Raw genomic sequence first — 52,733 nt, 5'->3', positions numbered from 1 at the left:
CTGGATGCCCGGCAGCAGGCCGAACAGCAGGTGCTGGGGCTGCAATACGAAGATTTGGCGCTGGGGGGCGGTGCCTTGTACCTGCGCGGCTTTGTGGCTCGTCGTGATTTCGAACAGCAGCTGCCGTTTGTTGGTGACAGCCGTTTGGGCTACCGACGTGATTACATGGGGGTCAGTGCCGAGTATCACCAGGCGGCCATGCTGGGCGAGCTGCCCCTCGATTACGTGGTCGGCGTCGACCTTGCCCGCCAGCAGGATGATCGCTACCGCAATCGGGTCAATGCCCTGGGCGCAGTGGGGGAGACCTCGGCTGACGAAACCCAGCGCGCCACCTCCAGCGGCGTCTTTGCTCAGGGAGACCTGGCGCTTTCCAAGCAAGTGACGTTTTCGCTGGGCGCGCGCTTCGACCGCGTGGCGCTCAGGGTAGACGATGACTTTCTGGCAGATGGCGATCAGAGTGGCCGTCGCTCTTTCAGCGAATGGAGCGGCTCGGCGGGGTTGAGCTATCGTTACCTGCCTCAGCATCAACTCTATTTGAATACCGGCACCGCGTTCGAGACCCCGACCTTTGCCGAATTCGCCAACCCAGCGGGCGGGGGCTTCAATCCGGCCATCGAACCGCAAAAAGCCTGGAATCGGGAAGTCGGGCTGCGTGGGTATGTCGAGCCGCTGGCCATGGATTATGATCTGGCGCTGTTTTCCGTGCGGGTGCGCGATGAGCTGGTGCCTTTCGATGAAGGCGGGCGCACCTTCTACGAGAACGCCAGCGATACCCGGCGTGACGGGATAGAGTTGGCGCTGGGCTGGCAGCTGGCCGATGCATGGCGTTTGGACAGTGCCTTGACGCTGGCGCGCTACGAGTTCGATAACTTTGACGATTCAGGGGCGAACCTTGATGGCAATCGGCTCCCCGGCTTGCCCGAGCAGACCTGGATCAACCAGTTGACCTGGCAGCAGCAGGCGCGTTTTGCCACGCTGGAAACTGAATATATCGGCAGCTTGATGGCCGACAACGCCAACGCCACCCAAGTCGACAGCTATTGGCTGGTCAACCTGCGTGTAGGCGATGAGTGGCAGCTCAGTGGTGATACGCGGCTGAGCGCTTATCTGGGGCTGCGTAACCTGTTCGACGAGGAGTATAACGACAACGTGCGCATCAACGGCACCTTTGGGCGTTTTTACGAGCCTGCGCCCGGGCGCAGTGTTTATGGGGGCGTCGAGCTGAGCTTTTAAAGCCTTGGAAACGGCAAAGGGCAGCCTGAGCTGCCCCTTGAGCATAAGAGAGGGTGGTAGAGAATGCCTGGTGAGTTACAGCTTCACCAGCATCTTGCCCGTATTGGCGCCTGAGAACAGTGCCAGAAACGCCTCCGGGGTGCTTTCCAGGCCTTCCTTAATGGTCTCTTGGTAGACGATGCGACCATCGGCCACCTGGGGCGTCACTTCATTCAGGAAGTAGCGATAGCTGGCCCAGTGATCTGCCACGATGAAGCCCTGCATCCTGGCCTTGCGGACCACCAGTTGTGACAGGTTGCGGGGGCCTGGCGCAGGTGTCTCGGCATTGTAGCCTTCGATCATGCCGCAAACGGCGATACGCGCCCCTTCGTTGAGCTGAGCCAACGCGGCTTCCAGGCAGATGCCCCCCACGTTTTCGAAATAGACGTCGATGCCGTTCGGGCTGGCAAGCTTGATGGCGTCGCTGAGCTCCTGCGCAGTGCGGTCCTGGTAGGTGACTGGCTCGACGCCTACCGACTCCAGCCAGGCCAGCTTATGGGCCGCCCCGGCAATGCCCACCACATGGCACCCCTTGGCTTTGGCCAGCTGTACCGCCAGTGACCCTACGGCACCGCTGGCGGCACTGACCAGCACGTTATCGCTGGGTTTGCATTCGGCAATCAGGTTCAGGCCTGTCCAGGCGGTCATGCCCGGCATGCCCAGTACGCCGAGGTAAGCCTGCTCGGGGGCGTCGCCTTCCGGCAGCGGGGTGACGCTTTCGCCCGGCAGTTGGGCAATGTCTCGCCAGCCGCCCATGTGGCTGACGCGCTGGCCTTCCTTGATATCGGGATGCCTTGACGCGATGACGTCACCAATGGCGCCGCCTTCCATGGGCTTGCCCAGCTCGAAAGGGGCAATGTAAGTGCGCATGCCCGTCATTCTGCCGCGCATATAAGGGTCTACCGAGAGCCAGCGATTCTGGATGCGTACCTCGCCCTCTTCCAGTTCCGGCAGCTCGGCACTTTCCAGCGCGAACGTAGAGAGATCGGGTAAACCTTCGGGGTAGGTCGTGAGCGTGTAGAAACGAGAAATCATCATAGCCTCCTGCTGTCAGGGAACGCGGTAATCCTTGCTCCATAAAGACCATTAGCCTGCTTTCAGGTTCATTACACTATAAAAAGCGGCCCCCGAGAGGGCCGCTTTTAGTTAGCAGGATCGCTTAAGGGGTAGCACACGCTCGCGGGTGTGTTATCCGTTAATCTACCAGAGTGATCATCACTGGGGCGGTGCCTCGGCGTACCATGCCTAGTGCGCGCGCCGCTCGCTTTGAAAGATCGATGACACGCCCTTGAACGAAGGGACCACGATCATTGATCATCACTTCTACTTCCTGCCCTGTGTCGGGGCGAGTGACCAGCACTTTGGTGCCAAACGGGAGGCTTGGGTGAGCCGCCGTGAGAGCTTGCTGATCAAAGGTTTCACCGCTAGCGGTGATGGCACCCTGAAAGCGATCACTATAGAAAGAGGCAACGCCTTCTTCGAGCTTCGGGTTTACTGCTGATTGGCCGGCAACTGCTTGGTGAGCGGTGGAAAATACCAGCAGTGTGGCCAGGCAAGTCGTTCGTACCAGGTGTTTTAGGGCTCCCATTGGAGTACCTCAGAGGTTCGTGTCGCGGACTCCGCTTTCATCGATGAGGCGCCAAATTGGCCTGCTGATAGTAGCCCGCGCATGGAGCGTCGGCAAGCTTTAAGAAGATCGACGCAGATAGCTCCATAATTGCGCTTTTTGTAACGAATCATTATGCCTTTGTGTTTCAGTAAGTTAACCGGGGTGGTGTGCCATGGAGCACCGCCCGGGAAAGCGCGTTATTTTTGTGGAAAAGTTCCCTTTATATCGATGAACCGCCTTATAATCCGGTTTCGCTATATCGGCGTTTTTGCCTACGATCAAGGATGCACCTATGGCCAAGTCCTCTTCTCTTACCCTGCTGCTGGTTGCTGTCGGCGGCGTTGCCGTGGGGTACTTCGCAGCACAATCTTTTTCTCAAGCGCCCGCCACGCCGGACACAGTGGAAGTGTCGGATGAAGCTGCCAGTAGTTCAGGCAGCGTCTTCGATGGGCTGGAGACCCTGACGCTTGGCGAGCGTGGCCGAGGCGAAATTACCTCCGCCAATGAGCTGAATGGCAATGACGGTAGCCGCTTTGCCCGCTACGTCATCCAACTGGATGAAGATGCCCTGGTGGAAGTGTCGCTGCGCGGCGCTTTGCAGGGCATCGTGGCGCTGTACGATGATCAGTTGGAGCTGCTGTCCAGTGCCGATACCGTACGCTATCGGGTGAAAGAGAGCGGCGACTACATGGTGGTGGTTAGCGGTGCCGATGCCCAGAGCTATGGCCCTTACAGCGTCGAGGCCCGCACCATCGAGCTGAGCGATTCTGACACGCTGGCCGTGGGTACGCCCATGGATAGCTGGCTGGAAAGCACCCCCCGCGAAGTAACCTTGACCATCGAAGAAGCAGGCATGTACCAGATCGAGATGCGTGCCGATGAGTTCGATGCTTACCTGGAGCTACGCGGCCCCAACGGCTATTACCGGGAAGACGATGACAGCGCCGGTAACCTGAATGCCCGCATTGCCGATTTTCTGGAGCCGGGTGATTACACCGTGACCGCAAGAAGCGCCTTTGGTGATGGCAGTGGCCTGTTCACGCTGGTCGCAGAACCGCGTGAGCTGCCAGGCGAGGGCGAGCTGCGCAATGACGGTGCCATTCAGCCGGGTGAGTCGTTGAATGGCTGGTTCAGCGGGCAGCCCTTGAGCTACGAGCTGGAGATCGAAGAAGCGGGCATGTACCAGATCGAGATGAATTCCAGCGATGTGGATGCGTACCTGGTGCTGGAAGGCGACAGCGGCTATTACCGCGAAGATGACGACAGTGCCGGTCATCTGGACGCCCGTATTGCTGACTTCCTTGCGCCCGGCAACTACCAGATCACGGCCCGCACGGCGTACGGTACCGACAGCGGCCTGTTTACCCTCTCCGTGGCGTCACGTGAGCTGCCTGAAGACGTAGAGCTGCGCAACGAAGGCGAATTGACTCCCGATGAAACCATCAATGGTTGGTACAGCGGCGAACCGTTGACCTATCAGCTAACCTTGACGGAGAGTTCGCGGGTTACGCTGGCCATGAACTCCACTGACTTCGATACCTATCTCGAGCTGTATGGCGAAGGCGTCTCCTACAGTGACGACGACGGCGGTCAGGGAACCAACGCCCTGCTGGAGCAGGCACTGCTACCGGGCACTTACACCGTGAGCGCCCGTGGTTTCAGCGCCAGTGGCAGCGGCATGTTCGAGCTGGAGGTAAGCGCAGAGCCTACGGAAATGCAGCCTGATACATAAGTGGGCCAGTAGGTAACGCAATGATTATGCCTCTGCTCTACGCAGGGGCTTTTTTGTGCTGACATGAACAGCATCGCATTCACAAGGAGGTTGATATGGTACGTCTGACAACGGTAATGAGCGCGGGCGCGGTGATCGCGGGCAGTGTCTGGCTAAGTGGCTGCCACACCTCATCGCCCTCCCATGAACAGGAGGAGCCGCTGGCCCTGGCGACGCTGGCCGTAGAGCAGCAGTTCGTGGCGCCCGGCTGTGAGGGAGAGCGCTGCTCGACGGTGCGTATTTCAGCACTGGAGTTCCCCCAGGATGAAGCACTGACGCAGCAGTTGCAGGAGCGTCTGTTGACGCTGGGCATGGGGGTTACCGAAGAGCAGGCCGAGCCAGCCGCTTCCTGGGAGGCGTATGCCCAGCACTTTTTCGAACTGGCCGAAGAGGGCAACCGCTTGACGCCCCCGGAAATGACCAGTGAGGCCATGCTCGAAGCCACGGTTCATGCCCATCACGACGACCTGCTGGTGTTGGAGCTGAACAGCTATGTCTACCATGCCGGGCAAGCCCATGGATTGCCCATGACGGCGTTCATGGTGATCGATGAGCGCCGCCGAGCAGTGGTCGAAGCCGAGGATATGTTGCTGGATGGGCAGGAGGCGGCCTTCGATACGTTGCTGACGGAGGCTCACCAGCGCTGGGCAAGCGAGATGGGGCAGGATGAACAGTTCCTGGCGAACTGGCCGCTATCCCCCAGCCGCAACATTGCCCCGCTGGAGGAGGCATGGGAGGTCAAGTACAACGTATACGATATCGCACCTTACGCCGTAGGTCAGCCCACCTTGACGATCCCCGTTGAAGCCCTCGACGGCGTGGCCAAGCCGCGTTTTATCGGCGCAGAGTAAGGGCTGCTAGCGGCCTGCTTTCAAACAGCCGACCACCACCAGTAGGGCGGCGCTGGGCAGCCGCCAGTCCAACACGCTGACGCCAGCCATGACCAGTAACAGGGCCGCCAGAATGGGTACCCCATAGGCCAGGCTGCCCACCAGGCTGGCATGGCCGAAGCGCAGCGCTCTATCCCAGGCCACCATGGCGATGCCGTAAGGCCCGAGGCCCAGGGCAATACCCGCAAGCAGCGCTTCTTGCTGGGGCAGCGCCGTGCTGCCTTCCAGCAGCATGCTGGCGGCGAAGGTCATGGCGCAGGCAATCAACAGCAGGCGGGGCAGTAGCGGCGTCAGCGAGACCGGCGCTGCCTGGCCTGTCCAGGAGTAGAGTGCCCAGCAGCAGGCAGCCAGTAGGGCCAGGGCGTAGCCCGATGCGGCCCCGCCAACACCGCTACCCAGCGCTTGTGGCACCAGCAGTAGCGCGGCCCCCATGAAGGCGATCAGCGCTCCCGATACGCTGGCCAACGTCAAGCGGCCCGTGCGGTACCACTGGCTCAACAGGACGAACAGCACCGGCCAGGTATAGGTAATCAAGGCGGCTTCTGCCGCTGGTGCCCAACGCATGCCGATGAAGTAACTGCTTACCGCCCCGACGATCAGCAGCGGAACGCCCAGCCAGATACCGGCCTGCCAGCGCCGCGGGCAGTGGCTCAGCGGCACCTTACGGCTCAAGGGCAGGGTGGCTAGCGCACCTGCCAGCAGGGTCAGAGCGGTGAGCTGCAGCGGAGCGACCGTGCGTGCCAGTTCCGCCAGTAACGGGGCGATGCTCCATAGCGCGACGGCCACCAGCGCGGCGGCAACACTGTATTTGGGGGAAACCACGACCGGGGAGTGAAGGGGCTGCATCACGCGTCTCCTTGAACCTTGAAATTGACCTCTTGTGCGCAGCATACTCATGGCTCATTCATCAAGATAACGATCTTTTGTGATGGTTTTCATCAAGGATGGTGATGTATGCGTGCGCCCACGTTTGACCTGACGCTACTGCGAACGCTGGTGGCCATTGCCGACACCGGAAGCGTCACCGCGGCGGCGACGCGGCTCGCCTACACTCAATCGACGGTCAGCATGCAGTTGCAGCGTCTTGAGGCCCAGCTGGAGATGCGCCTGCATGAGCGTGATGGGCGGCGGCTGCGCTTTACGGCGGAAGGAGAGCGTCTGTTGGCCCATGCACGGCACTTGTTGACCGTCAATGACGAGGCGTGGAGCGACATGCAGGCCCGTCAGGTGACGGGCGATTTGACGCTGGGGATTCCCGAGGATTATGCGTCGTTGCTGCCGTCGGTATTCGCCTATTTCCACCAGCTCTATCCCGCCGTGGGGCTGACCGTGCAGTGTGGTACCAGCGCCCACCTGGTGGAGCAGGTGAAAACGGCGGAGCTGGACTTGGCGCTGGTGACGCGCCAGCGCCATTCGCCGGGTGGGGAGGTCATTCGTCGAGAACCGCTGGTGTGGGCCGTGGGGGTGAATCAACAACCGCTGCTCAGCGACCCGGTACCTTTGGCACTTTATACCCCGGGGGCCGATGTGTTCAGGGAAGTGGCGGAACAGGCGCTTCAGGCCGCAGGGCGCCACTGGCGTGTGGCGTATACCAGCCAGTCCATGGCCGGGCTGGCGCCCATCGTCACCGCTGGGCTTGCCGTGGTGGTGGTCACCCGCAGTATGCTGACGCCCTCACTGCGCCCGCTGGATGAAAGCAGCGGGCTGCCCGCCTTGCCGATGATTGAACTGGCGCTGCACCGAGCGCCGCACCGGCCCACCGAGCCTGCCCGGCGGTTGGCAGAGCTGATTCGAGAACAGCTGGCCGTGCCCAGTGAGGGTTGATTTGACGTGAGAAACAGGCGGTAGGCTATTTCATGCAGTACGCTATTCCATGACTATAGTAATTTAACGTCGTGCCGCGAAGGTGGCAGGCTGATGATAACGATGAGACGGGGCAGGGAGTCATGAATGCACGAGCTTGATCACTATATCTACCCCCACCGTGTGCTGCATTGGCTGGTGGCGGGGGCCGTTCTGCTGGGACTGGCCACCGGGCTGACGCTGGGCTTTCTGGGCTACGAGCGGACGCTGGGCCTGCTGGGCAATACGCTGACCAACCTGCTGTATACCAGCCACAAGACGCTAGGCGTGGCCGTTCTGCTGCTGATGACACTGCGTATCGTAACGCGACTGGCATTCGTCGTGCCCGACCATGACCCGCCGCTGTCGACCTTCGAGCGTCTGGTAAGTACCAGCGTGCATCATCTGCTGTATGCGGCGCTGGTCGTCATGCCGCTGCTGGGCTGGGCCGCCACGGCCACGGGCGGCTTTCCTGTGGAGTTTTTCCACTGGCACTTGCCGGGCCTTCTGGGGCGCCACGAAGCGCTTTCGCAAACGCTGTTCATGTGGCACGAGCGGGTGGGCTGGGCGCTGGTAGTGTTGATTACGCTGCACGTGGCTGGAGCGCTGTTCCACTGGCGCATCAAGCGCGACAACGTGATGAAGCGCATGAGTCTATTCGACTAAACGAGTTCTCACCGCGTCACAAGGAGTGTGATCACCATGGCCCAGCAGCTTGCTTTCGCCCTGGGATTGGCGGCCATCCATCTATACGCTGGCAAGCTGCAGCGGCTCAATGCCCTGCCGCGCAGCGCCTGGCTCTCGTTTGCGGGCGGTGTGTCGGTAGGCTATGTCTTTATCCATATCTTTCCCGCCTTGAGTGACGCTCACGACACCATCACCGAGCATGGGCCGCTGTTCATTCTCGAGCACAATGCCTACCTGACGGCCCTGGTGGGGCTTGGCGTGTTCTATGGGCTGGAACAGTTGGCCAAGGTCTACTCCCATCGAGACATGCCTCAGAAACGGGTATCGCTGGGCAAGCTGCGGGGCGTGTTCTGGATCCATATTGGCTCCTTTGCGCTCTATAACCTGTTGATCGGTTATCTGCTGGTGTACCGCGACAACCAGCTGCCGGAAGCCCTGTTCTTCTTCCTGGCCATGGGGTTTCACTTTCTGGTCAACGACCACGGGCTGGTTCAGCACCATCGTCAGCGCTATCTGATGAAGGGCCGGTGGGTATTGGCGGCGGCGGTGTTCGCGGGTTGGCTGATTGGCCACGCCATTCAGCTCACGGATGCCTTGATCAGCCTGCTGTACGCCTTCGTGGCGGGGGGGCTGGTGTTAAATGTGCTGAAAGAGGAGCTGCCGGAAGATCGTCACAGCCGTTTTTTACCCTTCGCCGGTGGGGCGGCGGTATGCGCGGGGTTATTGATGTTTGCCTGAGCGTGGCTAACCTCTGGCAGAGTAGCGATAAGCGGCAGCGTCAGTGCGTGCCTTGGCAGCGTACATATGCTGGTCGGCCTCGTGAATCATGCGCTCCAGCAGCGCGTCGTGGCCCTGTTCGTCGCTGCGCTGATAGCAATGCAGCCCGCTAACGCCAAGGCTGATGCCGACGCAGACGCTGACCCCACAAGGCAGTTTGATGGGGGAGCGGATGGAGTGCTCGATGCGTTGGCATACGCTGTCCAGGATGTCCGGTTGCTGGACACTTTTCAGCAGGACGATGAACTCATCGCCCCCGAACCGAGCGCAGTGGTCGCCCAGTCGCGCTGCATGGGCGAGCCGCTTGGCCACCTGTTGCAGCACGAAATCCCCGGCATCGTGGCCGTACTGGTCATTGATGGGCTTGAACCGGTCGAGATCGCACATGATCAGTGCCACTGGCTCGTGGGTGCGATAGCTCTGATTAAAGGCAGCCGCTGCGCAGCGTGTCAGTCCGTTGCGGTTCAATAGGCCCGTCAGCATGTCATGGTTGGCAAGCTGTTCCAGCGCCTGAGTGCGTAAGGCTACTTTGGCTTCCAGGATGGCCTCCTGCTTTTTGAGCATGGCTACCGTATCGGCCTGTGCCTGCTCCTTCTGGCGTTTGAGCTTGTTGAAGCGGGCGGCCAGGGCAAACGATAGCAGCAGCATTTCCAGTGCCGAGCCGATTTGAATGCCGTGCAAAGTAATGAAGTTGGCGGGCAGAACGCCCATGTTGCGTAGTGCAAACACCGCCGCACCCAGCAGAAAAATGCTCCACGCCAACACGAAGAGACGGGCACTGGGCACACGCCGCCAACTGCCGTAGATGCCGCATATCAATAGCAACAGCGAGGCGCTCAGGCCCGTGACATCAGTCAATACCAAAGCCAGTGGGATGGGTAACACCAGTGACGCTGCCAAGGCCAACCAGCAGTAGACCCGAAACAGTGAAATGACGCGATGCCATCGAGGGGTATAGTGCGCCGTGTTCAAGAAGCTCTGGGCGAACAGGGTCGCCATGGCGGACGCGAAGGTAAAACCAATGGCCACCAGTCGCGGGGTCTGCTCGGCCAGAAAGCTCCAGAACATCAGTGTCCCAAGGCCGTTGAAGGTCAGAATGGCCAGGGTGAAGCCGAAAGCAAACAGGGCGTAGTGCAAAAAGACCCGTTCTTTCAGGCCAAAGAACAGCAAAAAGTTGTAAAGCCCCAAGGCGAGCAGCATGCCAAAGTAGGTGGCCAGCCAGAAGTTGTAACGATCGTTCTGCGCATGGAACGCATCAGGGGTCATTAGGCTGTAGCTCAAGAACTTGCTGCCGGAGGTATTGGCTTGCAGGTACAGCGTGACGCTTTCTCCTCCTTCCAGATGAATGGGAAAGACGATCTGGCGATGGGCCAGGGCACGCTCATCCACGGGCAGAGTGCTGCCCCCGAGCTGTACTTCGCTGAACTGGTCGCGCAGCGTATAGAGCGCAATCCTGTCGATGAACGGATACTCGAATTTGAGTAGCCATTGGACCGGATGCGGTGAGGCGTTATGTAGGCGAGTGGTTAGCCAGGACTCTTCGGCGGTATAGCCAAAATGCAGGTCAGACGTTTGCGATACCGGCGTGAAGGCCGGGTCAAGTGCCAGCAGCTCGCGCAGCGTCAACGACTCCGGTGTGTGCCAGTAGCGAGTGTTGCTATTGAGCGAGTAAAACGGCTGGTCCGGTGAAACAGACAGTGCCGGTGCCGCGACCGCCCACGAGCTTGTGCTCAGGAGGCACAGCAGCAGGACGGCCAGCAGGCGCTTTACCCAACAGAGAGGACCCATAAGCATCGCTTTTTTGATTTTTCTTCTTTTCTCGACAGGCCTCTGTAGGGTTCCCTTGGCCCGGGCGAGCGCTATACGTTGTCACTGGGTGTGTCGATGACAGTAGTAGCAAATTAATCACGTCGCGACCAGTGCTTTGCCCCGTTGGCTACGTTTGATCATCCAACGATACACACGTGAGTGTAGCCAGCTTTGAAGATGCAGGCATGAAGGTAAAGCCAGATTGGTGCTAAAGCGTGAAATGGTTCAGTCTTTCGGTTAGTCGATGCAGCAGGTCGCCACTGTGCCGCCAGAAGTGCCAGTAAAGCGGTACCGAGAGCGAACTGTCTGGTGCAATACTCACCAGTTGCCCACTGGTCAGCTGAGCAGCGGCCTGTAATTGGGGCACCATGCCATACCCCATGCCTGCCGTGGCCAGCTGCACGAAACCTTCGGAAGAAGGGCACAAGTGATAGGGAAAATGCCCATGGTAGCCACACTGCGCCAGAAAGCGATGCTGCAGCTGGTCGTGCGGGCCAAACACGATGGCCGGTGCGTGTTGAAAGGCCGTGGCCGTTGGGCCATCCGGGAAGAAACGTGCCACATAGCCCGGGGAGGCCAGCGGTAGGTACACCATCTCGCCCACTTTGATGCAGCGCGCACCTGCCATGGGCGTAGGCGTTGAACACAGGCAGGCCGCCACATCGCCATCCTTCAGGCGTTTCAAGCCGATTTCCTGATCTTCGATCACCAGATCCAGCAGTATACCTTCGGCAAGGCAGATGGGGGCGACGGCATCGGCCCACCAGGTACCGACGCTATCGGCATTGACGGCGATTCTCAATCGGGAGGCTTGTTGATCCAGTGTCGGGAGGGTTTGTCGGAGGTCGCGTTCGAGCAGCCGTACCTGCTGATAGTGGGTCAGCAGGCGCTGCCCTGCGGGGGTAGGGGCCAGCTCAGGGTGGCGTATCAGTACCGGTTGACCCAGGCGGGTTTCCAACGATTTTATGCGTTGTGACACGGCAGATTGGGACAGGCCGAGAAGATCGCCTGCGCGCTCGAACCCGCCGCCTTCCATGACCGCTGCCAGTGCTTGAAGAGATTTGTAGTCCACCATGGCCGCTCTATTGGGGGTAAGGTAACCAGCCTATCTTCCCCCAATGTACGGCGGACTTGCCAGCACTCAATGTGGCTGACTGGCCTGGCCGCCCCTACTGGGCGACGGCAATCCGGTGCTCCCCATTGGGGTGGGGCATCACCTGCATGGGGAGCCCGTAAATAGCTTCCAGAGTGGCATTTTGCATCAGTGCTTCGGGGGCGCCATGGGCCAGCAGGCGCCCGCTGTGCAGCGCCATGAGGTCATCGCAGTAACGCGAGGCCATGTTGATATCATGGAGCACGATGATAACGCCCAGGTTCAGTTCGTCGCACAGCTGGCGCACCAGTGCCAGCACTTCCACCTGGTGGGCAATGTCCAGGGCGGCCAGTGGCTCGTCCAGTAATAAAAAGCGGCTGCCTTGGGCAATCAGCATGGCGAGCCATACGCGCTGGCGTTCGCCGCCGGAGAGCGTGTCTACCAGGCGGTCGGCAAAGGCTTCCGTATGCGTCAGGGCAATGGCACGCTCGATGGCTTCCTTGTCCTGCTGGTTGTGACGCCCCAGCAGCCCGTGCCACGGGTAGCGGCCAAAGGCCACCAGCTCACGGCCTGTGAGGTTTTCAGCGCTGGGCAAATGCTGCGGCAGGTAGGCCACCTGGCGTGCAAATTCGCGGCTACCCCAGGCGCTCAAGGGGTGCTGGTCGAAGTAAATATCGCCTTCGGTGATGGGCTGCTGCTGCGCCATCAGTTTGATCAGTGTCGACTTGCCCGAACCGTTGTGGCCTATCAGACCGTATACCTTGCCCTCATGAAAGGTGTGCTCAATGGGAGCAAGAATGCGCTTACCATTGATTTCAAAGGTGGCGCCTTTGACCTCGAACATGAATGACTCCTGACGATGAATAGACCGGAAGGTGCCATTCTAGTGCTAATGGTTCTCATTTTAATAGGGAGGGTGAAAAGATTTTACGATCACGCCCATGCACTTCGTACACATGATCTGTACATGGTTGCCAACATGGAACGCGTGGACACAGCTGCTACCGGTCTCTTGCCTCCACCATTCGCGCCAATACGTTGTCTTTCAGCCAGTAGCGGTGGATCAGTGCCATCGCGATATGGCCGACGACGAGCCCGCATAATAGCCATGAAAGCGGACCATGCAGTAGGTCGGCAGGGGAGATCATCCAGCCAATGGGTGTTCGATCCGGCGCGCTCGTGCCGCCGTTATTCAGTGCTTCGTTGTGAGCCATTCCTTTAACCATTGGCTTTGTCCTGACGCCAGTAACCCATGCTGGTGACGTACTGTTTGGGTAGCCCGCGTTCGTTGACCAGATAGCGGCGTAGCCTCATGGCGACTTTGGTTTCAGCAGCGATCCAGGCGTAGAAGGGCGCGCTATCGTCCAGTGTGGCGGGTTCCCAGAGAGGACCGTCCTCATCGTCGTATTCGTCGTTGGTAACGCCGGGCATGCCAGTGCCGCCCAGCGCTTGAATTTCCTTATGCAAATCGATATCGCGCAGCGCTCTCATCAGTAGTTCACCGTGTTGGTAGTCGGGTTCGGCATCGCGGGGCAGCCAGTGCAGTTTGGCGGCCTGAGGCAGCGGCTGAACGTCGTCACTGCGGGGCACTTCGAGCAGCGCTTCGACCCTGGGTTTGAGCGGCAGGCCATCGAGGGTTTCCAGAATACCGGCGGCAGCGGGGAGAGCGGTTTCGTCGGCAATGATCAAAATACGGCGTACGCCTTGAGGCGGCTTCCACTCGTAGCCCTGCTTTGGGCCTTCTGCATTGGCGTCGGGGGCGGTCATGGCAAGCCGGTCGCCTGGCTGGGCATGCATGGCCCAGCGTGAGGCAGGGCCGTTGTCGCCATGCAGCACGAACTCTACATCCACTTCAGCTTGTTCTGGGCGCAGGGCACGGATGGTGTGGGTGCGTGCAGCGGGCCGTTGGGCGTCTGGCAGCGCGCGATAAGCGCCGTACCAGTCGTGCTCTTCCAGCTTGGCGATCTCGAACAGTGGGTCGAGACTGCCGCCCCCCTTGGGGAAGAACAGTTTGACGCGTTGGTCAGGAGCGTAGGTTGCCATGTGGCCAACCTCTGGGCCGGTAAAAGTGAATCGGACTAACGAGGCACTGACATGGGTGCGCCGGGCGAGGGTGATATCGAAAAGCCGGTAATTTGGTTTAGCCGCCATCGGAAGGTCTCCTGTGTATGAAAGGTCAATTGTAGTGCTAATTATTATCATTTAGAATCGCTGTTAATGATCTATGCAGCAATTTCCGTTCACGCGTTTTCATGCAGGTAAGGGTAAGACCATGAGGGTGTTGGCTATCACGTCCAGTGTTGCGAGCGGCATGAGTCCCGCCAAAGAGGCCTCGCTATGTTAAGTACCGCGGGGCGCCTGGGCGGAGTGTCACCTGCCAAGGCCTGCCTATTGCTTAGCCTGCCCATGATGGTGCTGTTTTGGGTAGGCCTGGAGAGTCAGGGGGGAATTGCGCTGGGCTGGAAAGCGTTGGTAGCCCCCTCTTTCGACACCGTCGATGAGCTGCTGCTGCACTACGCCTGGTGGCCGCGTTTATCGATTGCGCTGCTTGCCGGGGCCGGTTTGGGGTTGGCAGGCGTGCTCATGCAGCAGGTGCTGCGCAACCCTCTGGCGTCGCCGACAACGTTGGGCGTGGCGTCGGGTGCTAATTTGGCGTTGATGACCGCCACGTTAATGCCTCCTGGCTTATTAGTGGTGGGGCGTGAATGGGTGGCTCTGCTGGGCGGCGCGCTGGCCGTGGGGCTGGTTTTTCTGCTTTCCTGGCGTCGGGGGCTGGCGCCTATCGTGGTGGTGTTGGCGGGCCTGGTCGTCAATTTGTACCTGGGCGCGCTCTCGACAGCGCTACTGCTGTTCAACCATGAGGCGCTGTCGGGGCTGCTGATCTGGGGGGCGGGGTCGCTGGCGCAAAATGGCTGGGACGGCGTGGCCGTGCTCTGGCCTCGGTTGGCGATTAGCTGCGTTGCTGCCTGGTTCTTGCTGCGCCCGCTAGCAGTGCTGGAACTGGACGATGCCAGCGCCAAAAGCCTAGGGGTGTCGCTTGCCTATCTACGCTTTGCGGGGATGGGATTGGCGGTATTCATTACCGGCAGTATCGTCAGCGTGGTGGGCATCATTGGCTTTATCGGCCTGGCGGCACCCAATATCGTGCGCATGGCCGGGGCACGTCGGTTAGGTCCACGACTAATATGGTCCACGCTACTGGGCGCGGTGCTGCTGGCGACCACGGACCTGCTGCTGCAGCAGTTCGGTGGTATGGGGGCAGCCTTCATTCCCACCGGGGCGGTTACCGGTGCCCTGGGGGCACCGCTACTGATGTGGCTGATTCCGCGCCTGAAACTGCAGGGCGATCAGCCGCCCAGAGGAGCGAGTGTCGTTGCCCGCCGCCATGCTGCGCCGTCACGCTTGGTCACCGGATTGATCCTCGCACTCTTGGCTGCCACGTTGCTGGGGCTGCTCGTAGGCCAGGGGGTCGATGGCTGGTACCTGCTCTCGCCAGAGAGCTGGAATGTGATGCAGTGGCGCTTGCCGCGGGTGATGGCGGCCGCTGCCAGCGGGTTGATGCTGGCCATTGCCGGGACGATACTCCAGCGCCTTTCCGCCAACCCCATGGCCAGCCCGGAAGTGCTGGGTATCAGCGGTGGCTGTGCCATCGCGCTGATTCTGGGGATTTTCCTGCTGCCCGCACCCACCAATATGATGCTGATTGGCGTGGGTACCCTGGGCGCTTTCGCAACGCTGGTGGTGTTGGTGGGCATCAACCGCAATAGCGGCTATCTCCCTGAACGTTTGCTGCTCACCGGGGTGGCGGTGAGTGCGCTGTTTGACGCCGTACGCAGCGTGATGCTGGCGGGCGGCGACCCGCGTGGTCAGCAGGTGATCGCCTGGCTGGCGGGGTCTACCTATTACGTGGATATCACCCATGCGGTGGTGGTAGGGGGGATTGCCGCGGTATTGGCACTGATTACGCTGCCCTTTACCCGCTGGCTGGATATCTTGCCATTAGGCCCAGCGACGGCCAGAGCGCTGGGGGTAACGCTTAACCGCGCCCGCCTGGCGCTGCTGTTGCTGGTGGCGCTACTCACTGCCTGCGCCACCCTGGTGGTTGGGCCACTGTCGTTCATTGGCCTGTTGGCACCGCACATGGCGCGCCTGGTCGGCTTCTCTCGGGCAGGGCAGCATCTGTTGGGCGCGGCGTTGATCGGCATGCTGCTGATGGTGCTGGCGGACTGGGTAGGGCGCCAGATTATTTTTCCCTATGAGATACCGGCGGGCCTGGTGGCGTCCTTGATCGGCGGCGCCTATTTCATGTGGGGGCTGCGGCGGTTGTGATTGCCCTCTCTATTGGTGGTGATAAGAAAAAAGCCCAGGAGTCGTGGTGATGGAGCTGTTGAAGATCGTATGGCGTGATTACCGCTGGCCCTTCGTCGCCGTGTTGCTACTGAGTCTGGCCAGTGCAGGCCTGGGCATTGGCGTCATCGCGTTTATCAATCAGCGCCTGCTGGGTTCCTTCGTTGATCCCTGGCGTATTCTGCCCGAGTTTCTGGGGCTTATCGCGCTGCTGCTGGTGATTACCCTGGCATCGCAATTGGCGCTGACCACGCTGGGCCACCAGTTCGTTTATCGGCTGCGGGGGCAGTTGATCAAGCGCATTCTGGATACCCATCTCGAGCGTGCCGAGCAAATCGGCAGTGCGCGCCTGTTGGCGAGCCTCTCCACCGATGTGAACTCGGTCACCGTTGCCTTCATACGTTTGCCGGAGCTGGTGCAAGGCGGGGTGCTGACGGTGGGTGCCACGCTTTACCTGTGGTGGCTTTCGCCTGCCATGCTGGGGATCTCCGCATTGTGGGTGATCGTGACGGTGGTCATCGGTATGCGTCTGGTGGCGAGGGTGTATGGGCACATGGCCAAACTGCGCGAGATACAGGACCGTCTCTATGCGGATTACCAGTCCGTTATCGAGGGGCGCAAAGAGCTGGCGCTCAACCGCGACCGCGCCGAATGGCTGTACCGCGATGTCTATACGCCCAACGCCAAGGATTGTCGCCGTCATTACATTCTGGGCGATACCTATCATCTCAGCGCCGTGAACTGGTTCAACATCATGATGCTAGGGGCGATTGGCATCACCTTCTTTTTGGCCAATGGCCTTGGCTGGGCATCGGTGCAGGTGGCCACCACCTTTTCGCTGACTCTGCTGTTTCTGCGCGCGCCGCTGATACAGGCGATAGGCGCTTTCCCGACGCTGATCAACGCCCGAGTCGCGTTTGAAAAGATTCGTAGTCTGGAGCTGGCCGAGCACAGTGAGACCTTCGGCCACGCGGCCCTGCGCCACGATTGGCAGGAACTGACCCTGGAGCAGGTCTGCTATCGCTATCCGGATGAGGAGTCGCGCTCGGGCTTTGCCATTGGTCCTATCGATCTGACCTTGAAGCGTGGCGAAGTGGTCTTTCTGATTGGCGGAAACGGCAGCGGAAAATCGACCCTGGCGAGGCTACTGACCGGGCTTTACCACCCGCAGCGTGGCTGTGTCCGCGTCGATGGCAAGCCGCTGCGCGACCAAGACTGGACACGCTATCGACAGCACTTTTCGGCCATTTACACAGACTTGCACTTGTTTGACCGGTTGATGGGGCCAGGGGGCGATGCACCCGACCCGGCCCTGGTGGAACAGTGGCTGGCCGCCTTGGCCATGCAGAACAAGCTCGATTTCGACGGCGACCGCGTCACTAATGCCAACCTCTCCCAGGGCCAGCGCAAGCGCCTCGCCATGCTGCTGGCGGTAGCCGAACAGCGCGATGTATTGCTGCTGGACGAGTGGGCTGCCGACCAGGACCCTCAGTTTCGGCGCGTCTTCTACCGCGAGCTACTGCCGCAGCTCAGGGCACTGGGCAAAACGCTGGTCGTGATCAGCCACGATGACCACTATTTCGACCAGGCCGACCGACTGCTGGAAATGCGCGGCGGGCAGCTCGTCGAACTCACCGGTGAGCAGCGCGCAGCGGCCAGCCGCGACGCGGTGGCCCGAGTGAGCGGATGAAAGCACCATGACGATCCCACCCGCTGCCGCGCACTCGGTTTGGTGTCGCTTTTCTTGAGATCCCGGCACGCATGAGGTGCCTTGAGCAGCAGGGTGGTGTTGCTCCTGCGTGGCAAGCGAGACGTCACGCCTATAAGAAAAGCTAATGGCCTATTCGCAGTATGATTTTTATTTATTGACGTTGCCGCCTATCGTAGCGCTTCACTTCTTGCAGCGGCGATAGGGATAGGTCATGTGGCAGAGCTATATAACGGGGCTCGTGGTATGCGGCGGGATCATCATGGCCATTGGGGCACAAAATGCCTATGTGCTGGGGTTGGCCATTCGTCGTGAGTACCACTGGTGGTCGGCGGGCGTGTGCATGAGTGCGGACATAGTGCTGTTGACCGCGGGCATGTTTGGCGTCAGTGCGTTTCTGCTGACCATGCCCAATGCCATGGAAGTCCTGCGCTGGGTAGGGGTGCTGTTTCTGGGCTGGCTGGCCGCCCAGGCTTTGTGGCGTGCAGGTAGTGGCCGAGAGGGGCTGACCGCCAACCACGCACGCACACGCAGTTTACGCGGCGTGCTGTTGGCGACCCTGGCTGTCACGGTGCTCAATCCACAAGTGTATCTGGATACGCTGCTGTTGATTCCTGCCGTCGGGGCCCAGCAGGAGAGCGCCGGCGTGTTCGTGGCGGGCGCCGCGACGGCCTCGGTTCTCTGGTTCAGCTTGCTGGCCTGGGGTGGCTCGGCGCTTTCCCCCTGGCTCTCTCGCCCCGGCGCCTGGCGCGTCATCGATGGCGCCATTGGCGTGATGATGCTGGTGATTGCCGTGCACCTGGCCTTGGGGTCGACACTGCTATCGTGATGCCGCCGCGTCGAAGTAGCGCCCCATGACCTCCAGCACACGCTCGACAGCGGCGTCATCGATATCGCGATGGATCACCAGTCGCGTGGCGTAAAGCAGCTGGATCAGAATGTCGTGCTCTTTCAGCCAGGCAGCCAGCGGGGCCACGTGGGCCTGATCGACGCGCAAGAACACCATGTTGGTGGCGTGAGAGGTGACCTCGAGCCCGGACAGCGCTGCCAACCCTTCTGCCAAACGCGCCGCGCGGCGATGATCATGGGCCAGGTCGGCCACGTGATGGTCGAGGGCATGCTGGCAGGCCGCAGCGATGATGCCCGCCTGGCGCATGCCGCCGCCTACCATCTTGCGCCAGCGCCGTGCGCGCTCAATTAACGCGTGTGACCCTACCAGCGCTGAGCCCATGGGCGTGCCCAGCCCTTTCGAAAAGCAGAGTGACACGCTGTCGAACGGTTGGCACAGCTGCTTCAGCGAGGTATCCGTGGCGACGGCGGCATTGAAGAGCCGAGCGCCGTCCAGGTGTGTTGCCAGCCCGTGAGCGCGCGCCAGCTCGGTGGCCTGCTGAACGTACTCGGCGGGCAGCACTTTTCCACCGATGGTGTTTTCCAGCGCCAGGAGCCGCGTACGGGCAAAGTGAACGTCGTCGGCTTTGACGGCGGCAGCGATTTTGTCGAGTGGCAGGCTGCCGTCTGCGGCGTTTTCTATCGGCTGTGGCTGGATGCTGCCCAACACGGCGGCGCCGCCGCCTTCGTAGCGGTAAGTATGAGCATTCTGGCCCACGATGTACTCATCGCCGCGTTCGCAGTGCGCCATGAGCGCCACCAGGTTGCTTTGGGTGCCACTGGGGAACAGCAGGGCAGCCTCCTTGCTCGTGCGCTCGGCAAGGGTCGCTTGAAAGGCGTTGACCGTCGGGTCGTCGCCCCAGACATCGTCGCCCAGAGGCGCTTCCAGCATCGCTGCCCGCATCGCGGAGGTGGGGCGAGTGACCGTATCGCTACGTAAATCGATCATCGTGACTCCTTGTTCACAGCGTGGCCGTCGGGCAGATCACCGATAAACCACTATGGTTAATGGGTGACAGGATCACCCAGCATAGGCGAAAAAATGGATCTTAAAAGTGGCTACCCCTTCTGGACGGTCAGCAATGGCTTGTTGACCCGTTATCCTCAGCTTACCCATGATCTTCAGGTAAACATAGCCATCATCGGCGGCGGTATCACCGGGGCGTTGATCGCCGACGAGCTGACACGTCATGGGCATGACGTGGCCGTCCTCGAGCGTCGTGACGTGGGGTGGGGCAGCACGGCGGCCAGTACGGCGCTGTTGCAGTACGAAATCGATACACACTTGTACCACCTGGCACAGCAATACGGTGAAGCGAGTGCCGTCATGGCCTATCAGGGGTGTGCCGAGGCGGTTCATGCATTGGCCGCCCGTGCGGCAGAGCTGGGCGATATCGCCTTTCGTCGTCAACAGAGCCTTTATTTTGCCAGTGAAGCGGACCATCTCTCTTCTCTTCGGGACGAGTTTGCCATTCGCAAGCGGTGGGGGTTCGATGTGCAGTGGTGTTCGCCCGAGCAGTTGCAGGAGGCGTATGGCTTTAACGCACCCGGCGGTATCCTCTCGCATCTGGCGGCTACCGTGGACCCTTACCGCATGGCTTACCAACTGCTCGATGAGGTCGTTGCCAGAGGTGGGCACGTATACGATCGAACGGCGGTGGAGTCGTTGGAGGCAGACGGAGCGACCATGGGGGTTCGTTTGCGCAACGGCGCCCTGGTACGCTGTCAGCAGGTGATCATTGCGGCCGGTTATGAAAGCCAGACATGGCTGCCAGAGCCGGTCGCCAGCAACCGCAGCAGTTACGCGTTCGTCACCGACCCTTTGCCATGCGGCATGCTCGGCAAGCTTCGCGATACCATGGTCTGGGAATCGGCGCGCCCCTACCTCTATTTACGCTCCACCCATGATGGGCGTTTGCTGGTGGGTGGTGAGGATGACGAGGAGGATCTTCCTGAACGCAGGGACGCCCGAGTGCTTGAAAAAGCGGCATCGCTGGCCGAAAGGGTCTTCTCGTTATGGCCTTCTCTGCGTATGACGCCTGCCTTCAGTTGGGGAGGTACCTTTGCTGAAACCGAGGACGGGCTGCCTTATTTCGGGACCCATGAGGCGCTGGGGCCGAACGTGCACTTTGCCATGGCCTATGGCGGAAATGGTATTACGTACAGCATGATAGGTGCACATCTCTTGAGAGCCCATCTCGAAGGCAGGCGGCATCCGCTGAGCGACCTGTTTTCTTTCGAACGGGGCCAGCGGGCACGCTGAACTTATCGCTCATCCACCAGACAAAGCCCGGTAACCCACTGAGTCAACGCGATTGAATGAGACACCTATCATGAGCCCAGTACTGTATCTAAGGGCGCTGGAGCGCAACGACCTGCGCTTCGTGCATGAGTTGAACAATAACCAGAGCATCATGTCGTACTGGTTCGAAGAGCCCTACGAGTCCTTCGATGAGCTGGAAGAGCTCTATAACAAGCATATTCATGATAACGCAGAGCGCCGCTTTGTTGCCGAAGACAGTAGTGGTAGTGCGATTGGCCTGGTGGAGTTGATCGAAATCGATTACATCCACCGTAGCGCCGAGTTTCAGATCATCATTACGCCAGAGCATCAGGGCAAAGGATTCGCACGTTCGCTGATACGGCAAGCGCTACACTACTCTTTCACCATATTGAACTTGCATAAGGTCTATCTGATCGTCGCGGTAGAGAATGTCAAGGCCATTCACTTATACGAGGAAAGCGGTTTTATCGAAGAAGGGCATTTGGTGCAGGAGTTTTTCATCAATGGCAAATATCGCGATGTAAAGCGTATGTACATCTTGCAAGAGCGCTATCTGGCCGAACTCGAAGCGCAACAACCGAAGGATTGAGCCAGAACTAGGCCTCCATGATCGTTACCAGGCATAGGCTGCCCAGTAACGATCAAACCAGTAACGATCAAATTTGCCGCGTCTCGTGGCCAAGCTACATTAGAGCTGGGCTTCCAGGCGGTCGGCGCGATCACCGGCAGCGGGGTGGCTGGAGAAGACGCTACGGCTATTGCCATACTTGGCCTCGAGCTTGCGCAGCGCTGAAACGGAGGCTTCTGTATTCAGGTCGTGGCGGCGCATGAGTTCCAGGGCGAAGTCATCGGCTTCGTTTTCCTGGCGCTGGGAGAACTGAGCATTGACGAGTTTCTCACCCAGCGCACCCAGCTCGGAACTGGAGAGTGCCGCTGCGGTGGTGCTGCCGCTTGCGGCAGCTGCTTCACGCGCGGCTGAGGCGGCATAGGCGACTTGAAAGGCGCGCTTGGAGTGGCCGAGCACCACATGGCCAATTTCATGAGCAATCACGTACTGTACTTCTTCGTCGCTCATTTCATCCATCAAACCGCTGTAAAGCCGGATAGCGCCGTTGGGCACCGCAAAGGCGTTGATTTCATCACGCAAGTAAACGTCATATTCCAGCGTGCTGCCATCGACGGTTTCCCAACCTTGAGTGAGATTAGCCAAACGCTGCGCGTACTCACTATCGCCAGGAGCCACCTGGTTTTCAGCATCCAATTGCGCAATCGTTTGATCGCCGATTTGCTGCATTTGCTGATCCGACATGGTGGCCTGTCGTTCCTTCTTTTATATGACTATTCCAGTTTGCATAATGCTTACTGCTGTTTAAAGCGAGGTAATGTTAAATGAATTTTTGACGCGTCTCTACCCAAAGCCATCTTTATTGTGCTCTGTGCGAATTCATAATAGGTCAATGAACCTGACGATCAGAGGTTCAAAATGAATAAAGAGGCGTCACGGGCAACGTGCTGGTAATGAGAAAAAGGGAAGTGCGGTAAAAGAAAACGCTCCTGCGTGACGTATCTATATATACGCACTGGCGGAGCGTTTTGGGGAGCCGTATGGCAAGGGTTATTGCTGGCGCATATAGTCGGCCAGGGCATCGAAGGCGGCACGCTGTTGCAGTGCGCGGGTTGCCCATACTTCCATGACATCGGGGTTGGCTTGGCTACGGGTAGTCGGCATGGCACTTACTCCTGGAGCAGAGGTTAATGAGTCGTTTTTGTTATACACAGCCTGCGTTGTGCGTTGCAGCAAGTTAGCTGTGATATGAATATTATTCGCTTTTGAACGAGCTGGCTAGTCCAAAGGGTGTAGGTGTTTTGCCATAGCCTGTAAGCGATTGCTTACAGGCCAGTCTAAAATTCTCCTATTTGACTGAATGGAAAAGGTTTTCATAGAAAAAGAAGCCGACAGGTCATGTCGGCTTGGGGTGTTATCTTTTCGTCTAAGGGAGGGAGAGAAATACAGAAAAGTCGGGCGGCCGCGTGCTACTGATCGGACTGACGCTGATCGACATAAGCACTGACGGCTTCGTTGGCGGCCTGCTGCCACTGTGCGTATTGGCACCAGAAGTTGACTACTTCCGTATCCTCGTTCGTTAGATCCGTTGATAGTGTCATTGCGTACTCCTCTTGGGATACCGCCTATTCATTATAGACGTCTTTTGCTGCAATGCAGCATTTGCTTTGCGTTCATCCATTCGGCAAAGCCGCGTCACAGCAGCTAGGCTGAAAGGAGTGCCTAAATGTCATCGTCGCGAAAGGAGTCGCAAATGAGCGCAAATGTAGCTGAAATCATTGTCGAAACACTGCAAGACGCCGGTGCCAAACGTTGTTATGGCGTGGTAGGGGATACGCTGAATCACTTTACCGATGCCCTCCGGCAGAGCGATATCGAATGGATAGGCGTTCGCCATGAGGAAACGGGCGGCTTTGCAGCAGGAGGAGAGGCTTATATTACTCAGGAGCTGGCGCTATGTGCCGGTTCCTGTGGGCCTGGCAGCCTGCACTTTGTCAATGGCCTGTTCGATGCCCACCGTAATGGCTCCCCCGTGGTATTGATTGCCTCGCAGATATCACTGGGTGAAACCGGCAGCCAGTTTCCTCAGGAAGTCGATCAGAGCGCCATTTTTCAGCAGTACAGCGTGTTTTGTGAAACCGTGGTATCGCCGGAGCAGGCGCGCCGCATGGCTGCCTTGGCGGCCCAGGCCGCCCTTACCAAGCGCGGGGTGGCGGTGTTGATCGTGCCCGGCGATATCATGACGCAAACGCCCGACAGCACCTTGGGCTACCGTACCCACCGTTTCAGCTACTCCGTGCGCCCCAGTGCCGAGGCGCTGGTGCCCGCCGTCGAGCAGCTCAACAAGGGGGGCAATATCACCATCTTTGCAGGCGCAGGCTGTGAAGACGCCCGCGAGCAGGTCATGGCGCTGGCAGAAAAGCTCCAGGCGCCGATTGCTTGGACCTCCCGTGCCAAGGACTTCATGGAGTACGATAACCCTCATCAGGTAGGCATGACCGGCGTATATGGTCTGGAAGGTGGCTACCATGCCGTCGCGGAGTGCGACACGCTGTTGCTGCTGGGATGCAATTTTGCCTTCAGCCAGTTCTACCCGGAGCGCGCCTGTATTCTTCAGGTAGATGTGGACCCCGCCCAGATAGGCAAACGTTACCCGGTGGATGTGGGCATCGTCGGCAGCACTCGGGACACCTGTGAAGCGCTGTGCCAGGTGGTGCAACCCAATACGCACACCCGGTGGCTGGAAAAATGCCGCAAGCGTTATGCCAAGTCGCTGGAAAAGTCGGCTCATCAAACCAGGGATAACGATACGATCCACCCACAAGAGCTGACCCTGGCCATCGACCGGCACGCGGCCGACAACGCCGTGCTGACCGCAGACACCGGCAGTGTCAACGTGTGGATGCTGCGCCATATCCGTGCCCTGGAGGGCCGCCGCACCCACTCCAGCCTTCAGCATGGCACCATGGCGAACGCTTACCCGCAGGCCTTGGGGATTCAGTTGGCCTACCCCCATCGCCAGGTGATTGCCATGTGTGGCGATGGTGGCCTGACGATGCTCATGGGCGATTTACTCACCCTGGTCCAGCAACGAATCCCGCTCAAGATCGTGGTGTACAACAACAGCTCCCTGAGCTTCGTGGAGCTGGAGCAGAAAGTGGAGGGGCTGTTGGATAGCTACACAGAGCTGCAGAACCCCGACTTTGGAGAAGTAGCCAGGGCCATGGGGCTGTGGGGGCGCCGGGTAGAGCAGCAGTCGGAGCTGGACGTGGCCATCAGCCAGTGGCTGGCTCAACCTGGCCCCGCGCTGCTGGACGTAGTGGTCAACCCCATGGAGCTGGTCATGCCGCCCAAGGTAGAAGCAGGGCAGGTCGCCTCGACCGCGCTGTACTCGGCCAAGGCGGTGTTGAGCGGACGGATGGATGATGTGGTGCATCTGGTCAAAAGCAATTTCCTGAAGCGCTAGCACGGCAGTGGCATGCTATGTTGTCAGCAGCTCACACAACACTGACAACACAAAGAGCCATGCCATGACCTCACACTCGGATGCAGTGACCGTTCATGACCGCTGGGTAGATACCCCCAGCGGTCGTCTGTTTACCCGCACCTGGCAGCCGCGCCATGCACGCTCGGCGGTGCCGATTCTGCTGTTTCACGACTCGCTTGGCTGTGTGGAACTATGGCGCAGCTTTCCCGCCGCCCTTTGCCAGGCCACGCAGCACCCAGTCGTTGCCTACGACCGTGCGGGCTTCGGGCGTTCTGACGCTCGATTGGCGAAACCGCCCCATACCTTCATCGAGGACGAATACCGTCAAGCGGTTGCAGCACTGCTGGAGGCGTTGGCAATCACCCACTTCATCGCCCTGGGGCACAGCGTAGGAGGCTGCATGGCCGTTCACTGTGCAGGCCAACAGCCGGAGCGTTGCCGAGGCTTGATCACGATCGCCGCGCAGGCGTTCAACGAACCGCGCACTCGTCAGGGTATCGAAGCGGCCAAGGAAGCGTTTCAACAGCCCGACCAGTTTGCCAGGCTAGCCAGGTACCATGGCGACAACGCGCGCTGGGTGCTCGATGCCTGGATCGACACATGGCTGCACCCCGACTTTGCAGAGTGGACGCTGGTGCCCGCACTCGAGCGCGTGCAGTGCCCGACCCTGGTACTGCACGGCGAGCGAGACGAATATGGTTCCCACCGCCAGCCAGAGCGCATTGCGCGCTACACCCACGGCCCAGCCCACTGTGACATCCTGCCAGGCGTCGGCCACGTTCCCCATCGTGAGGCAGAATCCACGGTAGTGGCCTTGATCGAGGAGTTTGTCGCCCGCCTGACGCTTGAAGTAAGCGTTACGAATGCGTGAGCGTTTTGATCACTAAATTTGCTTGCTAACTATTGTTGCTGCCTCTATCAGGGTCTTCTAGGCTGAATCGGTGATAACGCTAATGTTTAACTTTTTTGGTTCAAGCAAGGAGCACCGCATGAAAACTCAGGGACGATTACCTCTTTCCGTTGGCAAACTACCCCATTGGACGGCCGCATTTGCGCTGCTGGGCAGCGCGAGCGCCCTTCACGCTGATGTCCGGGCGGTCAATGAAGAAGTCGCCAGTGGCGTAGAAAGTGAAGAGACCCGCTTCACCATCACGCAGGTGTTGAGCGGGCTGGAGCATCCTTGGGCGGTGGCATGGCTGCCGGATGGACGGATGCTGGTGACGGAGCGTCCCGGACGCCTGCACCTGGTCGATGGCGACAGCGTGACCGAGCTGGGTAACTTGCCCAAGACGGACATCGACGAGGATGAGGAGTCTGCCACGGAGGGCGGCAATCAAGGCGGCTTGCTGGACGTGGCCGTGCATCCTGATTATGACGAGAATGGCTGGGTCTACTTTACCTTCTCCAGCCCTGGTGACCCCCGCGCCTTCAGTACCTACGAGCCGGATTACGGCACCGGCTTGGCGGTGGCCCGAGCGCGTATCGATGCGGACAGCGCCGAGTTGGTCGATCTCGAAACCCTCTATACCCAAGTGCCGCGCACCCATCCGGGCGCTCACTATGGCTCGCGCATCGCGTTTCCGGGCAACGGCGAGATCATTTTCCCCATCGGCGACCGCAACGTGCAGAACCTGCCGCAAGACCTGACCAACCCGGGCGGCAAGATGATCCGCCTGCTGGAAGAAGGGGGTGCCCATCCGGATAACCCCTTCATCGGGGTCGAGCCCGGCAACCTGCGTCCTGAAATCTACTCCTATGGCCACCGCAACAATCAGGGGCTCACCTTGCACCCTGAGACGGACGAACTATGGGCGGTAGACCATGGCCCGAACGGCGGCGACTTGCTCTACCGTGTCGAAGCGGGCGCCAACTACGGTTGGCCCATGGTGGCCTTCGGCACTGAGTATACGACCGATGCCCATATCGGTCTGGGCACCGAAGCGCCCGGTGTGACCGCACCCACCCACGTGTGGGAAGAGTCGATGGCGCCTTCCGGCATGGTGTTCTACACCGCTGATGACGTCAGTGAGTGGCAGAACAGCCTGTTCGTAGGGTCGCTCAAGCGTGAGCAGCTGCACCGGCTGGTGCTGGACGACAACAACGAAGTCACCCATGAAGAAGTATTGCTGGCGGACACGCTGGGCCGTATTCGCGATGTACGCCAGGGGCCGGACGGCTACCTCTACGTGCTGACCGACGAGGAAGATGGCGGCCTGTATCGCATCGAACCCGAATCCTGATACGGATAAGCTAAAACAGTGAAGAAGCACATGAAAGGCACCCTCGGGTGCCTTTCATGGTATGGAGCGAGTGCTTCAACGCGCTTTTTCTATCAGCATGCCGCAGGAGGGGGCCGCCCAGCGGTGATCGGCGGTAAACACCACATCGCAGACCACGGGTGCGTAGTGGTGGCGAATCTCTTGATCAATGCGTTGGCGCAGGGCGTCCTGCGTTTTCAAGGACAGGTTGGGCAGGTGCTCTGGCAGCACCACGTGCACGATCACGTACAGCAATCGACCTGGGCGTACCATCCGCACGCGAACCTCCTCGGTATCCACGTCTGCCAGGCCACGGGCCACCGCCTGGCGCACGGGGGCAGCAACGCTTTCCTCGGGTGTCTTGTTCAGTAGCTCGGCCAGCGCTTGTGAGGCCATGCGTACCGGCACGCCCAGGCAAAGCACCACAACGGCAATGACCAGTACCGAATCCACATACGGGAGCAGGGTTTGCCAACCCAGGTGGTCAAATACCAGAACCAGGCAAAAGGCAGCCAATACGGCGCCTGAAATCACGCTGTTGACCACCCAGTTGAGCTTGTCGGCGGCCACCAGCGGGCTGCTGACACGCTTTTGACTGCGGTGCATGACCCAGGCCGTCAAAGAGCACGCCGCGGTGGCAAACAGGGCATACAGAACCGCCAGCCCTGCTGAAATGGCGCGCCCCCCGGTCAGCAGTGCTGCCACCGCATCGACCAGGGCAAAGATGGAAACGCCCAGAATCAGCAAGCCTTTGCATAGATTAACCAATGACTCGAAGTAGCTGTAGCCGAACGGGTACGACTCGCTATCCGGACGGCTGGCGAGTTTACTGACCTTGATGGTCACCAGCGCTACGCTAAAGTAGATAAGGTTGAACAGGCCGTCCAACAGAATGGCTTGAGAATTCGAGGCCAGCGTGGCGATGATGCCTGCACAGCCGATCAAGAGGGCCATGAAGGCGGAAAAAGCCAGGGTCGAGGCTTCTGTTTTCATGAACTGATGGCTCCCATGCCTACCTAATCAAGAGGCTGGCAAGCATAGCAACAGGTTGGCCGGCAATGTCAGCGATTTCTTGCGGAATTGCCCGTACGCCCCCAGGGAAGGTGATACTCATGCAACATGCCCATGACGTGGCCTTTGATCTGCTCACCCCAGAAGATGCAATCGACTTGCTGCATTTCGAGCTAGCCGAGCGCGTCTGGTTCGAGCAGCATATCGAAGCGCGTCCAGAGCGCTTTTACACGCCGCAAGGCGTGGCTCAGCACATCGTCGAGTGTCTGGCGCTCCATGCTCAGCGGCGGATGAGCCCCTTGATCGTCCGTTGGCGCGGCAGGATCGTAGGCCGGGCCAATCTGCGTGATATCGACAACGGCCAAGCCCGCGTCGGGTATCGCATTGCGCAAGCGGCCTGCGGTCAGGGGCTTGCCCATAAAGCGCTCCACCGCCTGATCGAGGATGCCCGCTGCCTGTATGGCATCACCCGCCTGGAGGCCATCGTGGCGGAGGAGAACGCTGCCTCCAGGCGGGTGCTGGAGAAGGCGGGTTTCCGTGCGGAACAGCGTTTGACGGCTTACTCGACCGTATTGGGCAGCCCTCGGGATTGCCAGGTGTTTTGCCGCCGTTGGTGAAGCGTGTGGCTCACCTTACCCCTTTATCCACACCTCCTCCCCCTGGAAGCGTACCTGCCAGGTACGCAGCCTGATGGTGTCATCTTCCACGCACAGGCCATCCTCCAGGCGGAAGTGCTGTTTATACAGCGGGGAGGCCACGACGGGCTTGCCCTGCAGGTCGCCGACGATACCTCGGGCGATGACATAGGCGCCTGAGAAGGGGTCGCGGTGGTCCAGGGCGTAGAGTTCGTGCTCGTGGCCGGGTACGTAGAAAAGCGCCACCTGGGCGGGGCCTTCCGGCGTGTCCAGCCAGGCGGCCACGCCTGAAAAAGCGACCAGGTCGGCCCTGGTGCACAATGGCTGCCAGGTATTCGCGCTGGCAGTGGTGCTTATATCAGTGCTGGTGTCTGTATTCGACATGGTGTCTGTACTGGACATTGTGTGCTGTGCAGTCGCGGTCATGGCGATTCTCGTGGCGGATGGGCGAAGTTATACGGGGCGCAGCTGGCCACGCTCGGAAGTCATGATGATCGACGGGTCGGGGCGCTGGTCGTTGACGAAACTGCGGAAGCGCTTGAGCTTTTCCGGGTCGCTGATGGCGTTGGCCCACTCGCACTGGTAGCTGTCCACCACGTGCTGCATCTGGCGCTCCAGCTCAGCACCGATGCCGAGGCTGTCTTCCAGAATCACGTCTTTCAGGTAGTCCAGCCCGCCCTCCAGGTTTTCACGCCATACCGACGTGCGCTGCAAGCGGTCGGCCGTGCGGACGTAGAACATCAGCAAGCGGTCGATGGTGCGGTAGAGCTGTTCGTCATCCAGGTCGGTGGCGAAGAGTTCCGCGTGGCGTGGGCGCATGCCGCCATTTCCGCACACGTAGAGGTTCCAGCCGTTCTCGGTGGCGATGATACCGATGTCCTTGCTCTGGGCTTCCGCACACTCCCGGGTGCAGCCGGAGACGCCGAACTTGATCTTGTGCGGCGCGCGCAGGCCCTTGTAGCGGTTCTCCAGCTGAATCGCCATGCCGACGCTGTCCTGAACGCCGTAGCGGCACCAGGTGCTGCCCACGCAAGACTTCACGGTGCGCAGGGATTTGCCGTACGCGTGGCCGGTCTCGAACCCTGCTTCGATCAGTTCACCCCAGATGGCGGGCAGGTCCTCCAGCCGGGCGCCGAACAGGTCGATACGCTGGCCGCCGGTGATTTTGGTGTAGAGCTGATATTTCTGGGCCACTTGACCCAATACCACCAGCTTGTCAGGCGTGATTTCCCCGCCCGCAATGCGTGGCACCACCGAGTAGGTGCCGTTTTTCTGCATATTGGCCATGAAGGTGTCGTTGGTGTCCTGCAGCGGCACGTGGGCGGCATCGGTGATCGGTTCGTTGAAGCAGGATGCGAGGATCGACGCCACGGCGGGTTTGCATATGTCGCAGCCCAACCCGTGGGTATCGGCGTTACCGTGCCTTGCCATCAGCTCGCTGAACGTCTTGATGCCTTCCACGCGCACGAGGTCGTAAAGCTCCTGGCGCGTGTGGGCGAAGTGTTCGCAGATCGAGGTGTCTACCTCGACACCGCGGGCGGTCAGCTCGTGGTCCACGACACTTTTCAGCAGGGAAGTGCAGCCGCCACAGCCCGTGCTGGCCTTGGTGGCCCCTTTCACGCTGGCCAGGTCGCTGGCACCCTCGTCGATGGCGCTGCAAATACGGCCTTTGGTGACGTTATGGCAAGAGCAGATCATCGCCGTTTCCGGCAGCGCATCCGGGCCAAGTACCGAGGCAGCGCCGCTTTGCTGAGGAAGAATCAGCGCAGCGGGCTCTTTGGGCAGCGGGATGCCGTTGGCGTAATACTGCAGCAGGGTGTCGTACACGCTGTTATCGCCTACCAGCATCGCCCCCAGCAGCTTCTTGCCATCGCTGCTGACCACCAGCTTGCGGTAGACCTGGGTGAGGGGGTCCAGATAGCGGAACATGCGGGCTCCCGGATTCTGGGTGCCGTGGGCATCGCCGATAGAGCCGACATCCACACCCAACAGCTTGAGCTTGGTGCTCATGTCGGCACCACCAAAGCAGGCGTCCCCGCCTGTCAGCGTCGAGACCGCCGTTTTGGCCATTTGGTAGCCCGGCGCCACGAGGCCAAAAATACTCTGGTTCCACAGCGCCACCTCACCAACGGCGAGAATGTTGGGGTCGCTGGTGCGGCACTGGTCATCGATCACCACGCCGCCGCGCTCCCCGATACGCAGGCCGCACTCACGGGCCAGCGTATCCTGGGGGCGAATACCGGCCGAGAAGACGATGAGGTCGGTTTCCAGCACCTTGTCATCCTGAAACACCATGCGCAGGCGGCTGGTGTCGCCGGGCTCGATGCGCTGCGTGGCCCGTTCGGTGAGTACCTGAACCCCCAGTGCCTCGATTTTTTCACGCAGTAGCTCGCCGCCTTCGCTATCGACCTGCATGGGCATCAGGCGGGGCGCAAACTCCACCACGGCGGTGTCCAGATTCAGGCCGCGCAGCGCGTTGGCGGCCTCCAGGCCCAGCAGGCCACCGCCCACCACCACGCCATTGGTGGCATCCTGGGCGGCGGCGCGAATGGCGTCCAGATCATCCAGGGTACGGTAGACCAGGCAGCCGGGCTGATCGTTGCCGGGAATGGGGGGGACGAAGGGAAATGAGCCGGTGGCCAGGATCAGCTGGTCATAAGGGTAGGCGCCCTGGGCGGTGCGCACCGTTTGTTGCTCGCGGTCAATGGCGTTGACGGCTTCGCCACTGCGCAAGGTAATGCCGTGAGTGGCGTAATAATCGGCGTCACACAGGGCCAGGGACTGCGCATCGCGGCCGCTGAAGTACTCGGAAAGGTGAACCCGGTCGTAGGCACGGTGGCGCTCTTCGCCAAAAATCGTCACCTCGAAAGTGGCCAGCGCACCGCTGTCGACGAGCTGCTCGACGACATGGTGACCGACCATGCCATTACCGACGATGATCAGTTTCTGTGGGGGATGTTGAGTAGACATGGCTAAGCCGCCTCGCGGTGTGAGAATGGGGAAGATGCGTGGGATGCCAGCACGGCCTGGGCATCGGCTGCGCCAAACAGCAGCAGATGGCGGCACGCAGTGAGATCGGTGGCGGCCAGCGCCTGTTCGAAGTACCAGGGCCCGTGCCGGGTATCACCGTATAGAATGGCGCCCTCCAGGCGTCCCTGATGCATCAGCAGGCGGCAGTAGTCGCCGTTTTCAGGATCCAGGTAGTGCAGCGTGTCGTGGTGTGGTTCCGCCTCTGTGGGCCCGAACGCGTAGAGCTGCACGCCGCTGACCTTCAGCTTGGTGGCCGTGGGGGCTTCTGCATAATGGGCTGGCGTTTCGCCGCACAGTACGGCGGCCAGAACCTCGACCTGCCGCCAGATCGGTTCCACCAGGCCGTACGTATGTTGTTCGAACTGGCAGCACTCGCCCAGCGCAAAGATGTGCGGGTCGGAAGTGGTCAAATGGCCATCGACGAGGATGGCCCGCTCGCAGGCCAGCCCCGCCTGCTGGCCAAGGGCGCTGTTGGGGCAAACCCCCGCTGCCATGATGACGTGATCGGCGGGCAGCTGGCGCCCGTCGGCCAGCGTTACGGCACAGACCTGGCCCTGGCCGTCATCTTGCAGGCCGGTTAGCGTCACGCCGGTATGAAAGGTCATACCCCGTTCCCGCAAGGTGGTTTCCAGCAATTTGGCGGCGGTGGTATCCAGTTGGCGGTTCATCAGCCGTTCACTGCGCTGCAGCAGGCTGACACGCAGTGCCGGGCCGCCGCGCTTGCGCAGGCCGTCGGCGGCTTCCAGGCCCAGCAGGCCGCCGCCCACCACCACCACGTGGCCACCGCGCTGGGCAATGGCTTCCAGGGTGGCCACGTCCTCGAGGGTGCGAAAACCATGCACGCCGCGCAGGGCGACCCCCGGCAGGTCGGGCATGGCCGAGCGGGAGCCGGTGGCTATCACCAGGCGGTCATAAGAGAGTGCATCCCCCGAGTGAGTGATGACCCGCTGACGTTGACGGTCGATCTGCGCAACGCGCTGGCCAAGGCGCAGGGTCACGCCTTGCCGGGCAAGGGCCTCTGGGTCTTGCAGGGTCAGGGCCTGCTGCTCCAGTTCACCGGCTAACCGAGGTGACAGCAGGATGCGGTTGTAGGCAGGCACCGGCTCCTCGCCGATCACGGTGATGCGTGTTGGGCGCGACGGGTGACGCAGCAGCGTTTCGACCAGTCGATGGCTGGCCATGCCGTTGCCAATGACCACCAGATGCGCGTTGGGTGTGCATCGAGAGACCGTTTCCATGGTGGCTCCTGTGAATAAAAAACGCCCCTGACACGACCTTCACGAGGAAGGGTATCAGGGGCGTCGTTGCCCATGGGCAGATTCAGTTACATGCCGCAACCGCCATTGGCTGCGCGATGTAAACTCGTATGGCTAGCAGCAGCAAAAAATCGGCCAGCCGATGGCTGGAGAAGTATAGTTTTTTAAAATCAACTGCTTGACGTCATCAATAGCGGCCCCATTAGCCGTGATATGGGCCATGGCTGCACTGGTTTGGTGCCTTGTGGAGTGATTCTGCACCAGCGAAAGGCTCGCTGGCGTGTTGTGGAGGCGCAGGATGTGAGAGGCGGTTTCTTTAGGTTTATGTTTTTGCTGATATTTATGAGTTTTTTGGAATATAGGGCCAATACTTGCAGTACTCCAGGTAACAACCAACAACGGCTCATTGCAGCACATTTGCCCATAATCAGCACAATGACTAATCGCGTCGAATAACGCTAAACGCAGCAAACCACTGATGAGTACGGCACGTGACGTGCCCCTGTGACAACGGCGTCCAGGCAAGCCTCTTGAGAGAGGCTGGCTTGGGCGCTTTTTGCTTTTTAGCGCGGGAGGAAATGCCATGCCAACGACCGCTCAGGTCAACACCACCTGCCCCTACTGTGGCGTGGGCTGCGGAGTGACGGCTACTCTGGAAAACGGCTGCGTTGCAGCGGTAGAAGGGGATCGCGGGCACCCTGCCAACCATGGCCGGTTATGCGTCAAGGGCACGGCGCTGCATGAAACCCTGGGCCACCATGGGCGACTGCTGCGCCCTCGGGTCGATGGCCGTGAGGTGAGTTGGGAGCAGGCATTGACCGCCACGGCCGAGCGGCTGCAGGCCCAGCGAAGTGCCCATGGCAATGCCTGCGTGGCGGCCTACCTGTCAGGACAGCTGCTGACCGAAGACTACTATGTCGCCAACAAGCTGTTCAAAGGCTTCCTCGGCACCCCGCATCTGGATACCAACTCACGGCTATGCATGGCGTCGGCCGTGGCGGGCTACAAGCGTGCCTTCGGGGCGGATGCCGTGCCCTGCCAGTATGAAGACCTGGAAGAGGCCGAGCTGGTGGTGCTGGTGGGCTCCAATCTGGCCTGGAATCATCCTGTGCTGTATCAGCGTCTGAAAGTCGCCAAGGAGCGTAATCCACTGATGCGCGTGGTGGTGGTGGACCCGCGAGTCACGGACACCTGTGATATCGCCGATCTGTACCTGGGCATCGCGCCAGGCAGCGACGCCTTTCTGTTCAACGGGCTGCTGGCCTGGATGGCGGCCCAGCAGAAGCTGGACGACATCTATTTGCAGCGGCACACCGAAGGGATCGAGCAGGCGCTGGCCGCTGCCCAGCAGAGCGCCGGTAGCCTGCAAGCGGTCGCGAAGGCCTGCGACGTCGATGAAGAGCGGCTGGAGACCTTCTACTACTGGTTTGCCAGCCAGCTGCATGTGGTCACTCTCTACTCTCAGGGCGTCAATCAATCCTCCAGTGGTACCGACAAGTGCAATGCGATCATCAATTGCCACCTGGCGGGCGGCAAGATTGGCCTGCCGGGGGCCGGGCCCTTTTCGATCACGGGCCAGCCCAATGCCATGGGCGGGCGCGAAGTGGGCGGGTTGGCGAACCAGCTGGCGGCGCACATGGATTATCACACGCCCGGGGCACGCCAGCGTGTCAGCCGCTTCTGGTCCACGGAGCACCTGTCAGCCTCGTTGCCTGACGGGCCGGGCCACAAGGCGGTGGAGCTGTTCGAGGCCATCGAGCGTGGCGAAGTCACGGCGCTGTGGGTCATGGCTACCAACCCGGCAGTGAGTCTGCCGAACGGTGAACAGGTGCGTCGCGCCCTGGCCAAGTGCCCGCTGGTCATCGTTTCGGAGTGTGTGGCCCATACCGACCTGCTGCCCTTTGCCGATATCGTGCTGCCCGCGTCGGGTTGGTCGGAAAAGGATGGCACGGTCACCAACTCCGAGCGGCGCATTTCCCGCCAGCGGGGAATGCTGCCTCCGCCGGGCGAGGCTCAACACGACTGGTGGATCATCTGCGAGGTAGCCAAGCGGTTGGGGTTCGCAGAAGCGTTCGATTATGCCCATCCCTGGGAAATCTTCGATGAGCATGCGCGGCTTTCCGGCTATGAAAATAGCGGTGCCTCTGCGCGGCTGTTCGACATCTCAGGCCTGAGCGGCCTGGGCCTTGCGGCGTATGATGCGCTGGCCCCCATTCAGTGGCCGGTCACTCGGCAAGCGCCCCGCGGCACCCCGCGGCTGTTCGTGGATGGCCAGTTTGCCACGCCCAACGGTCGTGCACGGCTGCTGCCGATCGATCCACGTTTGCCCCAGCAGGCGCTTTGCGAGCGCTACCCGCTGCGCCTCAACACTGGCCGTGTGCGCGACCAGTGGCACACCATGACCCGCACGGCCCGTGCGCCTCGCTTGATGAACCATCGCGCCGAACCCTTCATCGAGCTGCATCCCGAGGACGCTGCCGAGCATGGGCTCGAAGCGCAGTCGCTGGCTCAGTTGAGCGCGGCCACGGGGGAGTACCGGGGGCGTGTGCGCCTTGCCCACGGGCAGCGGCGGGGGGAGGTGTTCGTGCCCATGCACTGGACCGATTGCTTTACGGGCTTGGGGCGCAGTGGCGCCTTGCTGCAAGGCATCACCGACCCGGTCTCGGGCCAGCCAGAATCCAAGCAGGGCGCTGTGGCCCTGCGTCGGTTACCCATCGCCTGGCAGGCCACCTTGCTGGTGGCCCAGGCAGACGAGTCGCCCGCGTGGTGCGACAGCGATTATTGGGCGCGTATTCCCTTGCCAGGCTGTACGCGCTGGCAACTGGCGGGCTGCCAGCCGAGGGAGGATTGGCTGGCCACGCTCGCCAACTGGTGTGGAACCCCGGCCTCGCTATGGTGTGAAGACGCCGCCACCGGGCGCTTGCGAGCGGCCAGCGTGATCGACGGGCAACTGCGCTGGTGGCTGATGGTCGGGCCGCCTGACGAGCTGCCAGGGCTTGCCTGGTTGGCTGAACGGTTCACCGATGCGGCCCTCTCCAACGCTCAGCGGCGACGCCTGCTGGCCGGTTGTGACGATGGCGCAGCGGATGCTGGCCCAGTGGTGTGCAGCTGCCATCAGGTGGGGCAGGCCAGCATCATCAAGGCTATTCATCAAGGGGATACCAGCCTCGAGGCGCTGGGCGCACGGCTGGCTTGTGGCACCCAGTGCGGGAGTTGTATCCCTGAATTAAACGCGTTACTCGAACAGGAGCGGCCGAATGCGCACACTCGCCAAGCAGTTAATCCAGAAATGGCCTGAGGCCCTCATGCGTTTTGGCCTGCGGGCCTTGGCGCCGCTGCAAGACGACGCGACGACGAACGTTCGCTTGCCGCTCAGCGGCGAGTGCCGGGCAGGTACGGTCTACCTGGTGGGCGCTGGCAGCGGGGACGTCGAGCTGTTGACGCTGAAGGCGGCACGGTTATTGATGCAGGCCGATGCCGTGGTCTACGACCGCCTGGTCGGAGATGACGTACTGGCGCTGATTCCCCCCGGCACCGAGCGCTACTACGTCGGGAAAGCCCGAGGCCACCACAGCGTGCCACAGGCCGACATCGGTCATTTGCTGGTGTCACTGGCCCAAGCGGGCAAGTCGGTGGTGCGCCTGAAAGGCGGTGACCCGGGCGTGTTCGGGCGCATGGGCGAAGAGCTGGCAGCGCTGGCGCAAGCCGCGTTACCGGCACACATCGTACCGGGTATTACCGCCGCGTCGGCAGCCGCGGCGGGGATGGGGATTCCTTTGACCGACCGCAGCCATGCCCAGCAACTGCGCTTCATTACCGCGCGGCTGTGCCGAGAAGGCGGCACCCCGGACTGGGCAGCGTTGGCCCGACAGGATGAGACGCTGGTGTTCTATATGGGGTTATCCAAAGTGGAGGCCATTTGCCATGGCTTGCGCCAGGCAGGACTGCCAGACACCTGGCCCATCATGCTGGTTGCCAATGCCAGCCAGCCCGACCAGCAATCGCTGACCGGCACCCTGGCGAGCATGCCAGATCAATTGAGGGACCAGCCGCTGCCATCGCCTTGCCTGATCATGGTCGGCAGCGTGGTCAGCATGGTGGCCCACAGCCCTGCGGCCCGGGGGGCGACGTTGGCGCGCTGACGCTTTCTCGTTGATGCTTTGGCTGGCGTTCACTGGGGGGAGCTGCAATCATGAGCCACGCTTATGAGGCAGGGAGCCACTCTTGAAACGCCGTACTCGACTCGTTTTCTATACCAGCTGCGTAGTAGCCGCTCTCTTCATGGTGGGCAGCGTGCTGTATCACAATGCCCAGCCGTCACCCAAACGGCTGCTGGAGCCCGTGTCGGTAGGCATGGGCACGCAGGACGAGGCGTTCATGCGCACCATGGGGTTGCTGCTGGAGCAGCCGCTGGTGTCGGGTAACCGCATCGACCCCTTCACCGATGGCGAAGCCATTTATGACGCCATGCTGGCAGCCATCGCGTCCGCCGAGAGCAGCATTACCTTCGAAACCTATGAGTTTTGGGGCGCAACGGCCGCCGATCCCTTCGTGGAAGCGCTGTCGGCCGCTGCCGAGCGCGGCGTGGCGGTGCATGCACTGATCGATTACGTAGGCTCGGTACCTGCAGCTCAGGACAAGTTCGAGCGCCTGGAAGCCGCCGGGGTCGATGTGATTCGCTGGCGCAAGCCCGCCTGGTACGAGTTGAGCCGTTTCAATCACCGTACCCACCGCAAGCTGCTGGTGGTGGACGGCCACACGGGTTTCATTGGCGGGGCCAACGTGACGGACAGCTGGCTGCCGGAAGGCGACGACGTCGGCTATCGGGATCACCATTTTCGCGTTCGAGGGCCCGTGGTCGGCAATATGCAGGCGGCCTTCGTGGATACCTGGCTGGATGCCAGTGGACGGCTGCTATTGGGGGAGCGCTACTTTCCCGAGCTGAGTGAAGAGGGCGATGTAACGGCACAAATGGTGACCAGTACCCCCCTGGAGGGGCGTCACCGCATGCGCAAGATGTTGATGCTGGTCATCGCCTCGGCCCAAGAGCATATCACTCTCGGGTCGGCCTACTTTTACCCGGATGAACAGTTTCTCCAGGCGCTGATCGAGGCACGGGAGCGGGGCGTGGAGATCACCATTCTGGTACCCGGTGACAGCATCGATAAAGGCTTCGTGCGCCACGCTTCGGTGAATCGCTGGCGGCCCATGCTGGAAGCGGGTGTGGCATTCTACGAATATCAGCCTGCCATGTATCACGCCAAGCTGATCAGTGTCGACGATCGCTTTGCCAGCATTGGGTCGACCAACCTCGACAATCGTTCGTTCAGAATCAACCAGGAAGGCAATCTCAACGTCTACGATGAGGAATTTGCCCGGTATGTGCGCCTGTTGGTGGAAGAGGATCTGCAGCAGGCGGAGCGCTACGACCTCGAACGCTGGGAGAATCGCCCCTGGCGTAAACGGGTGGCCGGATGGCTCAGCATGTTGGTGGGGGCGCATCTTTAAAGCCATGACGGCGTCAGGCTGCGAGGGAACCAACACGTTGCCTGGCTGTCCAGTAAAATGTCAGCCAACGTCGGCACGCAGTGAGGAAACGTATGAAAAAGCGACACGGTATCAAGGACAATGCCTTGAAAGCACAGCTACGAACACCCATGTTCAAGTTGCAGCAACAAACGCCCAGGAAGGGCAAGGGCAGTTACTCGCGCAAAGGGCGAAACCCGTTGAATCAATCAATCGACAGAGGGCATCGCCAAGCCGCTTGAAACAGGCTGCTCGGCGATGCTTTCCCCAAGCATCGTTACTGCACACGCTGAGGCGTGTCCGCAGACTCTCATCAGCTTCGCCGACCCGGGCACCTTGCGGTGTCGGTCGGCTTTTTTAATTGGCTACTTTTTTAATTGACCACCTTCTCTACGGGTGCCATATGGCAGATCTCCAGGCGATAGCCTGACTGGTAGATACTGCGCAACCGAAGCCCGTGCCGCCCATCCAGCTCCAGCTTGCGACGCAAACGGCTGACATGGGTATCCACCGTGCGGGTCGAGACATCCCCTTTGATACCCCATACCAGTTCGAGTAGATGTGCACGGCTCAGCAACTCGCCGACTTTGGAGAAAAACAGCGTCGCCAGACGGTACTCCCTTTCAGTGAGTTCCACCGGTTGTCCATCGACACTGATCGTATGCTCGACGTTATTGATATTGAAAGCATCAGGGCAGTTGGTAGATGGGTGTAGCGTCTCGTATCCGGCGCGCCGACCCAACGCGCTAACGCGGGCAAGAAACTCCTTTGGGCGTAGCGGCTTGGCCAGAAAGTCGTCGGCTCCTTGTTCCAGCGCCTTCACCACGTCGTCCTCTCCCTGGCTGGCAGTGATGAATAGAATCGGCCCACGCCAACCATCGTTCTGGCGCAGGTGGCCCACCACATCCATGCCGCAGCCATCCGGCAGGCGCCAGTCGATGATCAAAAAATCGAAGCGCTTCTCTTGCGTGGCGCGCCTCAATTCACTAGCCCTGCCGAACAGCGACACCTCATGGTCGGCAGAGAGCAGGCACTGTTCAATAAATGCTTGTTGGTCAAGATCGTCTTCAAGCACACCGATATGCATAGTGAGTTACCTATTTTTATCGTGTGATACATCTCACACCGCCTGGAAGAACTGCTCATTCGTTAATTCTAGTTGAGGTTGGTCGAGTGACACAAAGGTTTACAGTTAACGCTTAAGTCTCAGCGCTATACTCCGCTTATTCTTCAGGAGGAGCTGGAATGGCCAATAAACTGATTCATAAAGCGTTTGTAGTGTTGGCGGGCGTATTTGTCTTTACCAGTGCCCAGGCGCTGGAGGCTCCCACGGGGCAAGTGGTGCTGGAGGTGGCGGGTAAGCTTGACCATACCAATGCAGGGGATGAAGCCCACTTTGACCGCGCCATGCTGGAAGCGCTGGCACAGCGCACGACGCGTACCAGTACGCCCTGGCACGATGGTGTGGTCAGCTTCGAGGGGCCGTTGGGGCGTACGCTTCTGGAAGCGGTCGGTGCCCAAGGGGAGCAGATGAAGGTCATCGCACTCAACGACTATGCATCCATGATTCCCGTCAGTGATTTTCAGGAGTATGACGTGATTCTGGCCATGAGCGCCGACGGTAACCCGCTGCGGATCCGTGATCACGGGCCCTTGTTCGTCATCTACCCCTTCGACGAAACCCCGTCACTGCTGAACGAAGAAATCCTGACCCGCTCGGTCTGGCAGGTGAAGCGCATCGAAATCGAGTAACCCGCCGCTTAGCGAGGTGCAACAGCTCGCCATGCGGTAACCTCGCCGGGTAAACGCCATGTTAGCCACTTTCAAGCACTACTTTTCTAAACGCGTCAGGGTGGCCACGTTCTCGGCCATCCTGTTTTTTCTGTCTGCCATTATTACGGGTGGCGTCATCTTTCAGCGTCAGCACGCGATCGAGAACCGTTTGCTGGAAAATCTGGTGTGGACGGGCTACCAGTTCGACCGTGAAGTTCGCGAACTGCATATGGCGTTGGTAGACGTGCAGATTGGCAGTGCCAGCGTGGACGACCTGCTCCAGAGGTTCGAGATTCTCTATAGCCGCAAGCGTCTATTTCAGCAGGGAGAAATCAATCTGGCAGTGTCCAGGATCGACAGCGTCAATAACAGCGTATTTCAGGCGGCGGCGCTGGTAGATGTGCTGGATGAGTTATTGGAACCTTTGTGGGAACAGCCAGAAGCGCTACATCCTGCCTTGATAGCCGAGTTGATTAGCATGACTCAGCAACTACAGGGTTTTACCGGTACGGTCTTGATCGAAACCAATGCTAGCGTGGCTCGCATGCGCACCGACGAGCGGCAAACAATGACTCAGCTGTATGGGTTGGCGCTCTTGCTGTTGCTGTCGCTGATGTTTTCCGGCGGCATGCTGGTGCGTGCGCTATTACGGGAGAGTCGCTCCAGCTTACGCAAGGCCCAGGCACTCGAGGTGAAAAGCCAACAGCTCAAGGAGACTGCTCGTCGGGCTGAAATTGCCAGCCAGGCGAAGTCCGAGTTCATGGCCGTCATGAGTCATGAAATTCGTACCCCGCTCAACGGCGTGGTCGGCATGGCCGACTTGCTCGGTGATGAGGTGCACTCCCCCAAAGGGCAGGCGTACGTCGCGGCCTTGAAGCGCAGCGCCGACAGTCTACGCAGCGTCATTAATGACATTCTGGATTACACCAAGATAGAAAGCGGCCGTCTGGATCTGGACAACCGCCCCTTTGATGTCCATGAGTGTATCGAATCGCTCTGCATGGGCTACGTTCTGCAAGAAACGAAGGAACGGGTGGCGTTCAGCTACTCCATCGACCCGGCGCTGCCACGATTCGTGGTGGGAGACATTGCCCGCTTACGCCAGATCATGATGAACCTGATCAATAACGCGCTGAAGTTCACGGAGAGTGGATACGTCAGATGCTCCGTGTCGCCACTGGAAAATGATCAGCTGCTGGTCGAAGTCCACGATAGTGGGTGTGGTATTTCTGCGTTGGATCAGGAGCGCCTGTTTGCGGCTTTCTCCCAGGTGGATACCTCCATAGCCCGCCGCCACGAAGGGACAGGGCTTGGGTTGGTCATTTGCAAACGGCTGGTTCAAGCCATGGGCGGCGATATTGGTGTGGAGAGCGAGGTGGGGGTCGGCAGCCGCTTCTGGTTTACCGTGTCCATGCCCGCCGCAGACAGCGACTGCCAATACGCCCATCCTGAGCAGTGTGCCAGGCCAAGCGCAGACCACCACGTCCTCATCGTCGAAGACAATCCGATCAATCAGACCGTGGCGCGCGTCATGCTGGAGCAGCTAGGGCAACGGGTCAGTATTGCCGATAATGGCCAGGCTGCGTTGGAGCAGCTGCAGGCAGAGTATGCTTCCATCGATCTGGTCCTCATGGACATGCAAATGCCGATTCTGGATGGTACGGAAACCACGCTGCGCTGGCGTAGCTTCGAGGCCGAACACCAGTTGCCGCATCTGCCGATCGTGGCCATGACCGCCAACGTCATGCCGGAACATCGCCAGCGCTGTTTCGAGAGTGGCATGGACGACATGATCAACAAGCCGTTCACCCGTGATGAGCTACAGCAGTTGATCAGTCGCTTCGTGACCGCAGGGAATGACCCACAAGGTTTCTTGTGCGCTCAGCCGTTGCCTGCTGAAGAAGCACCGTCTAGCGATGCCTCCGAGTCCGTGTTGGATGCGCATATCTGCAACGAGCTGAAGGAAGCCTTCGAACCTACGGCATTGGATGCGCTGCTTACCACTTTTTTGGCACGTCTGGAAGAGCGCTTGATTCGTTTGCGGGCATGCTGGCTGGCAGGGGATCATGATGCCCTGAAAAAAGAAGCCCACTCGCTGAAAGGTGCTGCCGCATCGTTAGGGTGCAAAGCCGTGGCGGGACAGGCCGCCAGGCTGGAGCAAGCCAGCGGTCAGGCGCCAGAGAGCATTGCCGCTCTGCTGTCGTCACTGGAGACCCAGAAGAGTCTTACGCGCAAGGCGCTCAACGAGCAGGGCCTGTGCCACCTCTCGGATTCATGATCTGGGTTAGGCGGCCCGTTTCCAGGTAGGGCCTAGGCCGCCAAATGCTGTGTCAGCCAAAGACTAAACGCATCGCCAGATAGCGGGCGAGAGATGAAATAGCCTTGTCCCACCGGGCAACCCGCTGCCGTCAAATACGCCTGCTGAGCGGCGTTCTCGATGCCCTCTGCCACGACGCTCATGCCGAGTTTCTCGCCTAATTCCACGATGGAGAGCGTGATGGTGCGCGCATGGGGCTCGCTATCGATCACGGACACGAAGCTGCGGTCTATTTTGAGTTCGTCGAAAGGTAGCCGATAGAGTTGTGTCAGCGATGAGTAGCCGGTGCCGAAATCATCCAGCGCGAGTTTGAACCCTCGGCTGCGTAACTCCTCCAGCACGTGGCGCGCATAGCCCAGGCACTCGACGCTCACCGATTCGGTGAGTTCCAGGGTCAGCCTGGGCATCGTGGCGGGGTAGTGAGCACAAAGCGCATCGAACGTCGACAGCATGTTCTCCGCCTTGAGAAATTCGGCGGGCACATTAACCGCCATGGTAAGATTCAGGCCTTGGGCATGCCAAGCGGCCTGCTGCGCCAGTGCCAAGGTCAACACGCTCCAGGTCAGTGGGACCATCAGGCCGCTTTTTTCGGCCAGAGGAATGAAACTGTCGGGGTAGACCATGCCGCGCACCGGGTCCTGCCAGCGAACCAGCGCTTCCGCCCCGATCACCTGGCCCGTGGCTAGCGATATCTTGGGTTGCAGCGCCAGGCAGATATGCTCGTGCTTGATGGCCATCGCCAGCTCCCCTGCCGAGGGCGGCTTGGGGGAGGCTTCGATCTGTTCGATGAAGTCGCCCAGGTGCGTCAGTAGCTTTGCTTTGGGAAGAAAACCAAGCATCTTCAATCCTTTGGCCTTTCCTTCGGCAAGTGCATGGGCGGCCGTCTCTGCCGAACAGCTGCTCAATAGCAAGATCGAGGCGCTCAAGCGCAGGTCGTACAGGTAATCCAGAATATCCAGCCCGGTAAACTCGCCGAGCCCAAAGTCCAGCACGATCAGGTTCACGTTCAAGAGTGAAGGGTTGCGGGCCAGCTCCCCAAGACTGCCCGCTGTGACAACCTCGAAACCGTGGCGGCTGAGCAGCATCTTGCCAAGCAGCTGTATATCTACATCGTCATCGATCACTAACGCGCTGGGCGGCATACAAAATCCTTTAAAGTGCGTGCTTCGCGTATGGGTAAATGTTATCGCGGCACGAACAAGCGCCTGGGTAGGCAAGGCTTAAGCGCCTTTGGGGCAGGGGAGCCCGGAGGCGCTGGGTAACAGACAGGTCATCAATTCCGGGCAAGTGCCCCTTTTAATCGAAGGTTAATGGCAGCATGGATCGACCGCCTGAATAACCATAGCCACAACATACGCAACGCACTGCCGAATATCGATAGTAGTAGGATGAATATCACTTTTTTTCACGTTTTTTCTGTGACTTCGGTTACCTCCATTGCGTATTGTGTGTGATCAAGCGTCGGGCGGAGCAGGATCATCGATACCCCTCTGCCTGGAGGTGGAACAGCGAGGCATATCGCCCCTTGTCGGCAAGCAGCGATTCGTGGGTGCCACGCTCGATGATGCGCCCCTGATCGATGACGATGATCTGCTCGGCGCTGCGCACGGTGGAAAAACGATGGGAAATCAGAATCGTCATTTTATTGCGGCTGTGTTCGCGAAAGCGCGCAAAGACATCGGCTTCGGCGGCGGCATCCATGGCGGCGGTAGGTTCGTCGAGCACCAGAATATCCGCCTCCTGGCGCATGTAGGCACGCGACAGCGCCACTTTTTGCCACTGCCCGCCCGAGAGCTCCTGGCCATTCTTGAACCAGCGCCCCAGCTGCGTCTGGTAGCCGTCGGGCATGCGCTGAATGAAAGGGTCGGCTAGCCCTTCCTCGGCAGCCTGCTGCCAGCGCTGTGCGTCATCGAAAGCCTGAATGTCGCCGACGCCCAGATTTTCGCCTACCGAGAGCTGATAGCGCACGAAATCCTGAAAAATAACGCCCACGCGGGCACGCAAGGCTTGGCTGTCCCAGTCGTTCAGGTCGCTACCGTCCAGCAGTATGCGCCCCTGGGTGGGCCGATACAGCCGGGTCAGCAGTTTGATCAAGGTGGTTTTGCCCGAGCCGTTTTCACCCACTAAAGCCAGGCTGCTACCGGGTGCCAGGTGCAGTGAAATATCGTGCAAGACTTCTCCGCCGCCTGGGTAGGCAAACGAGACCTGCTCGAAGCGCAGGCCATCACCTGGCTGAACCCCCTGCGTGAGGTGGCCTGACTCGCCTTCAGTCGGTTGTTCCAGATACTCGTAGAGATTCGAAAGGTAGAGGTTGTCTTCGTACATTCCGCTGATCGCCGTCAGGCTGGCCGATAAGGCTGATTGGCCCTGTTTGAAGACCATCAGGTACATGGTCATCTGCCCCAGCGTGAGCGCCCCGGCAATGGTCTCGACCACGACCCAGCCATAGGCGGCATAAAAGGTCAGCGTGCCCAGTAATCCCAGCACGAAACCCCAGCTCTCGCGGCGCAGCGTGAGCCGACGGTCTTCGGCAAAGAGCTGCTGAAAGATCGCCCGATAGCGCTGCAGGAACAGCGGCTCGAGACCAAACAGCTTGACCTCCTTGATGCTGTCCTCACGGGCCAGCACGGTTTCCAGGTACATCTGCATGCGCGTTTGTGGCGAGCGCCAACGAAACAGACGGAAGGCATCGCCGGAGAACTTGGCTTCGGAGATGAATACCGGCAGCGCCCCGGCCACCAGAATCAGCAGCGCCCAGGGCGAAAACTGCACCAGCAAGACCCCAAAGCTGACCAGTGAGATCGCATTCTGCAGCAGCCCGAAGGTTTTAGTGACCAGTGCCAACGGGCGTGTCGAGGCCTCTCGGCGAGCGCGGGTCAGCTTGTCGTAAAGCTCCGAGTCCTCGAACTGGCCCAGCGACAGTTTGCCCGCTTTTTCCAGAATCATGACGTTCACTTTCTGGCCCAGCAATGCACGAAGTAGCGCCTGCTGCGCCGAGAGGCCACGCTGAGCGAGCGCGATGAGGGCAATGATTGCGCCTTCCAGCGCCACCAGGCCCAGTACGGGGGTAATGGCTTCCCAAAGGCTCGGCGCCTCGGTGGCCTGGTAGGCTTCCATGGCCGCCAGCACGCCATCCACGATCAGTTGGCCAACGTAGGCCGCCACGGCCGGCAGTACCCCTGCCACCAGCGTACACAGCGCAAGCCCCAGCATCATCCAGCGTGACGTCTCCCATACCAGGCGCAGGGCATGCTGGCTGTAACGAAAGACGTTGAAAAACCCGCTTGATAGCGCGGGAGAGGAGGAGGGGGCAGGCTTCATGGAGACATCGCTGGGTGGCCAGAAGAAGAAACATCGGTGCCCATGATGCGTTGATTTGCCCGCAAGAGCCAGCCCGCCCTGGGAAGGGCGGGTGGGCAAGCAGCGCCAACGCGGAAATGCGTTAGAGCGGCAGCACGGCGCCGTCGGTACGAGGCTCTGTGCCCCCCTGAAGCACCCCGGTGTCCGGGTTGCGCAGGATGATCTGGCCACGGCCAAAGCTGAGTGAGTCAGCGACCTTGACGATGTGGTGCCCTCGTCGTGCCAGCGCCAGGGCCAGGTGGTTGGGGAAGTCGGCTTCGGCTTCGACGGTCTTGCCGGAGGTCCACTTCCAGCGCGGCATATCCAGCGCTGCCTGCGGGTTCAAGTGGTCTTCCAGCATGGCCGTGACGACCTGAACATGGCCCTGAGGCTGCATGTAGCCACCCATCACGCCAAACGGTCCTACCGCCTGATCACCCTTGGTGATGAACCCGGGAATGATGGTGTGATAGGTGCGCTTGCCCGGCGCCAGTGCATTGGCATGCTCGGGGTCCAGCGAGAAGGACCAGCCGCGGTTCTGCAGGCTGATCCCCGTACCCGGCACGACGATGCCAGACCCGAAGCCTTCAAAATTACTTTGAATGAAGGACACCATGTTGCCTTGATTATCAGCCGTTGCCAGATACACCGTGCCGCCTTTGATGGGATTACCGTGCACAGGGTCCAGAGCATCATGTCCAATCGTGGCAGCACGCTGCGACAAATACTCACGAGCAAGCATTTGCTCTACGCTTGGACGCATGCTCGAAGGCTCGGTGATATATGTCAGTCCGTCTACATAGCCAAGCTTGGTTGCTTCGATGCGTTGGTGCAGCGTTTCAATGGGATCATGGCGCTCATTGGAGAGCTGCTCCAGCATTCCCAGAGCTTGCAAGACGATCAAGCCGCTCCCATTGGGAGGAGTTTCCCAAATATCGTGCCCCTGATAACGAACACTGACAGGCGTGACCCACTCAGGCTCAAAAGCAGCCAAATCCTCTTTGCGCAAAAAACCACCATGCTGTTGCGCGAAGTCGTCCATGGCCTCTGCCAAGTGGCCTTGATAGAAGGCGTTAGCTCGAGAGCTGCCGATGGCCTTGAGCGTAGCGGCCATATCGGCTGATCGCCACACTTCACCGGCGTTGGGAGCTCGGCCATCCGCAGCAAAGTGATCGAACCACGGCTGGAATTCTGGGGATGAGTATTGGCGATACCGCAACACCGCGTTTTGCCAGAGCTGACTCACGGTAGGGGAGACAGCAAAACCCTCTTCCGCCAGTTTTACGGCAGGAGCTAGCAGTTGCTCGAACGGCAGGGTGCCGAACCGCTCCGAGAGCGCAGCCCATGCTCCTGGTGCTCCGGGCACCGTGACGGGCGTCAATCCATGGGCCGGCATGGCAGCGTGGCCAAGAGAGTTGACGGCATCGATTGTCAGCTTTTTTGGCGCAGGCCCGCTGGCATTCAAGCCGTGAAGTTCACCCTTGACCCACACCAGGGCAAAAGCATCACTGCCGATGCCGTTAGAGGTAGGTTCTACAACGGTCAAAGCAGCTGCGGTCGCAATGGCAGCATCAATGGCGTTGCCCCCTTGCTTCAATATGTCGACACCCACTTGGGCAGCCAGGCTTTGGGAAGTGGCCACCATGCCATTCTTCCCATAAGTGACCGTACGTCGCGAGGAGGAAGGGTAGTAGTGAGGATCTAGGTTCATGGTCGAGGTTCCTTTTTGTAAGAATGACATGTACGGATGTTAAGCGACGGCTTTACGCTGCTTTATGAGGCTGTAAACACTGTAAGCGATCGAGGCGACCGCTAGTGCAAGCAGTAAAGCGGATATGGGGCGTGTGAAAAATAGAGTCCAGTCAGTGCTGGTTTGAAAGGCATGCCTTAAATTCGTTTCGGCAATGGGGCCCAGCACAACACCTGGCACAAGAGGTGCAAGAGGGTAGTCCAGTTTTTTCAATATATATCCGACAATGCCAATGCAAGCCAATAGCTTCAGGCCGGCGAAGTGCCGCATGGAGTCAATCTCGTACAGAGCATCTTCCATCGCCGGATCGCTCAGGTTATATCTTCAGCCCAGAAAGAACCCTCCATAAACCAGTGCGCCGATGACAACGAACGCGGGGTGGGTGTTGAATCGCACGAGGGCGATGGCCGCGACGATACCGATGATCAGGGTGTGAACGATGCCGCTGCTGGCGGTGCTTTCCAGCAGGAAACTGAGCGTGAGCCACGCCATCATGATGGCAATGACCGGGCGTACCCACTGGCTCATACGTTTGACCCTGGGCGATTCACGGTGGCGGTAGAGCAGCCCCAGTGCCCCGATCATCAGCAGCAGGGAAGGAACCACCGTCGCGGCCACGGCAACGGCGGCGCCTCCCAAGCCGGCGACTTCATAGCCGATATAGCCCGCCATCTTGGTGGCGATAGGGCTGGGAAGCGCGTTCCCCAGGGCCAGGGTTTCGGCAAACCCCTGCGAACTCATCCAGCCGTAGCGGCCAACCACTTCTGCCTCGATGAGCGGGATGATGGCTGGCCCGCCACCGTAACCCACGATGTTGGGAATAAAGAACGCCAGAAACAGCTCCCAGTAGATCATGCGGCCTCCTTCGAGCGCGCTTGGCGGTTTGGCCGCAGCAGCGCTGCCAGCAGAATGGCGCCGATGACAAAGCCTGGGTGAACGCCAAGCCAGTAGATGACGCCACCCGCGACAACGGCCATGACAATACTGACCAGCCAGCCCAGCGCGGCGCGTGATTTATCGAAGAAATCCCAGGTGAGCTGGCCCATCATGACCATCACCACCGGGATCACGGCCTGCCCCATGCCCTGTATCCAGCCAATGTCGCGATAGCGACTGAAAGCACCCAGCATCACGACCATGGCGATCAGCATGGGCAACACCACCGCCAGCACGGAGAGCACGCACCCACTGATACCCGCCACGCGGTAGCCAATGTAGCCTGGCATTTTGGTGGCGATGGGCCCCGGCAGGGTATTGCCAATCGCCAGCACATCGGCAAACTCCTCGTCGGTGAGCCACTGATGGCGTGTCACGACTTCTGCATGCACCAGCGGTATCATGGAGGGGCCACCGCCAAAGCCAAAAATGCCCACCCTGAAAAAAGCCCAGAAGAGCGCGGTTTGTTTCATGTGTCGAACGCCTGTGTAAACGTCTTCGAGGACGGCGTGGCAAAGGCCGAAGCGGGGGTGAATGGCATGCGGATGACTCTTTGATCGTTTATGGGTTAAAAAATCGATTATCTTGTCTAAAATAGAATATAGGCGAGCCTGTCGAGGGGCGTCAACACTTGGTCTCTTCATCTTCGCCAACCGATGCAGAGAAAAACCTGCCTGAGGACTCGGTAATGAACAAACATATTCAGCTCTCCGCAGAGAAAGTGCCTGGCTCCATTTACGACGTTTTGCGCCGTGATTTGGTCGCGGGGCGTTTTGCGGCAGGGGAGAAGCTGGCCATCAATGCGCTCAAGGAGCAGTATCAGGTGGGGCTGAGCCCACTACGTGAAGCCTTGAACAAGCTGGCAGCCTATGGCCTGCTGATTCAGGAGAATCAGCGTGGCTTCAGAGTACCCAAGCTCTCCCGAGAAGAGCTGGACGACATTGCTCGGATGCGCACCGAGCTCGAAGGCATGGCGCTGGAGCGTGCCATTGCCCACGGAGATGCGGTATGGGAAGCCGATCTACTGGCGGCGGCACACCGCCTCAAGCGCGCGGACCTCACACTGGACAAGGTAGAAGAGTGGGAGCGACTGCACACCCAGTTTCACCGCACGCTGGTGGCGCCCTGCGGTTCGGTGTGGCTGCTGCGCTTCATCGAGCAGTTGCACGACCAGTTCGATCGCTACCGTCGGCTAGGCCCGAAAATGCCCACCATCCGTCAGGAACTGGACGATCAGCACCATCAGCTGGTAGAGCTTGCCCTGAAACGAGATGCGGTTGCTGCGCGGGCATTAATGGACGACCATATCCACAAATCCTACGAAGTCGCGCTGGCGCGATACCACCAGCATGCCTGATGGTTGGGTTCCAAAAGAGTGTTAGGGATCGTTTTTAAGAATCGTTTTTTAGAGATAGTTTTTAGTAATCGTTTTTAGGAATAGCTTTATGGATACCGCTTCCTCTGCTTCGCATCACGCTGACGATGCCCTGGTCGTTGCCCAGACGCTCACTTGGGTGGCCAACTTCATCGTCGGGCACAATATCTGCCCCTTTGCCAAGCGCGAGTTGGAGCGTGAGGCGGTGCGTGTGGAAGTCGTGCGCTCCAAAAAGGTGGATATTGCGCTGGAGGAGCTGGTCGCCGAGTTCGAGTGGCTGGATGCCCACCCAGAGGCAGAAACCAGCCTGCTGGTGTTTCCCACGCTGTTCAAAAGCTTCGACCACTACCTGGATTTCGTGGAACTGGCGGAACAGCTATTGGAACAGCTGGGCTATGAGGGCGTGTATCAACTGGCGACGTTCCACCCCGATTACTGCTTCGCCGATGCCGACCCCGACGAGGCTGCCAACTACTCCAACCGTTCGCCGCACCCGATGATCCACGTATTACGCGAAGCCAGCGTGGAGAGAGCCATCGAGTTCTACGGCGATACGGCGGCCATTCCGGAACGCAACATCACTTACCTCACCGAGATGGGCCAGGACGCGCTGGAGCAGCAGTGGCAGCGCTGTTTTACTGATCAGGTCGATAAATGACCAGGCGATGTTTGCCCTGATGCTTGGCCTGATACAGCGCGTTGTCGGCATGGCGTATGACCTGTTGAATGTCCATGCCATGCTCGGGCCACACCGCAGCGCCAAGGCTGCAACCTACCTGGGCGGTCATGTTGCCGGGCAATTCGATAGGCAGTGCGATCTGAGTGAGTAAGCGCTGGCTTACCTCCTTGGCCAGAGAGTGACTGTTTTCTGGAGTGCTCTTGATGACCATGAGGAACTCATCGCCGCCCAGCCTGGCGACCACATCACCACTGCGCAAGGTAGCCCTCAAACGCTGAGTGATTTCGATCAGCAGTAGATCACCCGCATGATGCCCCAGTGTATCGTTGACGTTCTTGAAGCCGTCCAGGTCGAACATCAGCATGACCAGGCTCTGCTGTTGGCGCTGCGCCTCCGGCTGAGCATGTTGCAAGTACTGGTTCAAAAAGGCGCGGTTGGGTAGGCCGGTCAGTGGGTCGGTATTCACCAGGTCTGCCAGTTGATTGATGGTCTGGCGCTGGTCCTGTAGCCGCTCGACCATCTTGCGGATCGAAGTGGAGAGACGTTCCAATTCCGGTGACCCTGTTTCGATCTCGATGGCACAGCGGCTTTGGGCGGTTTGAATATGATCGGCGGATCGGGCCAGGCGCGTTAACGGGGCCACTAAGCGAGCCGCCAGAATCCAGCCGATAATCGAAAATATCAGCGCCATGAGTAAACCGGTGCCTAGAATGAGCTCTTGTAAGCGGGCCACAGGGACGAAGGCTGCCTCTACTGGCTGACGGCTAATGGCGGTCCACCCCAACCCAGGAAAGGCGCCAAAGGTTTGGCCAGGGGCCATGCCCGTCACGTAATCTTTCCCATCGGGCCAGGTTTCGATGGACCAGGTGGCACTGGAGAGCGTTCCATTCGCTGGGGCGAACGTGAGCGTTTCCCCCAGCAGGTCAGGGGGGCCCAGAATCACAGAACCCTCTTCAGAAAGCAGTAGTAGATCCGTTTGCTGCTCACGCAGGGCGGGGGTGAACATCGAGGCTTTTACCTGTGCCGCCCAATCCCAACTGAGGTGCACGGCCAAGACCCCAAGTAGCTGGTCTTGCCCATTGAACAGCGGTGCCGCGATATCCACGAACTTGATCGGCTCGCCGCTAGGGTTGGGCAGCAGTTGGGCCAGTAGGACAGCCTCGTGTACGTCGCCAATCCAAAGCGCTTGTCTTCCTTCCATGAACACCGGCCGTGCCGCGATGGACTGGCCTTCGAGAATGCCTCCTGTGGCAGCGACGACCATACCCTGCGCGTCGGTCACGCCAATCCATGAGGTCACCTCGTAGTTGCGCTGTAGCTGTTCGAGTTGGAGGCGTGTCAACGGGGCATCGGGATTCCCCATGGCGTCACGAATGCCCAGGAGTAACTGCACCTCCTTGATGCGAGCATCCATGCTGCGGCTCAACTTATCTGCCATTTGATACGCCGTGTTGGCACTGGCATCACCAATCTGACGTTCCAGATGAAACGCGGCTTCGCGAGAGGCGACCCAGCTCAGCAACAGCGTGATGGTAAAGACGAGCGCCGTAATCAAGCCGATGATGCGTGTGCGAAGCGGCAGGCGGCGTAACGAAGTATAGGGTGTCGGCATGGGGAGGCCAGGGAGGCAGTCAGCAGCGGAAAAGGGCTACCCTATCGCAATTTTAATTTTTGTACGATAGAGCAGGGCAATAACGCAGGCCAGCCAGGCCTGCGTTATTGGGTTATCAATAGCGCGATGCTTCTAGAGCGCCATGGACAAGGTGGTGCTTAAAACGCTTCCCATTCCGGCTCGGCCTGCGAAGTGGGGCGCTTGGAT

The 52,733-nt window shown here is 59.9% G+C and carries 48 protein-coding genes (1 of these 48 only partly in view); 23 read left to right on the top strand and 25 right to left on the bottom strand.

Translation table 11 applies throughout. The annotated features are described in order from the left end of the window. On the top strand, nucleotides 1-1,233 hold a 1,233-nt coding region (locus tag HSS18214_RS0107920; RefSeq protein WP_016914757.1), incomplete at its 5' end, for a TonB-dependent receptor domain-containing protein. 75 nt (nucleotides 1,234-1,308) lie between these two features. Here HSS18214_RS0107920 and HSS18214_RS0107915 read toward each other — a convergent pair. Together HSS18214_RS0107915 and HSS18214_RS0107910 are read right to left on the bottom strand one after the other, a co-directional pair. Further along, nucleotides 1,309-2,307, bottom strand: a complete 999-nt coding sequence (locus HSS18214_RS0107915) for an NADP-dependent oxidoreductase (RefSeq protein ID WP_016914756.1) — start codon at nucleotides 2,305-2,307, stop codon at nucleotides 1,309-1,311. Nucleotides 2,308-2,467: 160 nt separating this feature from the next. Continuing rightward, nucleotides 2,468-2,860: a septal ring lytic transglycosylase RlpA family protein gene (locus tag HSS18214_RS0107910; RefSeq protein ID WP_016914755.1), complete on the bottom strand. Its 393-nt coding sequence runs from the start codon at nucleotides 2,858-2,860 to the stop codon at nucleotides 2,468-2,470. Between the two features lie 313 nt (nucleotides 2,861-3,173). Between HSS18214_RS0107910 and HSS18214_RS0107905 the strand changes: the two genes are divergently transcribed. Both HSS18214_RS0107905 and HSS18214_RS0107900 read left to right on the top strand, forming a co-directional pair. Continuing rightward, nucleotides 3,174-4,613: a hypothetical protein gene (locus tag HSS18214_RS0107905; RefSeq protein WP_016914754.1), complete on the top strand. Its 1,440-nt coding sequence runs from the start codon at nucleotides 3,174-3,176 to the stop codon at nucleotides 4,611-4,613. 95 nt (nucleotides 4,614-4,708) lie between these two features. Then, nucleotides 4,709-5,503 (top strand): RsiV family protein, encoded by a 795-nt coding sequence (locus tag HSS18214_RS0107900; RefSeq protein WP_230478348.1) that lies wholly within the window; start codon nucleotides 4,709-4,711, stop codon nucleotides 5,501-5,503. Between the two features lie 6 nt (nucleotides 5,504-5,509). On the opposite strand, the gene HSS18214_RS0107895 is transcribed toward HSS18214_RS0107900, so the two are convergent. Beyond that, on the bottom strand, nucleotides 5,510-6,388 hold the full coding sequence (locus HSS18214_RS0107895) for a DMT family transporter (RefSeq protein WP_016914752.1): 879 nt from the start codon (nucleotides 6,386-6,388) through the stop codon (nucleotides 5,510-5,512). Between the two features lie 108 nt (nucleotides 6,389-6,496). Here HSS18214_RS0107895 and HSS18214_RS0107890 point away from each other — a divergent pair, with 108 nt between their 5' ends. From HSS18214_RS0107890 to HSS18214_RS0107880, 3 genes are all read left to right on the top strand, one after another. Next, nucleotides 6,497-7,366 (top strand): LysR substrate-binding domain-containing protein, encoded by an 870-nt coding sequence (locus tag HSS18214_RS0107890; RefSeq protein WP_016914751.1) that lies wholly within the window; start codon nucleotides 6,497-6,499, stop codon nucleotides 7,364-7,366. 126 nt (nucleotides 7,367-7,492) lie between these two features. Next, entirely contained in the window at nucleotides 7,493-8,050 is a 558-nt protein-coding gene (locus tag HSS18214_RS0107885) for a cytochrome b (protein ID WP_016914750.1), read from the top strand. A gap of 36 nt (nucleotides 8,051-8,086) precedes the next feature. Continuing rightward, a complete protein-coding gene (locus HSS18214_RS0107880) occupies nucleotides 8,087-8,809 on the top strand; it encodes a membrane protein (RefSeq protein WP_016914749.1) in 723 nt (240 codons plus the stop codon). A 6-nt stretch (nucleotides 8,810-8,815) separates the two neighbouring features. Here the strand turns inward: HSS18214_RS0107880 and HSS18214_RS0107875 are convergent, their stop codons facing one another. The 5 genes from HSS18214_RS0107875 to HSS18214_RS0107855 form a co-directional block, all read right to left on the bottom strand. After that, complete coding sequence (locus tag HSS18214_RS0107875) at nucleotides 8,816-10,636, bottom strand: diguanylate cyclase (RefSeq protein WP_016914748.1); 1,821 nt, start codon at nucleotides 10,634-10,636, stop codon at nucleotides 8,816-8,818. Nucleotides 10,637-10,865: 229 nt separating this feature from the next. Beyond that, nucleotides 10,866-11,732: a LysR family transcriptional regulator ArgP gene (locus tag HSS18214_RS0107870; protein ID WP_016914747.1), complete on the bottom strand. Its 867-nt coding sequence runs from the start codon at nucleotides 11,730-11,732 to the stop codon at nucleotides 10,866-10,868. 94 nt (nucleotides 11,733-11,826) lie between these two features. Further along, nucleotides 11,827-12,594: an ATP-binding cassette domain-containing protein gene (locus HSS18214_RS0107865; protein WP_016914746.1), complete on the bottom strand. Its 768-nt coding sequence runs from the start codon at nucleotides 12,592-12,594 to the stop codon at nucleotides 11,827-11,829. A gap of 157 nt (nucleotides 12,595-12,751) precedes the next feature. Beyond that, entirely contained in the window at nucleotides 12,752-12,964 is a 213-nt protein-coding gene (locus HSS18214_RS0107860) for a cytochrome b/b6 domain-containing protein (protein ID WP_230478347.1), read from the bottom strand. Between the two features lie 4 nt (nucleotides 12,965-12,968). Continuing rightward, nucleotides 12,969-13,901: a siderophore-interacting protein gene (locus tag HSS18214_RS0107855; protein WP_016914744.1), complete on the bottom strand. Its 933-nt coding sequence runs from the start codon at nucleotides 13,899-13,901 to the stop codon at nucleotides 12,969-12,971. 186 nt (nucleotides 13,902-14,087) lie between these two features. On the opposite strand from HSS18214_RS0107855, the gene fhuB reads away from it, so the two are divergent. From fhuB to HSS18214_RS0107840, 3 genes are all read left to right on the top strand, one after another. Then, nucleotides 14,088-16,079, top strand: coding sequence for a Fe(3+)-hydroxamate ABC transporter permease FhuB (fhuB, locus tag HSS18214_RS0107850; protein WP_016914743.1), 1,992 nt, complete (start codon nucleotides 14,088-14,090; stop codon nucleotides 16,077-16,079). A gap of 49 nt (nucleotides 16,080-16,128) precedes the next feature. Then, the gene (locus tag HSS18214_RS0107845; protein ID WP_016914742.1) at nucleotides 16,129-17,787 is read left to right on the top strand and encodes a multidrug ABC transporter permease/ATP-binding protein; all 1,659 of its coding nucleotides are present in this window, start codon (nucleotides 16,129-16,131) and stop codon (nucleotides 17,785-17,787) included. 232 nt (nucleotides 17,788-18,019) lie between these two features. Continuing rightward, nucleotides 18,020-18,634 (top strand): LysE/ArgO family amino acid transporter, encoded by a 615-nt coding sequence (locus tag HSS18214_RS0107840; protein WP_016914741.1) that lies wholly within the window; start codon nucleotides 18,020-18,022, stop codon nucleotides 18,632-18,634. On the opposite strand, the gene ltaE is transcribed toward HSS18214_RS0107840, so the two are convergent. Then, nucleotides 18,626-19,642 (bottom strand): low-specificity L-threonine aldolase, encoded by a 1,017-nt coding sequence (gene ltaE / locus HSS18214_RS0107835; RefSeq protein WP_016914740.1) that lies wholly within the window; start codon nucleotides 19,640-19,642, stop codon nucleotides 18,626-18,628. The two genes, HSS18214_RS0107840 and ltaE, sit on opposite strands and share 9 nt — an antisense overlap. A 93-nt stretch (nucleotides 19,643-19,735) precedes the next feature. Here ltaE and HSS18214_RS0107830 point away from each other — a divergent pair, with 93 nt between their 5' ends. Both HSS18214_RS0107830 and speG read left to right on the top strand, forming a co-directional pair. Beyond that, nucleotides 19,736-20,956 (top strand): NAD(P)/FAD-dependent oxidoreductase, encoded by a 1,221-nt coding sequence (locus HSS18214_RS0107830; RefSeq protein WP_016914739.1) that lies wholly within the window; start codon nucleotides 19,736-19,738, stop codon nucleotides 20,954-20,956. Between the two features lie 70 nt (nucleotides 20,957-21,026). Beyond that, entirely contained in the window at nucleotides 21,027-21,566 is a 540-nt protein-coding gene (gene speG / locus HSS18214_RS0107825; RefSeq protein ID WP_016914738.1) for a spermidine N1-acetyltransferase, read from the top strand. Between the two features lie 99 nt (nucleotides 21,567-21,665). Here the strand turns inward: speG and HSS18214_RS0107820 are convergent, their stop codons facing one another. Further along, nucleotides 21,666-22,286: a M48 family metalloprotease gene (locus tag HSS18214_RS0107820; RefSeq protein WP_016914737.1), complete on the bottom strand. Its 621-nt coding sequence runs from the start codon at nucleotides 22,284-22,286 to the stop codon at nucleotides 21,666-21,668. Between the two features lie 725 nt (nucleotides 22,287-23,011). Next, nucleotides 23,012-23,143: a hypothetical protein gene (locus HSS18214_RS19650; protein ID WP_016914735.1), complete on the bottom strand. Its 132-nt coding sequence runs from the start codon at nucleotides 23,141-23,143 to the stop codon at nucleotides 23,012-23,014. 152 nt (nucleotides 23,144-23,295) lie between these two features. On the opposite strand from HSS18214_RS19650, the gene HSS18214_RS0107805 reads away from it, so the two are divergent. From HSS18214_RS0107805 to HSS18214_RS0107795, 3 genes are all read left to right on the top strand, one after another. Continuing rightward, nucleotides 23,296-25,008, top strand: coding sequence for a thiamine pyrophosphate-dependent enzyme (locus tag HSS18214_RS0107805; RefSeq protein ID WP_016914734.1), 1,713 nt, complete (start codon nucleotides 23,296-23,298; stop codon nucleotides 25,006-25,008). Nucleotides 25,009-25,072: 64 nt separating this feature from the next. Next, nucleotides 25,073-25,900 (top strand): alpha/beta fold hydrolase, encoded by an 828-nt coding sequence (locus HSS18214_RS0107800; protein WP_016914733.1) that lies wholly within the window; start codon nucleotides 25,073-25,075, stop codon nucleotides 25,898-25,900. 118 nt (nucleotides 25,901-26,018) lie between these two features. Further along, nucleotides 26,019-27,269, top strand: coding sequence for a PQQ-dependent sugar dehydrogenase (locus HSS18214_RS0107795; protein WP_016914732.1), 1,251 nt, complete (start codon nucleotides 26,019-26,021; stop codon nucleotides 27,267-27,269). A gap of 75 nt (nucleotides 27,270-27,344) precedes the next feature. On the opposite strand, the gene HSS18214_RS0107790 is transcribed toward HSS18214_RS0107795, so the two are convergent. Continuing rightward, a complete protein-coding gene (locus tag HSS18214_RS0107790) occupies nucleotides 27,345-28,280 on the bottom strand; it encodes a cation diffusion facilitator family transporter (RefSeq protein ID WP_016914731.1) in 936 nt (311 codons plus the stop codon). A 119-nt stretch (nucleotides 28,281-28,399) separates the two neighbouring features. Here HSS18214_RS0107790 and HSS18214_RS0107785 point away from each other — a divergent pair, with 119 nt between their 5' ends. Next, nucleotides 28,400-28,915, top strand: a complete 516-nt coding sequence (locus HSS18214_RS0107785) for a GNAT family N-acetyltransferase (RefSeq protein ID WP_016914730.1) — start codon at nucleotides 28,400-28,402, stop codon at nucleotides 28,913-28,915. A 15-nt stretch (nucleotides 28,916-28,930) separates the two neighbouring features. Here HSS18214_RS0107785 and nirD read toward each other — a convergent pair whose 3' ends face one another. From nirD to HSS18214_RS19050, 4 genes are all read right to left on the bottom strand, one after another. Further along, nucleotides 28,931-29,317, bottom strand: a complete 387-nt coding sequence (gene nirD, locus HSS18214_RS0107780; RefSeq protein ID WP_040460920.1) for a nitrite reductase small subunit NirD — start codon at nucleotides 29,315-29,317, stop codon at nucleotides 28,931-28,933. A 69-nt stretch (nucleotides 29,318-29,386) separates the two neighbouring features. Next, nucleotides 29,387-31,903 (bottom strand): nitrite reductase large subunit NirB, encoded by a 2,517-nt coding sequence (nirB, locus tag HSS18214_RS0107775; RefSeq protein WP_016914728.1) that lies wholly within the window; start codon nucleotides 31,901-31,903, stop codon nucleotides 29,387-29,389. Between the two features lie 2 nt (nucleotides 31,904-31,905). Beyond that, nucleotides 31,906-33,201 carry an NAD(P)/FAD-dependent oxidoreductase gene (locus HSS18214_RS0107770; protein WP_016914727.1) on the bottom strand — a complete coding sequence of 432 codons (1,296 nt, stop codon included), beginning with the start codon at nucleotides 33,199-33,201 and terminating at the stop codon, nucleotides 31,906-31,908. A gap of 132 nt (nucleotides 33,202-33,333) precedes the next feature. Continuing rightward, complete coding sequence (locus HSS18214_RS19050; protein ID WP_156808492.1) at nucleotides 33,334-33,804, bottom strand: hypothetical protein; 471 nt, start codon at nucleotides 33,802-33,804, stop codon at nucleotides 33,334-33,336. Here HSS18214_RS19050 and HSS18214_RS0107765 point away from each other — a divergent pair. From HSS18214_RS0107765 to arfA, 4 genes are all read left to right on the top strand, one after another. After that, a complete protein-coding gene (locus tag HSS18214_RS0107765; protein ID WP_016914726.1) occupies nucleotides 33,803-36,517 on the top strand; it encodes a nitrate reductase in 2,715 nt (904 codons plus the stop codon). The two genes, HSS18214_RS19050 and HSS18214_RS0107765, sit on opposite strands and share 2 nt — an antisense overlap. Continuing rightward, a complete protein-coding gene (cobA, locus tag HSS18214_RS0107760; protein ID WP_016914725.1) occupies nucleotides 36,477-37,361 on the top strand; it encodes a uroporphyrinogen-III C-methyltransferase in 885 nt (294 codons plus the stop codon). Before HSS18214_RS0107765 ends, cobA begins: the two co-directional genes overlap by 41 nt. 82 nt (nucleotides 37,362-37,443) lie before the next feature. Continuing rightward, nucleotides 37,444-38,727: a phospholipase D-like domain-containing protein gene (locus HSS18214_RS0107755; RefSeq protein ID WP_016914724.1), complete on the top strand. Its 1,284-nt coding sequence runs from the start codon at nucleotides 37,444-37,446 to the stop codon at nucleotides 38,725-38,727. Between the two features lie 92 nt (nucleotides 38,728-38,819). Continuing rightward, nucleotides 38,820-38,987, top strand: a complete 168-nt coding sequence (gene arfA, locus HSS18214_RS18675) for an alternative ribosome rescue factor ArfA (RefSeq protein ID WP_083844174.1) — start codon at nucleotides 38,820-38,822, stop codon at nucleotides 38,985-38,987. A 131-nt stretch (nucleotides 38,988-39,118) separates the two neighbouring features. Here arfA and HSS18214_RS0107750 read toward each other — a convergent pair whose 3' ends face one another. Continuing rightward, nucleotides 39,119-39,832 (bottom strand): response regulator transcription factor, encoded by a 714-nt coding sequence (locus tag HSS18214_RS0107750; protein ID WP_016914723.1) that lies wholly within the window; start codon nucleotides 39,830-39,832, stop codon nucleotides 39,119-39,121. A gap of 158 nt (nucleotides 39,833-39,990) precedes the next feature. On the opposite strand from HSS18214_RS0107750, the gene HSS18214_RS0107745 reads away from it, so the two are divergent. Beyond that, entirely contained in the window at nucleotides 39,991-40,497 is a 507-nt protein-coding gene (locus tag HSS18214_RS0107745; protein WP_016914722.1) for a putative pterin-binding protein, read from the top strand. Nucleotides 40,498-40,555: 58 nt separating this feature from the next. Continuing rightward, nucleotides 40,556-42,796, top strand: a complete 2,241-nt coding sequence (locus tag HSS18214_RS0107740) for an ATP-binding protein (protein ID WP_016914721.1) — start codon at nucleotides 40,556-40,558, stop codon at nucleotides 42,794-42,796. Between the two features lie 32 nt (nucleotides 42,797-42,828). Here the strand turns inward: HSS18214_RS0107740 and HSS18214_RS0107735 are convergent, their stop codons facing one another. The 6 genes from HSS18214_RS0107735 to HSS18214_RS0107710 all read right to left on the bottom strand — a co-directional run bounded on the left by HSS18214_RS0107735 (nucleotide 42,829) and on the right by HSS18214_RS0107710 (nucleotide 49,333). Beyond that, a complete protein-coding gene (locus HSS18214_RS0107735) occupies nucleotides 42,829-43,977 on the bottom strand; it encodes a putative bifunctional diguanylate cyclase/phosphodiesterase (RefSeq protein WP_016914720.1) in 1,149 nt (382 codons plus the stop codon). Between the two features lie 334 nt (nucleotides 43,978-44,311). After that, the gene (locus HSS18214_RS0107730; RefSeq protein WP_016914719.1) at nucleotides 44,312-46,156 is read right to left on the bottom strand and encodes an ABC transporter ATP-binding protein; all 1,845 of its coding nucleotides are present in this window, start codon (nucleotides 46,154-46,156) and stop codon (nucleotides 44,312-44,314) included. A gap of 121 nt (nucleotides 46,157-46,277) precedes the next feature. Continuing rightward, a complete protein-coding gene (locus tag HSS18214_RS0107725) occupies nucleotides 46,278-47,885 on the bottom strand; it encodes a gamma-glutamyltransferase family protein (protein WP_016914718.1) in 1,608 nt (535 codons plus the stop codon). A 39-nt stretch (nucleotides 47,886-47,924) separates the two neighbouring features. Further along, a complete protein-coding gene (locus HSS18214_RS0107720; protein WP_016914717.1) occupies nucleotides 47,925-48,224 on the bottom strand; it encodes a hypothetical protein in 300 nt (99 codons plus the stop codon). A 24-nt stretch (nucleotides 48,225-48,248) separates the two neighbouring features. Continuing rightward, nucleotides 48,249-48,779: a chromate transporter gene (locus HSS18214_RS0107715; RefSeq protein WP_016914716.1), complete on the bottom strand. Its 531-nt coding sequence runs from the start codon at nucleotides 48,777-48,779 to the stop codon at nucleotides 48,249-48,251. Beyond that, nucleotides 48,776-49,333, bottom strand: coding sequence for a chromate transporter (locus HSS18214_RS0107710; protein ID WP_016914715.1), 558 nt, complete (start codon nucleotides 49,331-49,333; stop codon nucleotides 48,776-48,778). The genes HSS18214_RS0107715 and HSS18214_RS0107710 overlap by 4 nt, the downstream gene beginning before the upstream one ends. A 215-nt stretch (nucleotides 49,334-49,548) precedes the next feature. Here HSS18214_RS0107710 and HSS18214_RS0107705 point away from each other — a divergent pair, with 215 nt between their 5' ends. Then, nucleotides 49,549-50,217 carry a GntR family transcriptional regulator gene (locus HSS18214_RS0107705; RefSeq protein WP_016914714.1) on the top strand — a complete coding sequence of 223 codons (669 nt, stop codon included), beginning with the start codon at nucleotides 49,549-49,551 and terminating at the stop codon, nucleotides 50,215-50,217. Nucleotides 50,218-50,305: 88 nt separating this feature from the next. Then, nucleotides 50,306-50,893, top strand: a complete 588-nt coding sequence (locus HSS18214_RS0107700) for a DUF1415 domain-containing protein (protein WP_016914713.1) — start codon at nucleotides 50,306-50,308, stop codon at nucleotides 50,891-50,893. On the opposite strand, the gene HSS18214_RS0107695 is transcribed toward HSS18214_RS0107700, so the two are convergent. Both HSS18214_RS0107695 and HSS18214_RS17965 read right to left on the bottom strand, forming a co-directional pair. Continuing rightward, nucleotides 50,871-52,526 carry a sensor domain-containing diguanylate cyclase gene (locus HSS18214_RS0107695; protein ID WP_016914712.1) on the bottom strand — a complete coding sequence of 552 codons (1,656 nt, stop codon included), beginning with the start codon at nucleotides 52,524-52,526 and terminating at the stop codon, nucleotides 50,871-50,873. The genes HSS18214_RS0107700 and HSS18214_RS0107695 overlap by 23 nt on opposite strands. 158 nt (nucleotides 52,527-52,684) lie before the next feature. After that, nucleotides 52,685-52,733: the end of a methyl-accepting chemotaxis protein gene (locus HSS18214_RS17965; protein ID WP_016914711.1), read on the bottom strand. The gene runs 989 nt beyond the window's last position; only the last 49 of its 1,038 coding nucleotides appear in the window; its start codon lies beyond the right edge, outside the window; its stop codon occupies nucleotides 52,685-52,687.

It is taken from the genome of Vreelandella stevensii S18214 (assembly GCF_000275725.1).
Taxonomy (GTDB): Bacteria; Pseudomonadota; Gammaproteobacteria; order Pseudomonadales; family Halomonadaceae; genus Vreelandella; species Vreelandella stevensii.
The sequence above is the reverse complement of the archived record's forward strand: the minus strand, read 5'-3'. Positions and strand labels throughout refer to the sequence as shown.

Bases quoted from the DNA above. Each gene is read 5' to 3' on its own strand.
- HSS18214_RS0107915 (WP_016914756.1), bottom strand. From the start codon at position 2,307: ATGATTTCTCGTTTCTACACGCTCACGACCTACCCCGAAGGTTTACCC.
- HSS18214_RS0107910 (WP_016914755.1), bottom strand. From the start codon at position 2,860: ATGGGAGCCCTAAAACACCTGGTACGAACGACTTGCCTGGCCACACTG.
- HSS18214_RS0107905 (WP_016914754.1), top strand. From the start codon at position 3,174: ATGGCCAAGTCCTCTTCTCTTACCCTGCTGCTGGTTGCTGTCGGCGGC.
- HSS18214_RS0107900 (WP_230478348.1), top strand. From the start codon at position 4,709: ATGGTACGTCTGACAACGGTAATGAGCGCGGGCGCGGTGATCGCGGGC.
- HSS18214_RS0107895 (WP_016914752.1), bottom strand. From the start codon at position 6,388: ATGCAGCCCCTTCACTCCCCGGTCGTGGTTTCCCCCAAATACAGTGTT.
- HSS18214_RS0107890 (WP_016914751.1), top strand. From the start codon at position 6,497: ATGCGTGCGCCCACGTTTGACCTGACGCTACTGCGAACGCTGGTGGCC.
- HSS18214_RS0107885 (WP_016914750.1), top strand. From the start codon at position 7,493: ATGCACGAGCTTGATCACTATATCTACCCCCACCGTGTGCTGCATTGG.
- HSS18214_RS0107880 (WP_016914749.1), top strand. From the start codon at position 8,087: ATGGCCCAGCAGCTTGCTTTCGCCCTGGGATTGGCGGCCATCCATCTA.
- HSS18214_RS0107875 (WP_016914748.1), bottom strand. From the start codon at position 10,636: ATGGGTCCTCTCTGTTGGGTAAAGCGCCTGCTGGCCGTCCTGCTGCTG.
- HSS18214_RS0107870 (WP_016914747.1), bottom strand. From the start codon at position 11,732: ATGGTGGACTACAAATCTCTTCAAGCACTGGCAGCGGTCATGGAAGGC.
- HSS18214_RS0107865 (WP_016914746.1), bottom strand. From the start codon at position 12,594: ATGTTCGAGGTCAAAGGCGCCACCTTTGAAATCAATGGTAAGCGCATT.
- HSS18214_RS0107860 (WP_230478347.1), bottom strand. From the start codon at position 12,964: ATGGCTCACAACGAAGCACTGAATAACGGCGGCACGAGCGCGCCGGAT.
- HSS18214_RS0107855 (WP_016914744.1), bottom strand. From the start codon at position 13,901: ATGGCGGCTAAACCAAATTACCGGCTTTTCGATATCACCCTCGCCCGG.
- fhuB (WP_016914743.1), top strand. From the start codon at position 14,088: ATGTTAAGTACCGCGGGGCGCCTGGGCGGAGTGTCACCTGCCAAGGCC.
- HSS18214_RS0107845 (WP_016914742.1), top strand. From the start codon at position 16,129: ATGGAGCTGTTGAAGATCGTATGGCGTGATTACCGCTGGCCCTTCGTC.
- HSS18214_RS0107840 (WP_016914741.1), top strand. From the start codon at position 18,020: ATGTGGCAGAGCTATATAACGGGGCTCGTGGTATGCGGCGGGATCATC.
- ltaE (WP_016914740.1), bottom strand. From the start codon at position 19,642: ATGATCGATTTACGTAGCGATACGGTCACTCGCCCCACCTCCGCGATG.
- HSS18214_RS0107830 (WP_016914739.1), top strand. From the start codon at position 19,736: ATGGATCTTAAAAGTGGCTACCCCTTCTGGACGGTCAGCAATGGCTTG.
- speG (WP_016914738.1), top strand. From the start codon at position 21,027: ATGAGCCCAGTACTGTATCTAAGGGCGCTGGAGCGCAACGACCTGCGC.
- HSS18214_RS0107820 (WP_016914737.1), bottom strand. From the start codon at position 22,286: ATGTCGGATCAGCAAATGCAGCAAATCGGCGATCAAACGATTGCGCAA.
- HSS18214_RS19650 (WP_016914735.1), bottom strand. From the start codon at position 23,143: ATGACACTATCAACGGATCTAACGAACGAGGATACGGAAGTAGTCAAC.
- HSS18214_RS0107805 (WP_016914734.1), top strand. From the start codon at position 23,296: ATGAGCGCAAATGTAGCTGAAATCATTGTCGAAACACTGCAAGACGCC.
- HSS18214_RS0107800 (WP_016914733.1), top strand. From the start codon at position 25,073: ATGACCTCACACTCGGATGCAGTGACCGTTCATGACCGCTGGGTAGAT.
- HSS18214_RS0107795 (WP_016914732.1), top strand. From the start codon at position 26,019: ATGAAAACTCAGGGACGATTACCTCTTTCCGTTGGCAAACTACCCCAT.
- HSS18214_RS0107790 (WP_016914731.1), bottom strand. From the start codon at position 28,280: ATGAAAACAGAAGCCTCGACCCTGGCTTTTTCCGCCTTCATGGCCCTC.
- HSS18214_RS0107785 (WP_016914730.1), top strand. From the start codon at position 28,400: ATGCAACATGCCCATGACGTGGCCTTTGATCTGCTCACCCCAGAAGAT.
- nirD (WP_040460920.1), bottom strand. From the start codon at position 29,317: ATGTCGAATACAGACACCAGCACTGATATAAGCACCACTGCCAGCGCG.
- nirB (WP_016914728.1), bottom strand. From the start codon at position 31,903: ATGTCTACTCAACATCCCCCACAGAAACTGATCATCGTCGGTAATGGC.
- HSS18214_RS0107770 (WP_016914727.1), bottom strand. From the start codon at position 33,201: ATGGAAACGGTCTCTCGATGCACACCCAACGCGCATCTGGTGGTCATT.
- HSS18214_RS0107765 (WP_016914726.1), top strand. From the start codon at position 33,803: ATGCCAACGACCGCTCAGGTCAACACCACCTGCCCCTACTGTGGCGTG.
- HSS18214_RS19050 (WP_156808492.1), bottom strand. From the start codon at position 33,804: ATGGCATTTCCTCCCGCGCTAAAAAGCAAAAAGCGCCCAAGCCAGCCT.
- cobA (WP_016914725.1), top strand. From the start codon at position 36,477: ATGCGCACACTCGCCAAGCAGTTAATCCAGAAATGGCCTGAGGCCCTC.
- arfA (WP_083844174.1), top strand. From the start codon at position 38,820: ATGAAAAAGCGACACGGTATCAAGGACAATGCCTTGAAAGCACAGCTA.
- HSS18214_RS0107750 (WP_016914723.1), bottom strand. From the start codon at position 39,832: ATGCATATCGGTGTGCTTGAAGACGATCTTGACCAACAAGCATTTATT.
- HSS18214_RS0107745 (WP_016914722.1), top strand. From the start codon at position 39,991: ATGGCCAATAAACTGATTCATAAAGCGTTTGTAGTGTTGGCGGGCGTA.
- HSS18214_RS0107740 (WP_016914721.1), top strand. From the start codon at position 40,556: ATGTTAGCCACTTTCAAGCACTACTTTTCTAAACGCGTCAGGGTGGCC.
- HSS18214_RS0107735 (WP_016914720.1), bottom strand. From the start codon at position 43,977: ATGCCGCCCAGCGCGTTAGTGATCGATGACGATGTAGATATACAGCTG.
- HSS18214_RS0107730 (WP_016914719.1), bottom strand. From the start codon at position 46,156: ATGAAGCCTGCCCCCTCCTCCTCTCCCGCGCTATCAAGCGGGTTTTTC.
- HSS18214_RS0107725 (WP_016914718.1), bottom strand. From the start codon at position 47,885: ATGAACCTAGATCCTCACTACTACCCTTCCTCCTCGCGACGTACGGTC.
- HSS18214_RS0107720 (WP_016914717.1), bottom strand. From the start codon at position 48,224: ATGGAAGATGCTCTGTACGAGATTGACTCCATGCGGCACTTCGCCGGC.
- HSS18214_RS0107715 (WP_016914716.1), bottom strand. From the start codon at position 48,779: ATGATCTACTGGGAGCTGTTTCTGGCGTTCTTTATTCCCAACATCGTG.
- HSS18214_RS0107710 (WP_016914715.1), bottom strand. From the start codon at position 49,333: ATGAAACAAACCGCGCTCTTCTGGGCTTTTTTCAGGGTGGGCATTTTT.
- HSS18214_RS0107705 (WP_016914714.1), top strand. From the start codon at position 49,549: ATGAACAAACATATTCAGCTCTCCGCAGAGAAAGTGCCTGGCTCCATT.
- HSS18214_RS0107700 (WP_016914713.1), top strand. From the start codon at position 50,306: ATGGATACCGCTTCCTCTGCTTCGCATCACGCTGACGATGCCCTGGTC.
- HSS18214_RS0107695 (WP_016914712.1), bottom strand. From the start codon at position 52,526: ATGCCGACACCCTATACTTCGTTACGCCGCCTGCCGCTTCGCACACGC.